At 52.6% G+C, this 57,671-nt stretch carries 56 protein-coding genes and 1 tRNA gene (1 of these 57 running past the window's edge); 27 read left to right on the forward strand and 30 right to left on the reverse strand.

What is annotated here, in order from left to right; all coding sequences use genetic code 11:
* Positions 1-398, reverse strand: a 398-nt coding sequence (locus OGY09_RS06545) for a DUF2931 family protein (protein ID WP_213786721.1), incomplete at its 3' end; no start/stop codon positions are given.
* Positions 395-2,380 (reverse strand): type VI secretion system tube protein TssD, encoded by a 1,986-nt coding sequence (tssD, locus tag OGY09_RS06550; RefSeq protein WP_032945023.1) that lies wholly within the window; start codon positions 2,378-2,380, stop codon positions 395-397. The genes OGY09_RS06545 and tssD, both read right to left, overlap by 4 nt.
* A gap of 277 nt (positions 2,381-2,657) precedes the next feature.
* On the opposite strand from tssD, the gene parC reads away from it, so the two are divergent.
* The 3 genes from parC to ftsP all read left to right on the forward strand — a co-directional run bounded on the left by parC (position 2,658) and on the right by ftsP (position 7,333).
* Positions 2,658-4,916: a DNA topoisomerase IV subunit A gene (parC, locus tag OGY09_RS06555; RefSeq protein ID WP_003828391.1), complete on the forward strand. Its 2,259-nt coding sequence runs from the start codon at positions 2,658-2,660 to the stop codon at positions 4,914-4,916.
* A gap of 195 nt (positions 4,917-5,111) precedes the next feature.
* A complete protein-coding gene (gene plsC / locus OGY09_RS06560; RefSeq protein WP_003024540.1) occupies positions 5,112-5,849 on the forward strand; it encodes a 1-acylglycerol-3-phosphate O-acyltransferase in 738 nt (245 codons plus the stop codon).
* 71 nt (positions 5,850-5,920) lie between these two features.
* Complete coding sequence (gene ftsP, locus OGY09_RS06565; protein ID WP_032945022.1) at positions 5,921-7,333, forward strand: cell division protein FtsP; 1,413 nt, start codon at positions 5,921-5,923, stop codon at positions 7,331-7,333.
* Between the two features lie 16 nt (positions 7,334-7,349).
* Here ftsP and OGY09_RS06570 read toward each other — a convergent pair whose 3' ends face one another.
* A complete protein-coding gene (locus tag OGY09_RS06570; RefSeq protein ID WP_032945020.1) occupies positions 7,350-8,825 on the reverse strand; it encodes a TrkH family potassium uptake protein in 1,476 nt (491 codons plus the stop codon).
* 199 nt (positions 8,826-9,024) lie between these two features.
* Here OGY09_RS06570 and OGY09_RS06575 point away from each other — a divergent pair, with 199 nt between their 5' ends.
* Entirely contained in the window at positions 9,025-11,196 is a 2,172-nt protein-coding gene (locus OGY09_RS06575) for a YgiQ family radical SAM protein (RefSeq protein ID WP_003024532.1), read from the forward strand.
* Positions 11,197-11,299: 103 nt separating this feature from the next.
* Here the strand turns inward: OGY09_RS06575 and OGY09_RS06580 are convergent, their stop codons facing one another.
* The 4 genes from OGY09_RS06580 to yqhD all read right to left on the reverse strand — a co-directional run bounded on the left by OGY09_RS06580 (position 11,300) and on the right by yqhD (position 15,657).
* Positions 11,300-11,755 (reverse strand): HIT family protein, encoded by a 456-nt coding sequence (locus OGY09_RS06580; protein ID WP_008785817.1) that lies wholly within the window; start codon positions 11,753-11,755, stop codon positions 11,300-11,302.
* 44 nt (positions 11,756-11,799) lie between these two features.
* Positions 11,800-13,254: a DASS family sodium-coupled anion symporter gene (locus OGY09_RS06585; RefSeq protein ID WP_003828381.1), complete on the reverse strand. Its 1,455-nt coding sequence runs from the start codon at positions 13,252-13,254 to the stop codon at positions 11,800-11,802.
* A gap of 187 nt (positions 13,255-13,441) precedes the next feature.
* The gene (gene dkgA / locus OGY09_RS06590; RefSeq protein ID WP_032945014.1) at positions 13,442-14,269 is read right to left on the reverse strand and encodes a 2,5-didehydrogluconate reductase DkgA; all 828 of its coding nucleotides are present in this window, start codon (positions 14,267-14,269) and stop codon (positions 13,442-13,444) included.
* Positions 14,270-14,493: 224 nt separating this feature from the next.
* Positions 14,494-15,657, reverse strand: a complete 1,164-nt coding sequence (yqhD, locus tag OGY09_RS06595) for an alcohol dehydrogenase (RefSeq protein WP_048215537.1) — start codon at positions 15,655-15,657, stop codon at positions 14,494-14,496.
* Positions 15,658-15,851: 194 nt separating this feature from the next.
* Between yqhD and OGY09_RS06600 the strand changes: the two genes are divergently transcribed.
* Positions 15,852-16,751, forward strand: a complete 900-nt coding sequence (locus tag OGY09_RS06600) for an AraC family transcriptional regulator (protein ID WP_032941737.1) — start codon at positions 15,852-15,854, stop codon at positions 16,749-16,751.
* Positions 16,752-16,821: 70 nt separating this feature from the next.
* Here the strand turns inward: OGY09_RS06600 and yghB are convergent, their stop codons facing one another.
* Positions 16,822-17,481: a DedA family general envelope maintenance protein YghB gene (gene yghB, locus OGY09_RS06605; protein ID WP_003024510.1), complete on the reverse strand. Its 660-nt coding sequence runs from the start codon at positions 17,479-17,481 to the stop codon at positions 16,822-16,824.
* 131 nt (positions 17,482-17,612) lie between these two features.
* The gene (gene metC / locus OGY09_RS06610; protein WP_060683231.1) at positions 17,613-18,800 is read right to left on the reverse strand and encodes a cystathionine beta-lyase; all 1,188 of its coding nucleotides are present in this window, start codon (positions 18,798-18,800) and stop codon (positions 17,613-17,615) included.
* A gap of 250 nt (positions 18,801-19,050) precedes the next feature.
* On the opposite strand from metC, the gene exbB reads away from it, so the two are divergent.
* The gene (exbB, locus tag OGY09_RS06615) at positions 19,051-19,785 is read left to right on the forward strand and encodes a tol-pal system-associated acyl-CoA thioesterase (protein ID WP_275399136.1); all 735 of its coding nucleotides are present in this window, start codon (positions 19,051-19,053) and stop codon (positions 19,783-19,785) included.
* A gap of 6 nt (positions 19,786-19,791) precedes the next feature.
* Complete coding sequence (exbD, locus tag OGY09_RS06620; RefSeq protein WP_003828370.1) at positions 19,792-20,217, forward strand: TonB system transport protein ExbD; 426 nt, start codon at positions 19,792-19,794, stop codon at positions 20,215-20,217.
* A gap of 77 nt (positions 20,218-20,294) precedes the next feature.
* On the opposite strand, the gene OGY09_RS06625 is transcribed toward exbD, so the two are convergent.
* Together OGY09_RS06625 and OGY09_RS06630 are read right to left on the reverse strand one after the other, a co-directional pair.
* Positions 20,295-20,702, reverse strand: a complete 408-nt coding sequence (locus tag OGY09_RS06625) for a cytoplasmic protein (RefSeq protein ID WP_275399137.1) — start codon at positions 20,700-20,702, stop codon at positions 20,295-20,297.
* Position 20,703: 1 nt separating this feature from the next.
* Complete coding sequence (locus OGY09_RS06630) at positions 20,704-21,108, reverse strand: hypothetical protein (RefSeq protein WP_275399138.1); 405 nt, start codon at positions 21,106-21,108, stop codon at positions 20,704-20,706.
* Between the two features lie 104 nt (positions 21,109-21,212).
* Here OGY09_RS06630 and OGY09_RS06635 point away from each other — a divergent pair, with 104 nt between their 5' ends.
* Positions 21,213-21,716 (forward strand): ESA_00282 family adhesion-associated protein, encoded by a 504-nt coding sequence (locus OGY09_RS06635; RefSeq protein ID WP_008785809.1) that lies wholly within the window; start codon positions 21,213-21,215, stop codon positions 21,714-21,716.
* Between the two features lie 68 nt (positions 21,717-21,784).
* Here OGY09_RS06635 and OGY09_RS06640 read toward each other — a convergent pair whose 3' ends face one another.
* A complete protein-coding gene (locus OGY09_RS06640) occupies positions 21,785-22,825 on the reverse strand; it encodes an aldo/keto reductase (RefSeq protein ID WP_008785808.1) in 1,041 nt (346 codons plus the stop codon).
* A 155-nt stretch (positions 22,826-22,980) separates the two neighbouring features.
* Here OGY09_RS06640 and yghX point away from each other — a divergent pair, with 155 nt between their 5' ends.
* The 11 genes from yghX (at position 22,981) to hybG (ending at position 32,848) form a co-directional block, all read left to right on the forward strand.
* A complete protein-coding gene (gene yghX / locus OGY09_RS06645; RefSeq protein WP_020996329.1) occupies positions 22,981-23,868 on the forward strand; it encodes a YghX family hydrolase in 888 nt (295 codons plus the stop codon).
* A gap of 215 nt (positions 23,869-24,083) precedes the next feature.
* Positions 24,084-25,724 carry a methyl-accepting chemotaxis protein gene (locus tag OGY09_RS06650; protein WP_008785806.1) on the forward strand — a complete coding sequence of 547 codons (1,641 nt, stop codon included), beginning with the start codon at positions 24,084-24,086 and terminating at the stop codon, positions 25,722-25,724.
* Between the two features lie 84 nt (positions 25,725-25,808).
* Positions 25,809-26,096 carry a DUF2623 family protein gene (locus tag OGY09_RS06655; protein WP_003024490.1) on the forward strand — a complete coding sequence of 96 codons (288 nt, stop codon included), beginning with the start codon at positions 25,809-25,811 and terminating at the stop codon, positions 26,094-26,096.
* 188 nt (positions 26,097-26,284) lie between these two features.
* Positions 26,285-27,403, forward strand: a complete 1,119-nt coding sequence (gene hybO, locus OGY09_RS06660) for a hydrogenase 2 small subunit (RefSeq protein WP_003024486.1) — start codon at positions 26,285-26,287, stop codon at positions 27,401-27,403.
* Between the two features lie 2 nt (positions 27,404-27,405).
* Positions 27,406-28,392 (forward strand): hydrogenase 2 operon protein HybA, encoded by a 987-nt coding sequence (hybA, locus tag OGY09_RS06665; protein WP_003828357.1) that lies wholly within the window; start codon positions 27,406-27,408, stop codon positions 28,390-28,392.
* On the forward strand, positions 28,382-29,560 hold the full coding sequence (hybB, locus tag OGY09_RS06670) for a Ni/Fe-hydrogenase cytochrome b subunit (RefSeq protein WP_003828354.1): 1,179 nt from the start codon (positions 28,382-28,384) through the stop codon (positions 29,558-29,560). Before hybA ends, hybB begins: the two co-directional genes overlap by 11 nt.
* Positions 29,557-31,260, forward strand: coding sequence for a hydrogenase 2 large subunit (hybC, locus tag OGY09_RS06675; protein WP_003828353.1), 1,704 nt, complete (start codon positions 29,557-29,559; stop codon positions 31,258-31,260). Before hybB ends, hybC begins: the two co-directional genes overlap by 4 nt.
* Positions 31,260-31,754 (forward strand): HyaD/HybD family hydrogenase maturation endopeptidase, encoded by a 495-nt coding sequence (locus OGY09_RS06680; RefSeq protein WP_032944999.1) that lies wholly within the window; start codon positions 31,260-31,262, stop codon positions 31,752-31,754. The genes hybC and OGY09_RS06680 overlap by 1 nt, the downstream gene beginning before the upstream one ends.
* Complete coding sequence (hybE, locus tag OGY09_RS06685; RefSeq protein ID WP_008785804.1) at positions 31,747-32,235, forward strand: hydrogenase-2 assembly chaperone; 489 nt, start codon at positions 31,747-31,749, stop codon at positions 32,233-32,235. The genes OGY09_RS06680 and hybE overlap by 8 nt, the downstream gene beginning before the upstream one ends.
* On the forward strand, positions 32,228-32,569 hold the full coding sequence (gene hypA / locus OGY09_RS06690) for a hydrogenase maturation nickel metallochaperone HypA (RefSeq protein ID WP_003828349.1): 342 nt from the start codon (positions 32,228-32,230) through the stop codon (positions 32,567-32,569). The genes hybE and hypA overlap by 8 nt, the downstream gene beginning before the upstream one ends.
* Positions 32,570-32,599: 30 nt before the next feature.
* A complete protein-coding gene (gene hybG, locus OGY09_RS06695; RefSeq protein ID WP_003024459.1) occupies positions 32,600-32,848 on the forward strand; it encodes a hydrogenase maturation factor HybG in 249 nt (82 codons plus the stop codon).
* Between the two features lie 94 nt (positions 32,849-32,942).
* Here the strand turns inward: hybG and yghU are convergent, their stop codons facing one another.
* The gene (gene yghU, locus OGY09_RS06700; protein ID WP_008785803.1) at positions 32,943-33,809 is read right to left on the reverse strand and encodes a glutathione-dependent disulfide-bond oxidoreductase; all 867 of its coding nucleotides are present in this window, start codon (positions 33,807-33,809) and stop codon (positions 32,943-32,945) included.
* 218 nt (positions 33,810-34,027) lie between these two features.
* Between yghU and OGY09_RS06705 the strand changes: the two genes are divergently transcribed.
* Both OGY09_RS06705 and gss read left to right on the forward strand, forming a co-directional pair.
* Entirely contained in the window at positions 34,028-36,316 is a 2,289-nt protein-coding gene (locus tag OGY09_RS06705; protein ID WP_057068494.1) for an FdhF/YdeP family oxidoreductase, read from the forward strand.
* 153 nt (positions 36,317-36,469) lie between these two features.
* Positions 36,470-38,329, forward strand: a complete 1,860-nt coding sequence (gene gss / locus OGY09_RS06710; protein WP_057068496.1) for a bifunctional glutathionylspermidine amidase/synthase — start codon at positions 36,470-36,472, stop codon at positions 38,327-38,329.
* A gap of 282 nt (positions 38,330-38,611) precedes the next feature.
* Here the strand turns inward: gss and OGY09_RS06715 are convergent.
* Together OGY09_RS06715 and OGY09_RS06720 are read right to left on the reverse strand one after the other, a co-directional pair.
* Positions 38,612-38,687: transfer RNA gene (locus tag OGY09_RS06715), tRNA-Phe, on the reverse strand.
* Between the two features lie 105 nt (positions 38,688-38,792).
* Positions 38,793-39,500, reverse strand: coding sequence for a DUF554 domain-containing protein (locus tag OGY09_RS06720; RefSeq protein WP_153752282.1), 708 nt, complete (start codon positions 39,498-39,500; stop codon positions 38,793-38,795).
* Between the two features lie 468 nt (positions 39,501-39,968).
* Between OGY09_RS06720 and OGY09_RS06725 the strand changes: the two genes are divergently transcribed.
* Positions 39,969-42,104, forward strand: a complete 2,136-nt coding sequence (locus OGY09_RS06725) for an ornithine decarboxylase (RefSeq protein ID WP_057067564.1) — start codon at positions 39,969-39,971, stop codon at positions 42,102-42,104.
* A 52-nt stretch (positions 42,105-42,156) separates the two neighbouring features.
* Here OGY09_RS06725 and OGY09_RS06730 read toward each other — a convergent pair whose 3' ends face one another.
* The 4 genes from OGY09_RS06730 to mutY all read right to left on the reverse strand — a co-directional run bounded on the left by OGY09_RS06730 (position 42,157) and on the right by mutY (position 46,145).
* Positions 42,157-43,413, reverse strand: coding sequence for a nucleoside permease (locus OGY09_RS06730; RefSeq protein ID WP_008785778.1), 1,257 nt, complete (start codon positions 43,411-43,413; stop codon positions 42,157-42,159).
* Positions 43,414-43,623: 210 nt separating this feature from the next.
* On the reverse strand, positions 43,624-44,709 hold the full coding sequence (mltC, locus tag OGY09_RS06735) for a membrane-bound lytic murein transglycosylase MltC (protein ID WP_008785777.1): 1,086 nt from the start codon (positions 44,707-44,709) through the stop codon (positions 43,624-43,626).
* An 86-nt stretch (positions 44,710-44,795) separates the two neighbouring features.
* A complete protein-coding gene (locus OGY09_RS06740) occupies positions 44,796-45,065 on the reverse strand; it encodes an oxidative damage protection protein (RefSeq protein ID WP_003027126.1) in 270 nt (89 codons plus the stop codon).
* Between the two features lie 27 nt (positions 45,066-45,092).
* The gene (gene mutY / locus OGY09_RS06745; protein ID WP_032941749.1) at positions 45,093-46,145 is read right to left on the reverse strand and encodes an A/G-specific adenine glycosylase; all 1,053 of its coding nucleotides are present in this window, start codon (positions 46,143-46,145) and stop codon (positions 45,093-45,095) included.
* Positions 46,146-46,305: 160 nt separating this feature from the next.
* Between mutY and trmB the strand changes: the two genes are divergently transcribed.
* The 4 genes from trmB (at position 46,306) to ansB (ending at position 49,355) form a co-directional block, all read left to right on the forward strand.
* Positions 46,306-47,025: a tRNA (guanosine(46)-N7)-methyltransferase TrmB gene (gene trmB, locus OGY09_RS06750; protein ID WP_003825406.1), complete on the forward strand. Its 720-nt coding sequence runs from the start codon at positions 46,306-46,308 to the stop codon at positions 47,023-47,025.
* Positions 47,025-47,351 (forward strand): YggL family protein, encoded by a 327-nt coding sequence (locus OGY09_RS06755; protein WP_003027115.1) that lies wholly within the window; start codon positions 47,025-47,027, stop codon positions 47,349-47,351. Before trmB ends, OGY09_RS06755 begins: the two co-directional genes overlap by 1 nt.
* A gap of 49 nt (positions 47,352-47,400) precedes the next feature.
* A complete protein-coding gene (locus OGY09_RS06760; RefSeq protein WP_003825409.1) occupies positions 47,401-48,120 on the forward strand; it encodes a YggN family protein in 720 nt (239 codons plus the stop codon).
* 188 nt (positions 48,121-48,308) lie between these two features.
* A complete protein-coding gene (gene ansB, locus OGY09_RS06765) occupies positions 48,309-49,355 on the forward strand; it encodes an L-asparaginase 2 (protein WP_275399139.1) in 1,047 nt (348 codons plus the stop codon).
* Positions 49,356-49,469: 114 nt separating this feature from the next.
* Here the strand turns inward: ansB and hemW are convergent, their stop codons facing one another.
* Genes hemW through OGY09_RS06790 form a run of 5 tightly spaced genes read right to left on the reverse strand, consistent with a single transcriptional unit; the run spans position 49,470 to position 52,776 of the window.
* On the reverse strand, positions 49,470-50,606 hold the full coding sequence (gene hemW / locus OGY09_RS06770; protein ID WP_003825412.1) for a radical SAM family heme chaperone HemW: 1,137 nt from the start codon (positions 50,604-50,606) through the stop codon (positions 49,470-49,472).
* A complete protein-coding gene (locus tag OGY09_RS06775; protein ID WP_003825414.1) occupies positions 50,599-51,192 on the reverse strand; it encodes an XTP/dITP diphosphatase in 594 nt (197 codons plus the stop codon). Before OGY09_RS06775 ends, hemW begins: the two co-directional genes overlap by 8 nt.
* A 7-nt stretch (positions 51,193-51,199) precedes the next feature.
* Positions 51,200-51,490: a DUF167 family protein YggU gene (gene yggU, locus OGY09_RS06780; protein WP_003027101.1), complete on the reverse strand. Its 291-nt coding sequence runs from the start codon at positions 51,488-51,490 to the stop codon at positions 51,200-51,202.
* A complete protein-coding gene (locus OGY09_RS06785) occupies positions 51,487-52,053 on the reverse strand; it encodes a YggT family protein (RefSeq protein ID WP_003825417.1) in 567 nt (188 codons plus the stop codon). The genes yggU and OGY09_RS06785 overlap by 4 nt, the downstream gene beginning before the upstream one ends.
* A gap of 18 nt (positions 52,054-52,071) precedes the next feature.
* Positions 52,072-52,776: a YggS family pyridoxal phosphate-dependent enzyme gene (locus OGY09_RS06790; RefSeq protein ID WP_057067562.1), complete on the reverse strand. Its 705-nt coding sequence runs from the start codon at positions 52,774-52,776 to the stop codon at positions 52,072-52,074.
* A 17-nt stretch (positions 52,777-52,793) separates the two neighbouring features.
* On the opposite strand from OGY09_RS06790, the gene OGY09_RS06795 reads away from it, so the two are divergent.
* Positions 52,794-53,774: a type IV pilus twitching motility protein PilT gene (locus OGY09_RS06795; protein ID WP_275399140.1), complete on the forward strand. Its 981-nt coding sequence runs from the start codon at positions 52,794-52,796 to the stop codon at positions 53,772-53,774.
* Here the strand turns inward: OGY09_RS06795 and ruvX are convergent.
* From ruvX to OGY09_RS06825, 6 genes are all read right to left on the reverse strand, one after another.
* Complete coding sequence (gene ruvX / locus OGY09_RS06800; RefSeq protein ID WP_008785771.1) at positions 53,771-54,187, reverse strand: Holliday junction resolvase RuvX; 417 nt, start codon at positions 54,185-54,187, stop codon at positions 53,771-53,773. The genes OGY09_RS06795 and ruvX overlap by 4 nt on opposite strands.
* A complete protein-coding gene (locus OGY09_RS06805; RefSeq protein ID WP_003027086.1) occupies positions 54,187-54,750 on the reverse strand; it encodes a YqgE/AlgH family protein in 564 nt (187 codons plus the stop codon). Before OGY09_RS06805 ends, ruvX begins: the two co-directional genes overlap by 1 nt.
* Before the next feature lie 176 nt (positions 54,751-54,926).
* Positions 54,927-55,874, reverse strand: a complete 948-nt coding sequence (gene gshB / locus OGY09_RS06810) for a glutathione synthase (RefSeq protein ID WP_003027083.1) — start codon at positions 55,872-55,874, stop codon at positions 54,927-54,929.
* A gap of 19 nt (positions 55,875-55,893) precedes the next feature.
* Positions 55,894-56,625 (reverse strand): 16S rRNA (uracil(1498)-N(3))-methyltransferase, encoded by a 732-nt coding sequence (rsmE, locus tag OGY09_RS06815; RefSeq protein ID WP_008785768.1) that lies wholly within the window; start codon positions 56,623-56,625, stop codon positions 55,894-55,896.
* A 74-nt stretch (positions 56,626-56,699) separates the two neighbouring features.
* Positions 56,700-57,407 (reverse strand): deoxyribonuclease I, encoded by a 708-nt coding sequence (gene endA / locus OGY09_RS06820; protein WP_008785767.1) that lies wholly within the window; start codon positions 57,405-57,407, stop codon positions 56,700-56,702.
* Positions 57,408-57,501: 94 nt separating this feature from the next.
* Positions 57,502-57,671 carry the 3' end of a SprT family zinc-dependent metalloprotease gene (locus OGY09_RS06825; protein WP_032944923.1) on the reverse strand. 328 nt of this gene lie beyond the right edge of the window, so the window shows 170 of its 498 coding nt (coding positions 329-498); its start codon lies beyond the right edge, outside the window — the gene reads right to left on this strand; its stop codon occupies positions 57,502-57,504.

A 57,671-nucleotide genomic window follows, 5' to 3' on the forward strand; every position in this document is an offset into this window, starting at 1 on the left:
CAGGTTTCGGGGCCGAAGACGGCGCTGGTTTCATAGGTCTGCTGGTCAATATAGGAATCCCAGCAGAAGACAATGTACTGAGGGGGTTTTTTGACTTTGTTGAACTGGTCGCCAAAACCATGAGCATTTTCAGCCCATTCTTTGACGGAATCTGGGTCAGGGGAAGCCTGGTCAAGCGTATTAAACGTATACAGATAACCATCGGTATCGATAACTCTTGCATGGTTGACCATTGAGGGTAATTCTCTGGGGGTGATAAAAGCGAAGATCCACTTACCATAAGGTAGGGTCCAGTCGCCGCTGGCGGCCTGTTTTGACTGTAAAGGGGGCGACTGATGTGGGCTGCAGCCTGCAGCGGCCAGTAACAGCGCAAGCGCCAGGGCATAAGATATTTTCATCGTTTATTTCCATCCATGTTGTAAATGGTTCTGATCCAGTTAGCGTCCGGTCGGTTGACAAAGCTGACGGTTTCCGAGGCTGATGCTCCACCCTGTAACTCCCCGCTCTGTTTGAGATCCACTGCGTTCCAGTGGGCTGAGCAGTGGATATAGCGGCCGGCAATCCGATCCACCTCTTCTGGTGTAAAGCCAGCGGTGCTTCTGTGCTGACGGGCCGCTTTTCCCATTTCCCGGGCTTGTTCGCACAACGGCTTTAGCGCATCCGGCAGGGCGTGTCTTTGAATTTTATCGACGTCAGCCAATAACGCCCCAGCCTCAACCGCCGCATCGACCATCACCCGCAACGCCACCTTCGACCAGTCGGAAAAGACCGTCCGCTGGCGCAACGTCAGGGCGGTAAAGGTGCGTTTTTGTGGCTGGGTGTAACGGTCAGTAGGTGCCCGCGGGTCCTCCCAGACCTCCGGGGTGATCTCATGGGTGCGTATAATGGGCATGATAGCCGGTGAATGTTCGAGCACACGCAACTGCGCCATCGTCTGCGCGTATATGTGAGACTGCGCCCCGGGCTGGTTCTGCGGCAGGGTTTCCACCTGCGGACGGGTGAGAAAGAGGTCTTCGCGTAGTTGCGGCATATAGCCGCCGCCGATATCGGAGTGCACGCCGGGAAGCGCCAGCTCTGGCCAGGCGGGGGCCACGCTGTTAAGGGCGAAGTTGTAGCGGCACTCGTTCCGGGCGGTAAGATGAAACACCTTTTGCGCCACGCCCGGACGCAGCCGGAGGGTAACGTTGCCGGTGTCGGCGCTGTGTGGGTCGAGTCCGTTGGTTACCGTACCGACAGCCGCCACGGTGTCCATGATGCCGAGAAAACGGGTGTTGCCAGCCGGAGTTCCGCGATAGCTAATTTTGCCCATGCCCGCTGAAATGGCGTTGATAATGGCCTGATCTTCCGCCTGGACACGGTTAGCGAAGTGGCGGGCTGCGGCTGCGCCGCGGCTGAAGCCGAAGATATCGAACAGCAACGCCTCGACTATAAATTTTCCTTCCAGTAGTTTCAGTGCCTTTTTTATCGCTGCACCCAGTTGCGCCACCGCATCATCGGTTTTGGCAATAATCCCGGTTTCTGCGGCGCCCAGTCCCAGACCTATTGGGTTATCGGGTTCACCCGCCCGGGTGCCAATTCCTTCTACATATAGTCTGTTTTGTACATAACTGCTGTCTGCAGGAAATTGCCACTGATATAACTCATTCAACCAGTGAATATTCGTGTAATACCCCAGATAGCTGGTCGCTCCTACCCCGCTGATCCCCATCTTCTCCTGTGCATTTCTGGCAAGAATGCTTTGGGCATCTGGACTCTCAATATCAAAATGCTGCGCGGTGAGCGCCTCAAGCATGTTGCGGGTATTCACGGCGTTATTGCCGGTGCCGTCGAAGAATATCCCCAGCACCAGCGTCACCTTACGCACCGGCTGCTCTGCGGGCAAAATGCTCTTTTGCACCACCGGGAAAAGCCGATCGTAATTGTCCGGTGTCAGCAGGTAATCAAACTCGGTGCAGGCAATCAGATGACGACACAGAATATGATCATAATCTATCGATATATATTCATAATCCATATCGTTCATCTTGGACTCCTGGTGAATAGCCTGCACCGTCGCACCACGAAGTTCGATTAAGTAATATTTTTCCATGCGACCGTATCGATTGATGCGGTATATATCAAACCTCATTTTAAGACGTTCATTATTATTAATAGCATTGCAGAATAACGGAGAGCTTTTATCCAGGAGTTTGCAAAAGCGCAGGCCGAGGTGCTTAACGCCGCCTTGTATGCTGCTTTGCGCCTGCGTCAGGCTGAAGACAAAGATACTATCTTCATGCGCTGACTGATAGCGATTGCCCACGGAGGCCTGCGAGTTACAGCCTGCAGAAATCGGTCCCTGAATATCACCCTCAAGCGTTAAATAAATAAGGCTGCTCATTTATTTTCCTTTAAGGAGGTTTTTACTCAGGAAGAAGCGTAATGATAAAACGGATAAAATAACCTGCCATCAATCAAATTAAGTCGCAAATTTAGTTTATTATTTAATCGTAAAAGGAAGCGCTAATAGAAAAAATAGCCTGCCTTCTCTCTGCCTGTGATGGCGATACTGCCGCATTCGCGGCCCTTTTCTTTGTGACTCAACACGCCAGATAGGGTAGTATCTGCGGCAATATTGCCCTTCAATAGAGGGGTACAAAGTTGAGGAACCACGATTAATGAGCGATATGGCAGAGCGCCTGGCGCTGCATGAATTCACGGAAAACGCCTATCTGAACTATTCCATGTACGTCATCATGGACAGGGCGTTGCCGTTTATTGGCGATGGTTTGAAACCCGTTCAGCGTCGCATCGTATACGCGATGTCCGAACTGGGGCTGAATGCCAGCGCCAAATTTAAAAAATCCGCCCGTACCGTCGGTGACGTGCTGGGTAAATACCATCCGCACGGCGACAGCGCCTGCTATGAAGCGATGGTGCTGATGGCGCAGCCGTTCTCTTACCGTTACCCGCTGGTTGACGGGCAGGGGAACTGGGGGGCACCGGACGATCCGAAATCCTTCGCGGCGATGCGTTATACCGAATCCCGTCTGTCTAAATATGCGGAAGTCCTGCTGGGCGAACTCGGTCAGGGAACGTCGGACTGGGTGCCAAACTTCGACGGCACCATGCAGGAGCCGAAGATGCTGCCTGCGCGTCTGCCAAATATTCTGCTGAACGGCACGACCGGTATTGCCGTTGGTATGGCAACGGACATTCCGCCACATAACCTGCGTGAAGTGGCAAAAGCAGCGATTACTCTGATTGAGCAGCCGAAAACGACGCTGGATCAGTTGCTGGATATCGTGCAAGGGCCGGATTACCCGACCGAAGCGGAGATCATTACTTCGCGCGCGGAAATTCGTAAGATTTACGAGAACGGACGAGGCTCCGTACGTATGCGTGCGGTATGGACGAAAGAAGACGGCGCGGTGGTGATTTCCGCGCTGCCGCATCAGGTTTCCGGGGCAAAAGTGCTGGAGCAGATCGCTGCTCAAATGCGCAATAAAAAGCTGCCGATGGTAGACGACCTGCGCGACGAATCGGATCACGAAAACCCGACCCGTCTGGTGATTGTCCCGCGCTCTAATCGTGTGGATATGGAGCAGGTGATGAACCACCTGTTTGCCACTACCGATCTGGAAAAGAGCTACCGTATCAACCTGAACATGATCGGTCTTGATGGTCGTCCGGCGGTGAAAAACCTGCTGGAGATCCTCACCGAATGGCTGGCGTTCCGCCGCGATACCGTACGTCGCCGCCTGAATTATCGTCTGGAAAAAGTGCTCAAGCGCCTGCACATCCTTGAAGGTTTGCTGGTGGCGTTCCTCAACATTGACGAAGTCATCGAAATTATTCGTCATGAAGATGAACCTAAGCCTGAGCTGATGTCGCGGTTTGGCATTTCTGAAACCCAGGCTGAAGCCATCCTTGAGCTGAAATTGCGCCACCTTGCCAAACTCGAAGAGATGAAAATCCGCGGTGAGCAGGATGAGCTGGCGAAAGAGCGCGATCAGTTGCAGGCCATTCTGGCTTCCGAACGTAAAATGAGTAACCTGCTGAAGAAAGAGCTGCAGGCCGATGCAGACGCCTATGGCGACGATCGTCGTTCTCCGTTGCAGGAGCGCGAAGAAGCGAAGGCGATGAGCGAGCACGACATGCTGCCATCTGAGCCGGTGACCATTGTGTTGTCCCAGAGTGGCTGGGTGCGTAGCGCGAAAGGCCACGACATCGATGCGCCAGGATTAAGCTATAAAGCGGGCGACAGCTTTAAGTCGGCAGTGAAGGGTAAGAGCAACCAGCCGGTGGTGTTCGTGGACTCGACCGGACGCAGCTATGCCATCGACCCGATTACGCTGCCGTCGGCGCGCGGTCAGGGTGAACCGCTGACCGGGAAGCTCACGCTGCCGCCAGGCGCGACGGTTGAGCACATGCTGATGGAAGGCGACGATCAGAAACTGCTGATGGCCTCCGATGCGGGCTACGGTTTTGTCTGTACCTTCAATGACCTGGTCGCACGTAACCGTGCGGGTAAGGCATTGATTACGCTGCCAGAAAATGCGCGCGTGATGCAGCCGGTGGTGATTGAAGATGAAACCGACATGCTACTGGCTATTACTCAGGCTGGCCGCATGTTGATGTTCCCGGTGAGCGATTTACCGCAGTTGTCGAAAGGCAAAGGGAACAAGATCATTAATATCCCTTCAGCGGAAGCGGCGAAAGGCGAGGATGGCCTGGCGCAACTTTACGTGCTGCCGCCGCAGAGCACGCTGACCATCCATGTCGGTAAGCGCAAAATCAAACTGCGTCCTGAAGAGTTGCAGAAAGTGACCGGAGAGCGCGGCCGTCGCGGCACGCTAATGCGTGGTCTGCAGCGTATCGACAGCATTGAGATTGACTCGCCTCGACGCGCCAGTCACGGCGACAGCGAAGAATAACGCTACCGTCCGGCTCTCCCTGTTAAAGCCCAGGGAGAGCCAACGTTAAAAATTCCCGTGAAACCGTTGTTTATTCGTGCGTTGCGATTAACAATACGCTTTTCCAGAGAGCCGCCCTTAACAAAGCCCTAACCTGATACCGCGTGATGAATCAGGTGACGTAAAATGCCAGGCTCTTAGGCCTTAGAGGTTGTTATGCTATATATTTTTCGTTTAATTATTACTGTTATTTACTGCGTTCTGGTCTGTATTTTCGGTTGCATATACTGTCTGTTCAGCCCACGAAATCCAAAACACGTTGCAACGTTCGGCCATATGTTTGGCCGCCTGGCTCCCCTTTATGGCCTGAAGGTCGAGTGCCGCATGCCGGCAGACGCGCAGAACTATGGTAATGCTATCTATATTTGTAACCATCAGAACAACTATGACATGGTTACCGCTGCGAATATCGTTCAGCCGCCGACGGTGACGGTAGGTAAAAAAAGCCTGCTGTGGATCCCTTTCTTCGGGCAGCTGTACTGGTTAACCGGTAACCTGTTGATTGACAGAAACAACCGCGCTAAAGCGCACAGCACCATTGCTGCCGTGGTGAATCATTTCAAAAAACGTCGCATTTCTATCTGGATGTTCCCTGAAGGGACGCGTAGCCGCGGTCGCGGTCTGCTGCCGTTTAAAACCGGCGCGTTCCATGCAGCGATTGCTGCTGGTGTCCCGGTCATTCCGGTGTGCGTTTCCACAACCTCGAACAAGATAAAACTCAATCGACTCAATAATGGTCTGGCAATTGTCGAGATGTTGCCACCGGTGGATATTAGCCACTTTGGGAAAGATCAGGTTCGTGAACTGGCAGCGCATTGCCGCACGCTGATGGAACAAAAAATCGCAGAACTCGATAAAGAAGTTGCTGAGCGGGAAGCCGCCGGTAAGGTTTAATCCGCGCAATTCGGGTTTTTTACAGGAAATGACTTCCTGCGTGTTAATAGCCAGTTTTTTATGGAGTTTATATGTCATTCAGTCGGCGTCAGTTCATTCAGGCATCGGGGATCGCACTGTGTGCAGGTGCTGTTCCGCTGAAGGCTAATGCTGCCGGTCAGCAACAACCGTTACCCGTGCCTCCGCTGCTGGAATCCCGCCGGGGGCAGCCGCTATTTATGACGCTGCAACGTGCGCACTGGTCCTTTACACAAGGCACGCGCGCACCTGTATGGGGAATTAACGGCCGCTATCTGGGACCGACAATCCGTGTCTGGAAAGGGGATGACGTCAAGCTTATCTACAGCAACCGTTTGACTGAAAATGTCTCAATGACCGTCGCCGGGTTGCAGGTACCAGGCCCGCTGATGGGCGGCCCGGCGCGTATGATGTCTCCTAATGCGGACTGGGCGCCAGTGCTACCGATTCGCCAGAATGCCGCCACGTTGTGGTATCACGCCAATACGCCAAATCGTACCGCCCAGCAGGTTTACAACGGTCTTGCCGGGATGTGGCTGGTTGAAGATGAAGTGAGTAAGTCACTGTCTATTCCAAACCACTATGGCGTGGATGATTTTCCGATCATTATCCAGGACAAGCGCCTGGACAACTTTGGCACGCCGGAATACAGCGAGCCCGGTAGCGGTGGTTTTGTTGGCGATACGTTACTGGTCAACGGGGCGCAAAGCCCGTATGTCGAAGTCTCCCGCGGCTGGGTGCGCTTGCGTTTGCTGAACGCGTCAAACTCGCGTCGTTACCAGCTGCAAATGAGCGATGGCCGTCCGCTGCATGTGATTTCCAGCGATCAGGGTTTTTTACCTGCGCCTGTTTCGGTGAAGCAGCTCTCGTTGGCTCCGGGCGAGCGTCGTGAGATCCTGGTGGATATGACGAATGGTAATGAGGTCTCTATCACCTGTGGTGAAGCGGCCAGTATTGTCGACAGGATCCGCGGGTTCTTTGAGCCTTCCAGTATTCTCATCTCCACGCTGGTATTGACGTTGCGCCCGACAGGTCTCCTGCCGCTGGTGACTGACAGCCTGCCAATGCGCCTGCTGCCAACGGAAATCCTCAGCGGTTCGCCGATTCGCAGCCGTGATATCAGCCTGGACGACGATCCTGGCATCAACGGTCAGCTGTGGGACGTCAATCGTATGGATATTACTGCCCAGCAGGGCTCCTGGGAACGCTGGACGGTGCGGGCGGATATGCCCCAGTCCTTCCATATTGAAGGTGTTTCGTTCCTGATCCGTAATGTGAATGGCGCGATGCCGTTCCCGGAAGACAGAGGCTGGAAAGATACTGTCTGGGTTGATGGCCAGGTTGAATTACTGGTTTATTACGGACAGCCTTCCTGGGCCCATTTCCCGTTCTACTTTAATAGCCAGACGCTGGAAATGGCGGATCGTGGCTCAATCGGACAGATGTTGGTGAACCCGGCGCCGTAATGCGCCGGGGTATTCGTTACGCCCGCCAGAACATGCGCGAGAACAGGATCAGAATGGGGTAAATCTCCAGACGCCCCATGATCATGGCCGCGCACATTAGTAGCTTTGCTTCCTCGTTTAAGGTGCCAAATGTCGTGGCGGTGACGCTAAATCCCAGCCCCATATTGTTGATGCAGGCGGCGACGGTGGCGAAAGAGGAGAAGAGATCGTAGCCCATCAGATTGAGCGCCCAGATAAAAAAGCTGGTGAACAAAACGTAGAGAAAGAAAAAGCTCCATACCGAACGCACCACCCGGTCGCTTACCACGCTATTGCCCACTTTGATATTCAGCAGGGCTCGAGGGTGCGCGAGCTGATGTAACTCCTGACGGCACTGCTTGAACATAATCAAAAAGCGTAGCACCTTAATCCCCCCGCAGGTCGAACCCACACAACCGCCGAAGAAACTGGCGCTGAGCAGCATGAAGATCGTGTGCGAAGGCCACTGCGCGTAATCCGCCGTCGACAGGCCATTATCTGTCAGCATCGAACTGGCCAGAAAAAAAGCATGCACCAGGCTGTCCGTTAATCCGTACATGCCTGCCCGCCAAACTTGCCAGGTGGCGATCAGAGTGACCACCAACGCAATAAGCAAAAAGAAACGCAATTCGGCATTACGACGAAAGGGTTTGAAGGTACGTTTCACGATAGCAACGTACCAGAGGGTGAAGTTAAACGCAGACAGCAGTGAAAATATCCCGGCGACAAGCTCAATGGCATGGCTGTTATAAAAGCCGATGCTCTCGCTGCGAGTGGAAAATCCGCCGAGAGAGACCGTCGACAGCCCGTGGCATAAGGCGTCGAAAAACGACATCCCGGCAGCCCAGTAGGCCAGAGTACAAATAAGACCCAGAATGACATAGGTCATCCACAGCGTGCGTGCAGTATCAGCAAGTCTTGGCGTGAGGCGTTCTTCTTTAAAAGGGCCCGGCATTTCAGACTGATACAGCTTCATGCCACCAATACCCAGCAGCGGCAATACCGCCACGGCGAGGACGATAACACCCAGACCGCCAATAAAATTGAGCTGAGCCCGATAGTACAGATACGACTTCGGCAAGGCGCTGACGTCATCAATCACCGTTGCGCCTGTAGTGGTAATCCCAGAAACTCCTTCAAACAGGGCATCCGCAAAAGAGAGGTTTAAGCCATCGTCCATCCACATCGGCATCGCGCTGATAAACGAAAACAACAGCCAGAACAGGACGATAATGACGAAACCATCCCGGGTGCGCAGTTGAATCCCCGCATGTTTGGTTGCCAACCACGCCCCGCCGCCGAGGGTGAAGAAAGTCATAAACGTGCTGAAAAAAGCGAACAAGCTCCGCTCTTTGTTTAACAAAGCGATGAGCATCGGCGGCAGCATAGAAAAGCTGTAGAGAAGAACCAGAAATCCGCACAGGTGAACAACAACCCGTAACTGGGAAATATGCAGTGAATCGTTGAGTCGCAATGAAAAATCCCCCGCCGAAAAAGAGTTATCTCAGCTGGCTGGCATGGTGTTAATTATGATTGATAAAAATGATCGTCGTAAAATTTAACAATTTATATAACTTTCTACTGGTCTGGTTCAGACTCCACTTCATTTCTTGCCGACATACAGCGTATAATCCTCGGCCTTTGATTATTTTTTTACCATTTTTGGAAGCATTATGAGCGCAATATCCCTGATCCAGCCGGACAGAGACCTTTTCTCCTGGCCGCAGTACTGGGCTGCCTGTTTTGGCCCGGCACCGTTTTTGCCGATGTCACGCGACGAAATGGACCAACTTGGCTGGGATAGCTGCGACATCATTCTGGTTACCGGCGATGCATACGTCGATCATCCCAGCTTTGGCATGGCAATTTGCGGACGTATGCTGGAAGCACAAGGCTTTCGCGTAGGGATTATCGCCCAGCCGGAGTGGAACAACAAAGACGATTTTATGCGTTTGGGTAAACCGAACCTGTTCTTTGGTGTGACCGCAGGCAACATGGACTCGATGATCAACCGTTACACCGCCGATCGCCGACTGCGCCATGACGATGCCTACACACCGGACAACGTTGCGGGCAAACGTCCGGACCGCGCCACGCTGGTCTATACCCAGCGCTGTAAAGAAGCATGGAAAGATGTGCCGGTTATTCTCGGCGGTATTGAGGCCAGCCTGCGCCGTACCGCGCACTATGACTATTGGTCTGATACCGTTCGTCGCTCTGTTCTGGTGGATTCCAAAGCCGACATGCTGATGTTCGGCAACGGCGAACGTCCGCTGGTGGAAGTGGCGCATCGTCTGGCGATGGGCGAAACCATCGATCAGATCCGCGACGTGCGTAACACTGCGATTATGGTTAAAGAAGCGCTGCCGGGCTGGAGTGGGGTGGATTCCACGCGCCTCGACACGCCGGGTAAGATTGACCCGATCCCGCATCCGTATGGTGAAGATCTGCCGTGTGCTGACAACAAGCCGGTCGCACCGAAAAAGCAGGAAGCGAAAGCGGTAACCGTACAGCCGCCGCGCCCGAAACCGTGGGAAAAAACCTACGTGCTGCTGCCGTCCTTCGAAAAAGTGAAGGGCGATAAAGTGCTGTATGCGCATGCGTCGCGTATCCTGCACCACGAAACCAACCCAGGCTGCGCGCGTGCGCTGATGCAAAAGCACGGCGATCGCTACATCTGGATCAACCCGCCAGCCATTCCGCTCTCTACCGAAGAGATGGATAGCGTCTTTGCGCTGCCGTACAAACGCGTGCCGCATCCGGCGTATGGCGACAGCCGCATTCCGGCCTATGAGATGATCCGTTTCTCGATCAACATTATGCGTGGCTGCTTTGGCGGCTGTTCGTTCTGTTCGATCACCGAGCACGAAGGTCGCATCATCCAGAGCCGCTCTGAAGACTCGATCATCAATGAAATCGAAGCCATTCGCGACACCGTTCCAGGTTTTACCGGCGTGATTTCCGACCTCGGCGGCCCAACGGCGAACATGTATATGCTGCGCTGTAAGTCACCGCGCGCGGAGCAGACCTGCCGTCGTCTGTCATGCGTCTACCCGGATATCTGTCCGCATATGGACACCAACCACGAACCGACGATTAACCTTTATCGTCGTGCGCGTGATTTGAAAGGCATTAAAAAGATCCTCATCGCTTCGGGCGTGCGTTATGACATCGCGGTTGAAGATCCGCGCTATATCAAAGAACTGGCGACCCACCACGTTGGCGGCTATCTGAAGATTGCGCCAGAGCATACCGAAGAAGGCCCGTTGTCGAAGATGATGAAGCCGGGGATGGGCAGCTACGATCGCTTTAAGGAATTGTTCGATACCTACTCTAAGCAAGCGGGTAAAGAGCAGTACCTGATCCCGTACTTTATTTCCGCGCACCCGGGTACGCGTGATGAAGATATGGTGAATCTGGCGTTGTGGTTGAAGCAACGTCGTTTCCGTCTGGATCAGGTGCAGAACTTCTATCCATCGCCGTTGGCGAACTCCACAACCATGTATTACACCGGGAAAAACCCACTGGGTAAAATTGGTTATAAGAGTGAAGATGTGGTGGTGCCGAAAGGTGATAAGCAGCGTCGTTTGCATAAAGCCCTGCTGCGTTACCACGATCCAGCCAACTGGCCGTTAATCCGCCAGGCGCTGGAAGATATGGGTAAAAAGCATCTGATCGGCGGTCGTCGCGAATGTCTGGTCCCGGCGCCTACGCTGGAAGAGATGCGCGAAGCGCGTCGCCAAAACCGTCATACTCGCCCGGCATTGACCAAGCACACACCGGTGGCGCATCAGCGCCAGACGCCAGCCGCAAACAAAAAACGCGGGAAAGTGGCAGGGCGCTAATCTGCCTTGCCCGGTGGTGAAACGCTTATCAGGTCTACGAATAGCACGATTTTGTAGACCGGATAAGGTGCTTGAACCGCCATCCGGCAGAGAGACTCAGTATTTATGCTTCACGAATTCTGGCCGCTAATGCGGCCAGTTTTGCATCATCCGCCCGTTCATGATCGTGTGACGAAAGATATCCTTCATACTGCTCGAAAAATTTGTTCTGCCGCGCTTCAATCGGTTTCCAGTGAGTTAGATCGCCAGTGCCATGCATGGGGCTTAATTTGCTGTGCACATGGTCTACGCCGAAACCTTCGAAGAACATCCCCGTACGACTGACATCCGGGAAAGCCTTATCCAGTTTCTTAGCCACTTTTTGGGTCGCCAGCATCAGATCAGCCAGTGCCTGCGGCGGCATATCGAAGGCATAGCTGGGATAATGCTTTTTCGGGATCACCACGGTAAAACCGTCGGTGTTCGGGAAAATCGACAGAAAAGCCAGATGATGCTCGTCTTCCCAGACCTTATGGCAGGGTGCTTTACCTTCAACTATTTGACAGAAAATACAGGTCATTCCTTTTCTCCGCAGGTAAGGTGATTCGTCAGGACGCAGTCAGTTTAGTACAGACCCAACACCTTCCACCACATCAGACCCACGGTGATAAACACCGCCTGGTTAAACAAGCTGATGATAAATCCTGTACGCCACCAGACGCCCGTTGGAACGTACCCGGCACCAAACAGGATTGGACCGCGAGCGTGGGTGTACTGGGTGAGCGAGCAGTACAAACTGCTGGTGAAGGCCAGCATTAATGCCGTGGGGGCTGCGGGAATGTTCAGATGCAGACCGACACCAAGGAAAACGGCGTACAGCGCGGCAATCTGTGCATTACCGCTGGCAAAAAAGTAGTGGGTATAGAAGTAGGCGGCGTTCAGCAGCAGCAGGACGATCACCCAACTGGTACCGTGCATAGTACTGCTCAGGCTATCGCCGATCAGATTGCCAAACCAGGTGGTGAAGCCCAGTTTTTTCAGCTGGTTCGCCATCATCAACAGCGCGGCAAACCAAATCAGTGTGTCCCATGCGCCTTTCTCGCTCTTCACATCTTCCCAGCTCAGAACGCCGCTTAGCAATAAAATGGACAGTCCCACGAACGAAGCAGTGGTGGCGTCGACGCCTAACGTATCGCCAAAAATCCACAGCACCAGCAGTACGCCGACGGTAGCCAGCATCAGCCATTCGCCGCGAGACATACTGCCCATTTCCGCCAGCTCTTTGCGCGCCAGGTTAGGGGCATCCGGCGTGTGTTTAATTTCCGGGCGCACGATCCAGTAGACCAGCAGTGGAACCAGCAGTAAGGACACCAGGCATGGCAGCAGAGCCGCCATAAACCAGCCGCCCCAGGTCAGCGTGACGCCCGCATTGGCCGCCAGCTTCACCGCCAACAGGTTGCCGGTATAGCCGGTCATAAAGAGCGCGGCGGTGACGTCGTTGACGTTGCCAATACAGGTGATAAGAAAGGTACCGATTTTACTGCGGGACTCATCTTCCGGGTTCGAATGGAAACTGCGTGCCAGAGAGTCAGCAATCGGATAGATGACGCCGCCGCAGCGTGCTGTATTACTCGGCATTGCCGGGGAGAGGATCAGATCGGCAAAGGCCAGACCATAGGCGAGTCCCAGCGTGCGCTTGCCGAGCAGACGGATCATCTGCAGCGCAATGCGTCGTCCGAGGCCGGTTTTGATAAACCCGCGGGCAATCATAAAAGCCACGACGATAAGCCAGATAAGTGAACTGTTCAGCTCACTCAGTGCCGTGGTGATAGCGCCGCTGGCGGTTTTATCTCCGGCAGCATAGGCGAGCGCGAATACCGTAATACCAATAATGCCGACCGCGCCGATGGGTAATACTTTAGCCACAATAGAAGCGATGGTGGCGACGAAAATAATTGCCGAATGCCAGGCTGGCGCACTTAGCCCGGAAGGTGGAGTAAGCTGCCACAGTCCGGCAGAAATGAATATTATAAGAATTAATGGGAGCCATTTGACTCCGCTGCTTTTTTTCTCAGTCACGTTTACGCACCTATGGATATGGTGAATATATTCATCAAATAAATATATTTATTTAATAATTAACAGGTTATGTTGCGTAATGCTGCTCCAGCGACTGCAAGAAATACATCAATATATATGTGTGAATTGTTTCCTGATATTTCAAATCAGTAAAGGCCCGACGAGAGTGTCGGGCTGGAGGAAGGGGTTAACCGCCGAACTGATCCGGGTCTGGCCCCAGACGTTTGCCCTGATCGAGTTTCGCGATTTCGCCTAATTCGTCTTTATCCAGGCGGAAGTCCCAGACGTTAAAGTTTTCTGCGATACGCGCAGGGGTGACCGATTTTGGAATCACCACCAGCCCGCTATCCAGATGCCAGCGGATGACAATCTGCGCCGGTGATTTGCCATATTTCTCAGCGAGGTCGCGGATGATCTTTTGATCAAAGACGTCTTTGCCGCCCTGCGCCAGCGGGCTCCAGGATTCGGTCTGGATTTTATGCGTTGCGTTCCAGGCATGCAGTTGGCGCTGTTGCATAAGCGGATGAAGTTCGATCTGGTTAATCACCGGAGGTACGCCGGTTTCATCCATCAACCGCTGGAGATGATTGATCTGAAAGTTGCACACGCCGATGCTCTTAATCAGACCTTCTTTTTGCAGGTCGATCATGTTTTCCCACGCTTCAACGTAGTGGTCGATCGCCGGAACCGGCCAGTGCATCAGGTATAGATCGAGGTAATCAAGTTGGAGTTTTTCCATGCTTTCGAGCAAGGCTTCCCGGGGGCGTTTTTGGTCATCATTCCACAGCTTGGTGGTGATGAATAACTCGTCCCGTGGTACGCCAGCATCGCGTATTGCTTTGCCGACACCTTCTTCGTTTTTGTACGCCGCAGCGGTATCAATTGAGCGATACCCCACTTCCAGCGCTTTATGAATGGCGGTGATGACTTCTTCGTTGCTTGCCTTCCAGACCCCCAGGCCCAGTTGTGGCATGACGTTACCATCCTGTAGCTTGATAATGGTTGGACTGGTCATAATTCCCCCCCACACTTAATCCTTCAGGCTGCCTCTTTGTTGGCTGCTTGCGTTTACCCCGGTCACGTACTTATGTACGCTCCCGGGGATTCACTTAATTGCCGCCTCGATGCACCATGAATGATTGGGTGTAAATTGAGTTCACCGGGGCAGCCCCCGGTGAGTTAGGTGTGACTTAAGCCTGGTATAAATACCCAAAAACGAAAGGCGGAGGTTAAAAAACCTTAGCGGGCAGCTTCGTAAATCCGACGGCTGACTTCAAGCGTAATGTCCTGATGTTCGCCCAGTTGCGTACCACCGTGTGCTTCCAGTTTTTCCAGCAATGCCGGGATGGAGCTACCGTCCAGGCCATAGTCAGACAGGCGAGTGGGTACGCCCATTTGTTCGAAGAAAGCGCGGGTAGCGGCAATGGCGGCGTCGATGCGCTGGTCGTCGGAACCTTCGGTGATATTCCAGATACGCTCTGCGTATTGCAGCAGTTTGGCACGCTTGGTATCACGTTTTTCATTCCACAGCGCTGGCAGAACGATGGCCAGCGTTTGAGCATGATCCAGACCGTGCATTGCGGTCAGTTCATGGCCCAGCATATGCGTTGCCCAGTCCTGCGGTACGCCTGCGCCAATCAGGCCGTTCAGCGCCTGGGTTGCCGCCCACATGACGTTCGCACGCACGTTGTAATTTTCCGGCTCCTGCAAGGCTTTCGGACCTTCTTCTACCAGCGTGAGCAGAATGCCTTCGGCAAAGCGATCCTGAATTTTCCCGTCTACCGGATAAGTCACATACTGTTCCACGGTATGAACAAAAGCATCCACAACGCCGTTTGCAACCTGACGCGGCGGCAGGGTGTAGGTGTAAACCGGATCCAGTACGGCAAACACTGGCTGCACGAACGGGGTCATAAAGGCCAGTTTATCGCCGGTGGTTTTACGCGAAATTACCGCGCCGGAGTTAGATTCAGAGCCGGTTGCAGGCAGGGTTAATACGGAGCCCATCGGGATGGCGCTTGTTACGTCGTTGCCGTGGGTTTCCAGAATGCGCCATGGATCGATGCCATCAGCGTACTGTGCCGCTGCCGCGATGAATTTGGTGCCGTCCAGCACTGAACCGCCACCTACCGCCAGCAGAAACGTCACTTTCTCATCACGCACGATTTTTACTGCGTTCATCAGCGTTTCATAAGACGGGTTTGGCTCGATACCGCCAAACTCCAGCACATCCAGGCCTTTCAGCGCGTCCTGAACCTGTGCCAGGACGCCAGTTTTTTTCACGCTGCCGCCGCCATAGGTAACCAGTACGCGAGCGTCCTGAGGAATTTGATCGCGCAGCTCAGCAATCGCGCCTTTACCAAACAAAATACGTGTTGGGGTATGGAGATTAAAGTTGTTCATTGCTCGTTCCCTTTGGTGGGTAATAAAAGAGGGCAGGTGAGTGTCTGCCGGATGATGAACATTGTGGTCGCCCGCCGCGTTGCTCTCAATGCTCATTTCTGCCGATGTCTTGCCCATTTCTACAGACTGCTGGAGAAAACGGATAAATCTGCGCATTATGTCAAGGTCGAAAACCGATGATGAAATGGTGCCCCATGAACCGTGATGAGATCTGTCTTCTGCTGACAGATAAAATTAAGCAGCTGAAAAGCAATGAAAATAGACTTAACGAACTGCTGCCAGATGTCCGCCTGCTACACGGTACGGAGCCGGCGGCGCGTACACCGGTCATGTATCAGCCAGGCATCATATTTCTCTTTTCGGGACATAAAATTGGTTACATCAATGAGCGCATTTTTCGCTATGACGCCAACGAATACCTGCTGCTAACCGTACCTTTACCCTTTGAATGTGAAACCTATGCGACGCCGGAGGTTCCTCTGGCCGGTATTTATCTGAATGTCGATATCCTGCAATTGCAGGAGCTGCTGATGGACATTGGGGAAGACGAGCTGTTCCAGCCCGCCATGGCGGCCAGCGGGATTAACTCTGCAACGCTCTCTGACGAAATTCTCTGCGCTGCTGAGCGCCTGCTGGATGTGATGGAGCGACCGCTGGATGCGCGTATTCTGGGGAAACAGATTATTCGCGAGATCCTCTACCATGTGCTGACCGGACCGCGCGGCGGCGCGTTACTTGCGCTGGTCAGTCGCCAGACGCATTTCAGTTTGATAAGCCGGGTGCTGAAGCGGATTGAAACCAAATACACCGAAAACCTCAATGTAGAACAGCTGGCGGCAGAGGCGAACATGAGCGTGTCGGCGTTTCATCATAATTTTAAAGCGGTGACCAGCACGTCGCCGCTGCAATATCTTAAGAGCTATCGCCTGCATAAAGCACGGATGATGATGGTTCACGATGGGATGAAGGCCAGTGCGGCAGCCATGCGCGTCGGCTATGAGAGCGCATCGCAATTCAGTCGGGAGTTCAAACGTTTCTTTGGCGTAACGCCGGGGGAAGATGCGGCAAGAATTCGTATGATGCAGGGGAGTTGATTTCTTGTAGGCCTTAAAACTGCGCGCCATCAGGCAAAATGCCGGGAATTACCCCGGCTAAGGATAATACTCAGGCGCTACAGTATTTTTTTTTAATCACCACGAACAATGTTCCCAACAATCCTGCGGTTAACAGGGCAATCGGCAGGATCATTAGAAAGGTCATCACCTGATCTTCATGGCGTTTAACGAACGGGATCATGCTCAGCGCATAGCCGAAACTGGTGACGACGGTGACCCACAGCAGGCCACTCAGCCAGTTAAAAAACTGGAACCGACGGTTAGGAAGCCCTGAAATGCCAGCCATCGTTGGCAGCAAGGTGCGAACGAACGCCAGGAAACGCCCTGCCAGCAGCGCCATCAGGCCGTGTTGATCAAACATGCAGGTGGCGCGCTGATGGTATTTTTCCGGTAATTGCGCCAGCCAGCCTTTCACCGTGCGCGTGTTGCCTAGCCAGCGTCCCTGAATATAACTCAGCCAGCAGCCCAGACTGGCTGCGGCCGTCAGAATAGCTATGGTAGGTAAAAAACTCATCACGTCCTGAGCAATCAGCGCTCCTGCCAGTAATAACAGGCTGTCTCCGGGTAAAAAGGAGGCGGGCAGCAGGCCATTTTCTAAAAACAGCGTGGCGAACATGACGAAGTACACCACGCTCACAACGTGCGGATCCGCCAGTGCGGCAAAATCGTGTTGCCAGAGCGCGGAGACAATATCTTGAATGACTACCATGGACTTTCCTGTGGAACAGCGTTTATGTGTGGATTGTACTCCTGAATTGCCCGGGATGCCTTGATCCCGGACGCAACAATTGCAGACTTTTCCACCAGAAGTGTCTACATATATGTCCATCTGTGGCAATTTTACTCGATTCGGGCAAATCCTGCGGCCAAATCGGCAATCAGATCGTCAACATTCTCTAAACCGATATGTAAACGGATAAGCGTTCCGCTGAAATCCACCTCGCCTTGCGGACGGATTGCCGCAATGTGTTCCGGCTGGTTGGCGAGAATCAGCGACTCAAAACCGCCCCAGGAGTAGGCCATACTGAACAGGCTGAAGTGATCCAGATACGCAGCAAGCTCCTCATTATTGAGCTTCTTATTCAATACAAAGGAGAACAGGCCGCTGCTGCCGGCGAAATCACGCTTCCAGAATTCATGGCCTTTACTGCCGGGCAGTGCCGGGTGGTTCACGCGGGCGACCTGCGGATGGCTGGCCAGCCACTCGGCGACCTTTAAGCTGCTTTCATGGTGCTGACGCAGGCGAACGCTCAGCGTACGCAGTCCACGGCTGGTCATATAGGCGGTATCGGCGTCCAGCATTTGCCCCATCAGATAGGCATTTTCGCGCAGTTGATCCCAGCAGCGGGCATTAGATACCGCCGTGCCGACCATGCCGTCAGAATGACCAATCAGATATTTGGTGCCTGCCTGAATAGAGATATCGATGCCAAAATCCAACGCTTTGAACAGCACCCCGGCAGCCCAGGTGTTATCAATCATGATGATTGCATCCGGCGCGACGCTTCTGACGGCGGCAACAATAGCTGGAACATCATGCACTTCCATAGTGACAGAGCCGGGAGATTCCAGAAATACGACTTTCGTGTTCGGCTGTATGTGCTTAACGATATCGGCGCCAACCAGCGGATCGAACCAGCCGGTGGACACGCCGAGCTTGCCGAGAATTTTGGTACAGAAATCCTGACTGGGTTCATAGGCTGTGTTGGTCATCAGCACATGATCCCCTTGCTCCACAAAGGCAAGGATGGTGTTGGCAACGGCCGCCGCACCGCAGGGGAACAGCGCGCAACCCGCACCACCTTCCAGTTCGCACATCGCTTCCTGAAGAGAGAAATGCGTCAGGGTTCCGCGACGCCCATAGAAAAGCGCACCGTTCGCCCGGTTGTGCGTGGCCTGTTTTTTAGCCTCTACGGTGTCAAAAACCAGCGAAGAAGCGCGCTGGATCACGCTATTTACCGAGCCCAGCGTGTACTTTTTACTGCGTCCTGCGTGAACGAGTTTGGTTTCAAGTTGCTTATCTGCCATGTTGTCTTACCTGTTTTTATACGTCTGGATGTCTAAACTACCATGAATCAAAGATGACGCATCCTGCAGAACGGTCATACAGTAGAAAATAATCTCAAAATGCTTCTGGTGACTTTTTTACTGCGTAAGCGCAAGGAAAAGAAACCAAAGGTGCGGCAATATGTAAATAGTAATGAGAACGACTATCAATTCGACGTCGTTTTGATATGATTACGCTCAGATTTTGTGATTTGCGTCCTGGAGATACAGAGTGGGTAATAATTTGATGCAGACGGATCTTTCCGTCTGGGGTATGTATCAGCACGCCGATATCGTGGTTAAGTGCGTGATGATTGGGCTGATTTTGGCGTCAGTGGTCACCTGGGCTATCTTCTTTAGTAAGAGCCTTGAGTTCTTTACTCAGAAACGCCGCCTTAAGCGTGAACAGCAACTGCTGGCGGAAGCCCGCTCTTTAGATCAGGCAAGTGAAATTGCCGCAGGATTCGATGGCAAAAGCCTGGGCGCACAGTTGATTAATGAAGCGCAGAACGAGCTGGAACTGTCAGAAGGCAGCGACGATAACGAAGGCATTAAAGAGCGTACCGGCTTCCGTCTGGAGCGTCGTGTGGCGGCGGTAGGTCGTCATATGGGCCGCGGTAACGGATACCTGGCCACCATCGGGGCTATCTCTCCATTCGTCGGTCTGTTCGGTACCGTATGGGGCATCATGAATAGCTTCATCGGGATTGCACAAACCCAAACGACCAACCTCGCCGTTGTTGCGCCGGGTATCGCAGAAGCGCTGTTAGCGACCGCAATCGGTCTGGTCGCAGCAATTCCAGCTGTTGTTATCTACAACATTTTCGCACGTCAGATTGGCAGCTATAAAGCGATGCTGGGCGACGTCGCGGCACAGGTGCTGTTGCTGCAAAGTCGCGATCTGGACCTGAATGCAGGCGCATCCGCGCATCCGGTACGTGCAGCGCAGAAATTACGTGTAGGATAATGTTCCATGGCAATGAGCTTTAATGAAAACCTGGACGATAACGGTGAAATGCATGAAATCAACGTGACGCCGTTTATCGACGTTATGTTGGTTTTATTGATCATCTTTATGGTTGCCGCGCCGTTGGCAACCGTAGATGTGAAGGTGAATCTCCCTGCCTCCACCAGCACGCCGCAGCCGCGTCCGGAAAAACCGGTTTACCTGTCAGTTAAAGCCGATAAGAGTATGTTCATTGGCAACAATCAGGTGACGGATGAAACCATGATTAACGAGCTAAATGCGCTAACTGAAGGGAAGAAAGACACCACGATTTTCTTCCGGGCAGATAAAACCGTTGATTATGAGACCATGATGAAGGTGATGGATACGCTGCATCAGGCGGGCTTCCTGAAGATTGGTCTGGTTGGCGAAGAGACAGTGAAAGCGAAGTAATCTTCCTCATTGCCGGGTAATGGTTGCCGCCTTACCCGGCGTGTCTCTCCTGATTCAACTCCCTCGCACACTTGTTCTTATCTGTTCTCATCTAACGCGACCGTGGTTATCCTGGTGGGGTCGTAGTTCCCTTCAGACAGCTTTCGCGTCAGGCGTAAGGTGGCCGTTTCCCGCGCGAGTATATGCTGGTAGGTGCTTTCCAGTCGGGCCATGATTTTGTCCCGCAGTTCTGGTTGCTGCTCCATAATGGCTTCGATCGCGGCACCGTAGATCTCTTCTTTAGCCTGTAGCGAGTAAATTTCACGGCGATTTTGCCATTTCATCCGCACCAGTGCAGCGGGAATAGAGACTATCTCCTGAGCAACGCTTTCCAGTGTCGCGGTTTTATTGGCAATCAACACGGCTAAATTTTGCTTTAAGACAAACTCATCGCTTTTATGGTTATCTAAAGCCAAATAAACATTATTATCCTCAACATCTTTCATTTTATTTCTCTTCCAGAGAATAAAAAATAGGGGCGCTGGTTTCACGGGTAATTAAATTAAGCCAAATTTTGTTGCCCTGTTCATTTATGATGGCTGTTTTTTGAGTCAAAATTTTACTTAATTCTTGTGCATTAATGTCGCCTTCTGCCTGTAGTGAATTGAGCAGGCGAGAGAATGACTCAATTTTTGCTGCACGAAACAGGCGCTCTTTTAAATGGCGGTCGCACTCTTCAAATAGCATATTTCGTGACTGGCCGGTAGCAGCTGAGCTAATCAAAATATCGGATTCGTAATCGCTTAATGTTATCTTCCCCTGAGTCAAATTTTCACTATTATCTGTGGAGGTGGTATTGTCAGGTGAGCTGGATAAGTGAAAACGCGAGGGAACAAGATGCTTGGGAAGCATTTTGAAATATCCTTTGATGCCAATGATATGTTGTTTTAAATAAACCATGCCGCGTTGACAATAGCATGGCGTAATTTTAAAATCAAAAAAAATGGAGCCAGTATATGAACAGTATATTTTATTCTGTTATTACCCTGCTATTGCTGACCTGCGGGGTACTTTTGTTGATGCGCAGTGCAAATAAAAACCGTAATGCAGAAAATGGATACGCTGAAAACCAGCCGGAAATACTGAGTAAAGAAGAGGGTGAAGATCATTTCTCGGTACTGATGAATTCGATTACTCCGGTTTGGTATTGGCGTGTCAATCACGAATATATCGATTTTATCCACTCGACGATCAAACGGATGACAATGGTGGAGCTGAATGAGACGCCAGGGCTATTTGATGCACAGCGGCGTTGCAGCGATCTCAACTCTGCGGTGTATAAATATTACGACAATATTAAAAAACGCTGCCTGAGTGGCGAGAAAGTCCCGCATGCCGATTTGGACGTGCTTAACTTACGTCAGTGCTTCAGGGAGTTCAGCCTGGAAGCCTATCCTGCACTTGTCGCGCTGGTGTGGCCGGAATATCAGCGCCCAGAAATCAAAGCAGAAGAGGTGTGAGGAGCTGGCTGGCCCGTATTACGTGCCGGGAAGAACAACGTTGCTACCCGGCACGGGATTACCTACGGCTATTTGTCAGATGAGGCCTGCCACAGGTTCAGCTTACCGTCCGCGACGTGCTTATCGATCTGCGCCAGTTCTTCGGCGCTGAACGTCAGATTCGCCAGCGCCTGAACGTTTTCTTCCAGTTGCTCCGGTCGACTGGCGCCAATCAATACCGACGTTACCCTGTTGTCTTTTAGCAGCCAGCTTAAGGCCATTTGTGCCATCGACTGTCCACGCTGTTGCGCCATCTCATTAAGCAAGCGCAGGCTGGTAAGGTTTTCTTCCGTCAGCATGTTTTCCGTTAATCCACGAACCTTTTTCCCTTCACGCTGCATGCGTGAACCTTCCGGAATACCGTTAAGGTATTTCCCCGTCAGCAGTCCCTGAGCCAGCGGCGTAAATGCGATGCAGCCTATGCCGTTGGATTCCAGCGTATCCAGCAGGCCGCTGCTGTCTACCCAGCGGTTAAGCAGGTTGTAAGACGGCTGATGGATCAGCAATGGAATTTTCCATTCCCGCATCAACTCGGCCATTTTCTGCGTACGTTCCGGAGAATAGGATGAAATGCCGACATACAGCGCTTTACCGCTTTGCACGGCGTGGGCCAGCGCCGAGGCGGTCTCTTCCATTGGCGTATTTTCGTCAACGCGGTGAGAGTAGAAGATATCGACATAGTCGAGACCCATGCGTTTCAGACTCTGGTCGAGGCTGGCGAGCAGGTATTTGCGCGAACCGCCAGAACCGTATGGCCCAGGCCACATGTCATAGCCTGCCTTGGTGGAGATAATCAGTTCATCGCGATAGTGTGCAAAATCCTCGCGCAGTAATCGGCCAAAATTCTCTTCTGCGCTGCCTGGTGGCGGCCCATAGTTATTGGCTAAATCAAAATGCGTGATGCCTAAATCAAATGCTTTACGCAACAGGGCGCGCTGTGAATCCAGCGCCTGAACGTGCCCAAAACTGTGCCATAAACCCAGCGATAGCGCGGGTAAACGCAAACCGCTGCGCCCACAGTAGCGATAGAGCATCTGCTCGTAACGTTCAGGATTGGCAAACCAGGCCATGAGATCTCCTTAGTGCAGGTGAATTTCGAAACAACGTTTCTATTCTAGCGGGTTCACGGTGAATATCCCGTTCACCAGGTCACACTGAGATGAAAAACTGGGCAAAAACAGGTCACTGTGCTTTGCTTAAAAAAACACCAATCAGGAGTGCGACGATGCCGCGTTTGACTGCCAAAGATTTTCCGCAAGAACTGCTCGACTACTATGACTATTACGCGCATGGCAAAATAACGAAACGCGAGTTTCTCAATCTGGCAGCGAAATATGCAGTGGGTGGCATGACGGCGTTGGCTTTATTCAATTTATTGAAACCCAACTATGCCCTCGCAACGCAGGTAGAATTTACCGATCCCGATATTTTGGCGGAATATATTACCTATCCTTCGCCTGAAGGGCATGGTGATGTGCGGGGGTATTTAGTTAAACCTGCGAAGGTGACAGGGAAAGTTCCGGCGGTGGTGGTAGTGCATGAGAATCGTGGGCTGAATCCGTATATTGAAGATGTGGCGAGACGGGTGGCGAAGGCGGGCTTTATGGCACTTGCACCGGATGGATTAAGTTCGGTAGGAGGATATCCTGGCAATGATGATAAAGGTCGGGAATTGCAGCAGCAGGTTGATCCCGTAAAGTTGATGAATGATTTTTTTGCCGCCATTGAATTTATGCAACATTATTCAGGGACGACGGGAAAGGTAGGTATTACCGGATTTTGCTACGGTGGTGGTGTGTCGAATGCCGCTGCTGTGGCTTTCCCTGAACTGGCCTGCGCGGTGCCTTTTTATGGGCGGCAGGTTCCTGCATCAGATGTCCCTAAAATAAACGCGCCTTTATTACTGCACTATGCGCAATTAGACACACGTATTAATGAGGGATGGCCTGCCTATGAAGCGGCGCTTAAGGCCAATAAGAAAGTCTATGAAGCCTATATCTATCCCGGTGTTAATCATGGCTTTCACAACGATTCGACCCCCCGTTATGATAAAGCTGCCGCTGATTTAGCCTGGGAACGTACTCTTGCGTGGTTTAACAAATATTTGCGATAGAAAACAATAGATTATTTAATGCTTATAACTAATTACCTGAATAATAATGCTACCTAATTTCATTAGCATTCATATTGATATAGTGTGGAGAGATAGTGGATGTACTTAAGAAAGTAAAAAAATAAAGAACGCATTATATCTTCTCTACTGCCTGCCGATAACAAGGATAAGTATCGCCTGATGGCGAATTCCTCATCAACGGCAAGGAAATTATTATGCGTTTGCTGAAAAACTTCACTATTCGTATTGTCATGTTGGCAATACTGGGACTTTTTTGCCTGCTCTGGTCGGGCGTGGGTTTATTCAGTCTTCATTCGTTATCAAAAATATCTGAAGGCAATGATATTGACCGTCATCTTGTCCATCAGATGACGGTTCTCAGTCAGGGTAACGATCAGTACTTTCGCTTCGTAACGCGCTTAAGTCGCGCCATGGATGTCAAAATGAGTGGCGGAACGCCTGATTTTGCGCCAGCGCAACAGTCCCTGGAGAATATGAGCAAAAAACTCCAGGAGATGAAAACGTTGTCTCCGGGACCAATGGATCCTGACGTCGCTAACGCAGTACTGACGAAGTGGCAGGCGCTGCTGGACAACGGCGTGATCCCGCAAATGCAACTGGCGCAGCAGGGCACGCTTACGGCCTTTGCGGAGCATGCCAGCACTATTACACCCGCGTTGAGCCGTGAATTTGGCGCCAGTGCCGAGCGTTTTAACGCCACGGCAGGTGAGCGACTCGATACCACCCGCGTGATGGTCGATGGCAAAACCTCTATCATCCGGACGCTAATTATCACCGCCGTTATTCTTGGGATTGCCCTCCTTTTCTTTACCGACCGCTACCTTGTTTCCATGATGGTGAAACCGCTGGGACGTATTCGCCAACAGTTCCAGCAGATTGCGCAGGGCGATCTCAGCCATCCCATCGAAGATTTTGGTCGTAACTGTGTGGGTCAACTGGTGCCGTTATTGTGCGCGATGCAGGATAGCCTACGTGAAGCCGTCAGTACCATCCGTTCAGGTAGTGACAACATCTGGCGAGGGGCGACGGAAATTTCGACCGGCAATAACGATCTCTCCTCACGTACTGAAGAGCAGGCTGCGGCTCTGGAAGAGACTGCTGCCAGCATGGAGCAACTGACCGCAACGGTAAAACTGAACGCAGAAAATGCACGTGAAGCCAGCCAACTTGCCGATACGGCCACAGAAACGGCAGGCAAAGGGAGCACGCTGGTTTCAGAAGTGGTTGAGACGATGGACGGCATTGCCGCCAGCTCTAAACAGATCGCGGAAATCACGTCAGTTATTAATAGCATTGCTTTCCAGACCAACATTCTGGCGCTGAACGCGGCGGTTGAAGCAGCCAGGGCAGGCGAGCAGGGGCGCGGTTTTGCCGTCGTCGCCGGTGAAGTACGTAACCTTGCCAGTCGCAGCGCCGGGGCGGCGAAAGAGATTGAGACACTGATTGGCGAGTCATCGCGTCGTGTTGATCAGGGTGCTCGTCTGGTTAAAGAAACAGGATTAACCATGGAGGCGATTCTGCGCGGCGCCACCGAAGTGACTGTCATCATGAAGCAAATTGCCTCTGCCTCGGAAGAACAGAATAAGGGTATCTCGCAGGTGAGCGTGGCGATCACGCAGATGGACAGCGTAACGCAACAGAATGCTGCGCTGGTAGAACAAGTTTCCGCCGCGGCAGTGGCGCTGGAACGACAAACAGAGGAGCTGCAACGCTCGGTGCAACAGTTCCGCCTTTCCGCTAATGATGTGCAATACGCAGCCAGCCAAACCACTTCCTCTTCAGCAGACAGCAAAACGTCTGCGGCCGCTAAAACGGATGAGTGGGTGTCCTTTTAAGCCGTTATAAAAAGTTCGTGATACCTCTGGTCTTTGCTTAAAAAATCGCTATATAATTTATTATATAGCGATTGGAGGTTATGCATGGACAACCATTTTGGTAAAGGTCTGATGGCCGGATTAAACGCCTCAAGTGCGGACAGTGCACGCTCAGTGGCGAATTTTTGTGCGGATTATAAGCGTGGTTTTGTGCTGGGATTTTCACATCGAATGTTTGAAAAAACGGGCGATCGACAGCTCAGCGCGTGGGAAGCAGGGATCCTGACGCGCCGTTATGGGCTGGATAAAGAGATGGTGATGGATTTCTTTAAAGAGAACCAGTCCAGTACAACAATTCGGTTTTTCATGGCCGGCTATCGACTCGAAGCTTGATCCGAAAGGGGTATTATCTTGCTTTAATTAATTACACTATTGACCTACGCCTTCGTTTTGTTGCTCCGCCGAAGTATTATAATGCACATAACCATATAAAAAGTGTGGTAATGGCGCGCCGATCGCAATATGCAACATGCGAATGGTGCAAAATAAAAGCCAGGTCTTCGCAACGGAATAACTATAAAATGACTGGAGATAACTCTCTCATCAATTCGAGCGGCATTAATCGCCGTGATTTCATGAAGCTTTGTGCAGCACTGGCCGCTACCATGGGGCTCAGTAGCAAAGCCGCCGCAGAAATGGCCGAATCAGTTTCTCGTCCTCAGCGCCCACCGGTTATCTGGATTGGTGCTCAGGAGTGTACGGGTTGTACTGAATCGCTGCTTCGCGCGACACACCCTACAGTGGAAAACCTCGTTCTGGAGACAATCTCTCTGGAATACCATGAGGTGCTCTCTGCCGCCTTCGGCCATCAGGTTGAAGAGAACAAGCATAACGCTCTGGAGAAATACAAAGGGCAATATGTTCTGGTAGTAGATGGTTCTATCCCACTGAAAGATAATGGTATTTACTGCATGGTTGCCGGTGAGCCGATCGTGGATCACATCCGCCGGGCCGCAGAAGGCGCAGCCGCTATCATTGCCATCGGCTCTTGCGCCGCGTGGGGTGGTGTTGCTGCCGCTGGCGTTAACCCAACGGGTGCCGTCGGCCTGCAAGAAGTTCTGCCAGGCAAAACCATCATCAACATCCCCGGCTGTCCGCCGAACCCGCATAACTTCCTCGCAACGGTCGCGCATATCATCACTTATGGTAAGCCGCCGAAGCTGGATACCAAAAACCGTCCGACATTCGCCTATGGCCGTTTGATTCACGAACACTGCGAACGTCGCCCGCACTTCGATGCTGGTCGTTTTGCTAAAGAGTTTGGCGATGAAGGCCACCGCGAAGGTTGGTGCCTCTACCATCTGGGCTGTAAAGGACCAGAAACCTACGGCAACTGCTCAACGCTGCAATTCTGCGATGTGGGCGGCGTGTGGCCGGTGGCTATCGGTCACCCTTGCTACGGCTGTAACGAAGAAGGCGTCGGCTTCCATAAAGGTATTCACCAGCTTGCTCACGTGGAAAACCAAACGCCGCGTTCCGAGAAACCTGACGTCAACATGAAAGAAGGCGGCAATGTTTCTGCCGGAGCGATTGGACTGCTGGGTGGCGTAGTAGGACTGGTTGCCGGCGTCAGCGTGATGGCGGTTCGTGAACTGGGGCGTCAGCAGAAGAAAGATAACGCTGACTCACGGGGAGAATAACCGTGAACAGACGTAACTTTATTAAAGCAGCCTCCAGCGGGGCATTGCTGTTGGGCGCAGCGCCGTCCATCAGCCATGCGGCTGCAGAAAACCGTCCGCCGATCCCTGGTTCTCTTGGGATGCTCTATGACTCGACGCTGTGCGTAGGCTGCCAGGCCTGTGTCACCAAGTGTCAGGATATCAACTTCCCGGCGCGTAACCCGGAAGGCGAGCAAACCTGGTCGAACAACGACAAACTGTCGCCGTATACCAATAACATCATTCAGGTGTGGCGTAGCGGAACAGGCGTTAACAAAGACCAGGAAGAAAATGGCTACGCATACATCAAGAAACAGTGCATGCACTGTGTTGATCCGAACTGCGTTTCCGTTTGCCCGGTCTCCGCGCTGAAGAAAGATCCGAAAACCGGCATCGTCCATTATGACAAAGATGTCTGCACGGGCTGTCGTTACTGCATGGTCGCCTGCCCGTACAACGTGCCTAAGTACGACTACAACAACCCGTTTGGTGCACTTCACAAATGTGAACTGTGTAACCAGAAAGGCGTTGAGCGTCTGGACAAAGGTGGTTTACCGGGTTGTGTTGAAGTGTGCCCAGCCGGTGCGGTGATTTTTGGTACGCGTGAAGAGCTGATGGCTGAGGCGAAAAAACGTCTCGCGCTGAAGCCTGGTAGCGAATACCACTATCCGCGTCAGACGGTGAAAGCAGGCGATACCTATCTGCATACGGTACCGAAGTACTACCCACACCTGTACGGTGAGAAAGAAGGTGGTGGTACGCAGGTTATGGTACTGACGGGTGTTCCTTACGAGGATTTGGATCTGCCGAAGCTGGATGATCTTTCAACTGGTGCGCGTTCCGAACATGTTCAACATTCCCTGTACAAGGGCATGATACTACCCCTGGCTGCGCTGGCGGGCTTAACCGTGCTGGTTCGTCGTAACACGAAAAACGACCATCACGATGGAGGAGACGATCATGAGTCATGATCCTAAACCGCTGGGCGGAAAAATAATCAGCAAACCGGTCATTATTTTTGGGCCGCTTATCGTCCTGTGTATGCTCCTGATCGTGAAACGTCTGGTCTTCGGACTGGGCTCAGTCTCCGATCTGAACGGCGGTTTCCCATGGGGTGTATGGATCGCGTTTGACCTGTTGATTGGTACTGGCTTCGCGTGCGGCGGTTGGGCGCTGGCGTGGGCGGTGTACGTTTTCAACAGAGGGCAATACCATCCGTTGGTTCGTCCGGCGCTGCTGGCGAGCCTGTTTGGCTACTCGCTGGGTGGTCTGTCGATCACCATTGACGTCGGTCGTTACTGGAACCTGCCGTATTTCTACATTCCGGGTCACTTCAACGTGAACTCGGTACTGTTCGAAACGGCGGTCTGTATGACCATCTATATAGGCATCATGGCGCTGGAATTTGCTCCGGCTCTGTTTGAACGCTTGGGGTGGAAAGTTTCCCTCAAACGTTTGAATAAAGTGATGTTCTTTATTATTGCCCTCGGCGCGCTGCTGCCAACCATGCACCAGTCTTCAATGGGTTCATTGATGATTTCTGCGGGTTATAAGGTGCATCCGCTATGGCAAGCTTATGAAATGCTGCCGCTTTTCTCGGTATTAACCGCCTTTATTATGGGCTTCTCGATCGTCATCTTTGAAGGCTCGTTGGTACAAGCCGGTCTGAAAGGTAACGGTCCGGACGAGAAAAGTTTGTTCATCAAGCTGACGAATACCATCAGCGTGCTGCTGGCTATTTTCGTCGTTCTGCGCTTTGGCGAACTGATCTATCGCGACAAGCTGTCCTATGCGTTCTCAGGCGATCTTTATTCCCTGATGTTCTGGCTTGAAGTCGTGCTGATGGTCTTCCCGCTGGTGGTGCTGCGCGTCACTAAGCTGCGTAATGACTCGCGCATGCTGTATCTGTCTGCGCTGAGCGCATTGCTGGGTTGTGCAACATGGCGTCTGTCCTATTCGCTGGTGGCGTTCAATCCTGGTGGTGGCTACCACTACTTCCCGACCTGGGAAGAGCTGTTGATTTCTATTGGTTTTGTGGCTATTGAGATTTGTGCATACATCGTACTCATTCGTCTACTGCCGATACTTCCTCCTTTAAAACAAAACGATCAAAATCGTCATGAGGCGAGCAAAGCATGAGCCAGAGAATTACTATTGATCCGGTAACCCGTATTGAGGGTCATTTACGCATCGACTGCGAAATCGAAAATGGCGTGGTATCTAAAGCATGGGCTTCCGGTACCATGTGGCGCGGCATGGAAGAGATCGTGAAAAACCGCGATCCGCGCGATGCCTGGATGATTGTGCAGCGTATCTGTGGCGTTTGTACGACCACTCACGCTATCTCTTCCGTTCGTGCAGCAGAAAGCGCGCTGAATATTGATGTTCCGGTGAACGCACAGTATATCCGTAACATCATTCTGGCTGCGCACACCACGCATGACCACATTGTTCACTTCTATCAGCTGTCTGCGCTGGACTGGGTGGATATCACCTCTGCCCTGAAAGCTGACCCAGCGAAAGCGTCTGCCATGCTGAACGGCGTGTCCTCCTGGCACCTGAACAGCGCAGAAGAGTTCACCAAGGTTCAGAACAAGATCAAAGATCTTGTTGCCAGCGGTCAGTTAGGCATTTTTGCTAACGGTTGCTGGGGTCACCCGGCAATGCAGTTGCCGCCGGAAGTGAACCTGATTGCGGTCGCACACTACCTGCAAGCGCTGGAATGCCAGCGTGATGCTAACCGCGTTGTGGCACTGCTGGGCGGTAAAACGCCGCACATCCAGAACCTGGCGGTAGGTGGGGTTGCTAACCCAATTAACCTTGACGGCCTCGGCGTGCTGAACCTTGAACGCCTGATGTACATCAAGTCCTTCATCGATAAGCTGAGCGACTTCGTTGAGCAGGTGTACAAGGTTGATACCGCGGTTATTGCTGCGTTCTATCCTGAGTGGCTGGAACGTGGTCAGGGTGCGGTTAACTACCTGAGTGCGCCGGAATTCCCGACAGACGGTAAAAACGGCAGCTTCCTGTTCCCGGGCGGTTATATCACCGATGCTGATCTGTCGACCTATCGCCCGATCACCTCTCACTCCGATGAGTACCTGATCAAAGGGATTCAGGAGAGTGCGAAACACGCGTGGTACAAAGATGAAGCGCCGCAGGCTCCGTGGGAAGGCACAACGGTTCCTGACTACACCGGTTGGTCAGACGACGGCAAATACTCCTGGGTTAAAGCGCCTACTTTCTACGGTAAAACGGTTGAAGTGGGTCCGCTGGCCAACATGCTGTGTAAACTGGCGGCCAAACGCGAGTCTACCCATGCCAAGCTGAATGAAATCATCGCGATTTACACCAAGCTGACCGGTAAAACTATCGAAGTGTCGCAGTTGCACTCTACGCTGGGCCGTATTATTGGCCGTACCGTTCACTGCTGTGAACTGCAGAACGTTCTGCAGGATCAGTACAATGCGCTGATTGTGAACATCGGTAAAGGCGACCACACCACCTTCGTGAAACCGGATATTCCGGCAACAGGCGAATTCAAAGGTGTTGGTTTCCTCGAAGCGCCACGCGGTATGCTGTCTCATTGGATGGTGATTAAAGACGGCATTATCAGCAACTACCAGGCGGTTGTACCGTCAACCTGGAACTCTGGCCCACGTAACTTTAATGATGAAGTGGGACCGTATGAGCGCTCGCTGGTAGGTACGCCGATTGCCGATCCAAACAAACCGCTGGAAGTGGTTCGTACCATTCACTCCTTCGACCCTTGTATGTCATGTGCGGTGCATGTGGTGGACGTTGACGGGAACGAAGTGGTCTCAGTTAAGGTTCTGTAATGCGGATATTAGTCTTAGGGGTCGGCAATATTTTGCTGACCGACGAAGCCATCGGGGTACGTATCGTTGAGGCATTAGAGCAACGGTACATCCTGCCAGACTTTGTTGATGTTCTGGACGGTGGTACGGCTGGGATGGAGCTTCTCGGCGATATGGCGAACAGAGATCATCTGATCATTGCTGACGCCATTGTGTCGAAGAAAAACACGCCAGGAACGATGATGGTCCTGCGGGATGAAGAGATCCCGGCGCTGTTTACTAACAAAATCTCACCGCACCAGCTTGGCCTGGCCGACGTATTGTCGGCCCTGCGTTTTACCGGCGAGTTTCCGAAAAAGCTGACCTTAGTCGGCGTTATTCCGGAATCGTTGGAACCGCATATCGGGCTAACGCCAACGGTTGAAGCGATGATTGAACCTGCGCTGGAGCAGGTTCTTGCCGCGCTTCGCGAATCAGGCGTTGAAGCGATCCCTCGGGAGGCGGCTCATGTCTGAGGAGTTTGTCGGTTTTCAGACGGCCCCGAAGACGCAGATTCAGGCAGCGTTTGAAGAGGTTGCCCGGCGTTCGATGCACGATCTCTCTTTCTTGCATCCGAATATGCCGGTATATGTCTCTGATTTTACGCTGTTTGAAGGACAGTGGACGGGGTGTGTTATCACACCCTGGATGCTCAGCGCACTGATTTTCCCCGGACCGGACCAGATCTGGCCGGTGCGTAAAGTCAGCGAAAAAATCGGGCTGCGTCTGCCGTATGGCGAGATGACCTTTACCGTTGGTGAACTGGAGGGCGTATCGCAATACCTTTCCTGTTCACTGATGTCGCCGCTTTCGCACAGTATGTCGGCGCAAGAAGGTGTGCGTCTGACTGACGATTGCGCGCGCATGCTGTTATCGCTGCCGGTGAGCGATCCGAATGCGCCGCAGCTAAATCGCCGCGCGCTGCTGCTGGGTCGTCGGAACTGCGAAAATGCATGAGCTGTCCCTTTGTCAGAGCGCAGTTGAGATTGTTCAACAGCAGGCAGAGCAGCACGGTGTCAAACGTGTAACCGGCGTTTGGCTGGAAATCGGAGCGCTCTCGTGCGTTGAAGAGAGCGCCGTCCGTTTCAGTTTCGACATCGTCTGTCAGGGCACGCTGGCGCAAGGGTGTGAGTTGCATATTGATTACAAACCAGCCCAGGCATGGTGCTGGGATTGCAGTCAGGTTGTGGAAATCACCCAGCATGATGCGCAGTGTCCACTATGTCAGGGCGATCGTCTGCGGGTTGATGCAGGCGATTCACTGAAAGTGAAAAGTATTGAAGTCGAATAACCCATAGGTTGCTATGGGGCGGAGTCAGATATGTGTATTGGAGTCCCTGGTCAGGTTCTGGCCGTTGGTGAAGATATTCACCAGCTTGCGCAGGTTGAAGTGTGCGGCATCAAACGTGATGTCAATATTGCCCTGATTTGTGAAGGTGATACCGCTGAGCTGGTCGGGCAATGGGTGCTGGTGCACGTAGGGTTCGCCATGAGCATCATTGATGAAGATGAAGCTAAAGCCACGTTAGACGCACTTCGCCGCATGGAGTACGACGTCACCAGCGCGTGATAATCGGTTAGTGCCTGATGGCGTTACGCTTATCAGGCCTACGCCTTCTATGTAGGCCGGATAAGGCATTTATGCCGCCATCCGGCATCTTGCGTTAACCCTGGCGCTTATCTTCGGTATTGGTGTCGAAGTCGCTGGCGTCATGACGTTCATGAAGCTGCTCGTTTAGCGGCCCGTTAGTGCGGTTTACAATACGACCTCGCTTAACTGCCGGACGCGCGGCAACCTCTTTTGCCCAGCGTTGCACGTGCTTGTAACTTCCTGCATCGAGGAACTCTGCCGCGTCGTACACGTTACCCAGCACCACATTGCCAAACCACGGCCAAACCGCCATATCGGCAATGGTGTATTCATCTCCTGCCACAAACTGATTTTGTGCTAACTGCTTATCCAGTACGTCGAGTAAGCGTTTGGCTTCCATCGTGAAGCGGTTAATAGCGTACTCAATTTTTACCGGCGCATAGTTATAGAAGTGACCAAAACCACCGCCGAGGAACGGCGCCGCACCCTGTAACCAGAACAACCAGTTCAGCGTTTCAGTACGTTTTGCCAAATCCTGCGGCAGGAAATAACCGTATTTTTCCGCCAGATAGAGCAGGATTGCGCCAGATTCGAATACGCGAACCGGTGGGTTTTGCGAGTGGTCGCGCAGCGCCGGGATCTTCGAGTTCGGATTCACCTCAACAAAGCCGCTGGAAAACTGATCGCCATCGCCAATGCGAATAATCCAGGCATCGTATTCCGCGCCCTTCACGCCCTGCGCCAGTAACTCCTCCAGCATAATCGTCACTTTCTGCCCGTTTGGCGTCCCCAACGAATAGAGCTGTAGCGGATGCTTGCCAACCGGCAGCGTCTTCTCGTGGGTGGCGCCGGAAATCGGGCGGTTGATATTGGCGAATGCGCCGCCGTTCGACTTTTCCCACGTCCAGACTTTCGCGGGCTGATAGGTATTGTCTGACATATTGACCTGCCTTCTGAGTGGTTGTGTTGATGCAGTGTAGCAGTTAGGTAGAACTCAATTTAACAGATTGGGACTTTATGTCGCTTTGTGCTGAAAGGGGAAGATAAATCTAACCCGTTCATTGTACCTGGCCCGTACTCCATGAAGAGGAAATCAATGTTGGACGGAAATTGCTACCGTATTCACCATCAAAAATTGGCGGTGAATAAGCAGTAATAATGAAAAATGGTGTTCCAGGAGTAAGCGGTTATCAGGGCCCTGCGGGTGGGTGGGGTGCGGTAAAAGCCGTCACTGCTTCGGTGTTTTCGCAAAAGGCTGTCGCGCGCGACATTATCGCGATGTTCAAAATGAACCAGGTGAAAGGGTTCGATTGTCCGGGCTGTGCGTGGCCGGACCCCGGGCATCGTGCGCCAATGGAGCTGTGCGAAAATGGCGTTAAGGCGGTTTCCTGGGAGACAACCAGTAAGAAAGCGTCACCGGAATTTTTCAGTCGTCACCCGGTTTCCACACTCTGGCACTACAGCGATTATGAACTGGAAAACATTGGTCGTTTGACGCATCCAATGAAATACGATGCAGTGTCAGACACCTGGCAGGCGGTGGATTGGGATATCGCCTTTCGGGAGATCGGCGAGCGTCTGCGCAGCTATGACTCAGCACAACAGGTTGAGTTTTATACCTCCGGCAGAACGTCAAATGAGGCGGCGTTCCTGTATCAGCTGTTTGCCCGCGAATATGGTAGCAGCAACTTTCCTGATTGCTCAAACATGTGCCACGGACCGACCAGCGCAGGGCTAACGCCGGCCATTGGCCTTGGGAAAGGGACCGTTGAACTTGATGATTTTGACCACTGCGATCTGGTGATTTGTATCGGGCATAACCCTGGTACTAACCATCCACGCATGCTGACCACCTTACGCGACGTTGCCAAACGTGGAGCCAAAATTATCTCCATCAACCCGCTGAACGAAAGGGGGCTTGAGCGCTTTAGCTTCCCGCAAAGTGCGAAAGAGATGTTCACCGGTCAGGCGACGGAGCTGAGCAACGACTACTACCAGGTAAAAATGGGCGGTGACGCCTCGTTGCTCAAAGGCATAATGAAGGCGCTGATCGAAATGGACGAAGCGCGGATCCTACTGGATCAGCAGCCGACGCTCGATCATGCGTTTATCGACCAACATACCGCGGGATATGCAGCGCTGTATGACGACTTACGTCAGCATAACTGGGCTGAGCTGGAACATGACTCGGGCCTGACGCGTAGTCAGATGGAAGATCTGGCGCACAGCTACAGTAAATCCAGCGCCACGATTGTTTGTTATGGTCTGGGCATCACTCAGCATAAAAACGGCACCGAGAACGTTCAGCAGCTGGTAAATCTGTTGTTGCTGAAAGGCAATATGGGTAAGCCGGGGGCGGGGATCTGCCCGTTACGCGGCCATTCTAACGTGCAGGGCGATCGTTCTGTGGGGATCAACGAAGCGGCGTCCGAAGACTTCCTGCAACGCCTTGAGAAGCATTTTTCTATCCGCGTTCCGCGCAAGCATGGACGCTCCAGCGTGGAGAGCATTCGGGCCATCGAGCGGGGAGACGCAAAAGCGCTCATCTGCATGGGCGGCAATCTGGCGGTAGCGATGCCCCAGCCGCAGCGTACCTTTGCGGCGATGAAAAATCTGGATCTGCAGGTCCATGTGGCGACCAAACTGAACAGATCGCATCTGCTGCTGGCAAAGCATAACTACCTGCTACCTGCATTAGGCCGAACGGAGCGCGACATGCAGGCGACGGGGATCCAGTCAGTCACCGTCGAAGATTCTATGTCGATGGTTCACGCTTCCTGTGGCGCGCTGAAGCCGGCTTCCCGCTGGCTAAAATCGGAGCCCGCGATTGTGGCGGGCATGGCGCGTGCCACGCTGCCGCATTCTCCGATCAACTGGGAAGCATTTACCGGGGACTACACGTTGATCCGTGACGCCATTGAAGCCGTGATCCCGGCGTTCCACGATTACAACGCACGTATTGCCGAGCCGGGTGGATTTCGTATGGATACACCTGCTTCGCGCCGTGAATGGCGAACGGAGAATGGCAAAGCCAATTTTATCGTCAGCCATCAGCGGGCGGTAGAGCGGGAACATCAGCCTGCTGATGCACTGGTTCTGGCAACGCTGCGTAGCCACGATCAGTACAACACCACGATTTATGGTATGAACGATCGCTATCGTGGCATTACTGGCCGTCGGGATGTGGTGTTTTTAAGCGCCGAAGAAGCGACGAGCCGCGGTCTGAGCCAGGGTGATGTGGTCAACGTTCAGGCGCTGGACGACAACGGTCAGCCCTGCGCGGATCGCATCATGTACGGCTTAACGGTGGTGATTTACAACATGGCGGCTGGCTCAATTGGCGCTTATCTGCCTGAAGCGAATGTCCTGCTTTCGCTGGATGCGGTAGATACACAAAGTTTGACTCCGGCGTATAAAAGCGTACCGGTCACCCTGACCAAAGCGTAGTTCCTGCTGTGAATTTTTCGCCTCTGAGCGCCAGCCGCTGCGTTGAGGTGTATGATGATGTCGACCTCTGTCCGGTTAGTGTCGCAGAGCAGGCAATCAGAGCGAAAAATTCACGCCAACCTGCTCAGGCTGTATTGTTTTGAGGTAAGGTGCATGAGCAAAGGAACGACCAGTCAGGATGCCCCATTCGGGACATTATTGGGCTATGCCCCAGGTGGCGTAGCAATCTACTCTTCAGATTACAGCTCCCTCGACCCACGGGACTACGACGATGATGCAGCATTTCGCAGCTATATCGACGATGAATACATGGGCCACAAATGGCAGTGCGTAGAGTTCGCACGCCGCTTTCTCTTCCTTAACTATGGCATGGTCTTCACCGATGTGGGTATGGCCTGGGAGATCTTCTCCTTACGCTTTCTGCGCGAAGTAGTGAATGACAACATCCTACCGTTACAGGCATTTCCGAATGGTTCGCCCCGCGCGCCGGTAGCAGGGGCTCTGCTTATCTGGCAAAAAGGCGGCGAATTTAAAGATACCGGGCATGTGGCGGTCGTCACCCAGTTGCTGGAAAACAAAATCCGTATTGCCGAACAGAACGTGCTCCATACGCCGCTGCCTCCCGGACAGCAGTGGACCCGCGAACTGGAGATGGTGGTTGAGAACGGTTGTTACACCCTGCGTGATACCTTTGACGACACGACCATTCTTGGTTGGATGATCCAGACCGATGATACCCGATTCAGCCTACCGCAGCCGGAGATCGCCAATGACTCGCTGAAAATTGGCGGCGCGCGACTGGAAGATAACGGGCAATTTGACGGTAAATGGCTGAATGAGCAGGATCCGCTGCAAAAAGCCTACGTGCTGGCGAACGGCCATGTGATTAATCAGGACCCGCATCAGTACTTCACCATTACCGAGAGCGCCGAGCAGGAGCTGATTAAAGCCACCAACGAGCTGCACCTGATGTATCTGCACGCGACTGACAAGGTGCTGAAAGACGACAACCTGCTGGCGCTGTTTGATATCCCGAAAATCCTCTGGCCGCGCCTGCGCCTTTCCTGGCAGCGTCGTCGGCATCATATGATTACGGGGCGTATGGATTTCTGTATGGATGAACGTGGACTGAAGGTGTATGAGTACAACGCCGATTCCGCATCGTGCCATACCGAAGCCGGTTTGATTCTCGAAAGATGGGCCGAGCGTGGTTACACAGGGCAGGGACACAACCCGGCTGAAGGGTTGATCAACGAACTGGCGGGTGCCTGGAAGCACAGCCGTGCACGTCCGTTTGTCCACATCATGCAGGATAAGGATATCGAGGAAAACTATCACGCGCAGTTTATGCAGCAGGCGCTGCGTCAGGCCGGGTTTGACAGCAAAATTCTGCGAGGTTTGGATGAACTGCGCTGGGATGACGCCGGTCAATTGACTGACGGTGACGGCCGTCTGGTGAACTGCGTCTGGAAGACCTGGGCGTGGGAAACCGCAATTGAGCAGGTGCGCGAGGTCAGCGAAACGGAGTACGCCGCGGTGCCAATTCGTACCGGGCATACGAATCAGGAAGTGCGTTTAATCGACGTGCTGCTGCGCCCGGAAGTGCTGGTCTTCGAACCTCTGTGGACGGTTATCCCTGGCAACAAAGCGATTCTGCCGATCCTCTGGCAACTGTTCCCGCACCACCGTTATCTGCTAGATACGGATTTCACTGTTAATGAAGAGCTGGCGCAAACCGGTTATGCGGTGAAACCTATTGCAGGACGTTGTGGCAGCAACATCGATCTGGTGAGTCATCAGGAAGAGCTACTGGATAAAACCAGCGGTAAGTTTGCCGAGCAGAAGAACATTTATCAGCAGCTTTGGTGTCTGCCAAAAGTTGCCGGTAAATATATCCAAGTTTGTACCTTTACCGTAGGTGGGAACTACGGCGGTACCTGCCTGCGTGGTGACGAGTCGCTGGTGATTAAAAAAGAGAGCGATATTGAACCGCTGATTGTGGTGAAGGAATAACCGCTCAACCCCTGTGATGGTGATGTTGCCATCACGGGGTTATTTGATGGTTTCTAATCTTATTTTAAAAGGCTTTCTAGGCTGATTCTTAAACCTGCTCGAATCTTATGACCTTCGCTAATTTTTATCCATGCCGATGAATCGAAGATCTCTATGTATGGGGGAGCGAAGGCATGATGATTTGGAGGAGAGCCGCTGGCGGCGAATAATCGAACTGAGATCGATTGAGAGTCCGCTTCGCCAAAAGCAAAAAACCCGCCATAGGCGGGTTCTTCTAAATAGTGGTGCCCGGACTCGGAATCGAACCAAGGACACGGGGATTTTCAATCCCCTGCTCTACCGACTGAGCTATCCGGGCAACGAGGCGCATTAAAACCGATTCGCTTCGTTTCGTCAACGAAATTTCTTCAAATCAACGCAGACTGCACAATCTATCACCACATTGTTGCTATTGCACGCATTCTCAGGCAAAAAATGCCGTCCACGCGGCGGAAAGCGGCATTGCCAGCAGAAGGGCAGGAAGCATATTCACAACCGCAAACATTTTGATTCCACAAATACGTAAACCGGTTGCCAACAACAGCAGTCCACCTACGGCGCTGAAATCGGCCATCATGGCTGGCGTCGTCAGGGGCAAAATAAGTGCTGCGCAGGTGGCAAGCGTTAGCTGGATTGCCAGCATTGGTACACAAATTGCCGATACCGCGATACCTAATGAACAGGCAAAAATGATGGCCGTGAAGAAATCAAGAAACGACTTGGCGATTAAAATATTCGGGTCGCCGGTCATCCCTTCATGTATAGCCCCGAAGATCCCGGTACCACTGGCGCAAAATAGCACGATGATGGCCACATAGCTCTGGATGAAGGATTCGTGCGTGGTGTTGGCATCCGACTGGGTGAAAAGCTGCTGCGCTTTGGCAACCGCGGTATTGATCCCTTTTTCCAGATAACAGAACTCACCAATTAATGCACCGACCAACGTAGCTAGGACCATCACCGGTAGGTTAGCGCATTTGATAACCAGCAAAATACCAATTCCCAAAGAGCACAGTCCGAATATGGAGGTCATGGAGGCACGAATGCGTTCCGGTAAATGCTGGCTGAGTAGTGCGCCGAGAACACCACCAAATAAAATAGCGCCAGCATTAATAAAGGGTCCAATTACCACGTTTGCTCCTGCATACCCATTATCGTCTTGATGTTAAAGGCAATTCTCTGGGTAAAATATGTTTTCAGATTGCATTATTATGCCGCGATTGACAGGCGGATTGCTTGTTTATCTGTGAGGTTCAGGCTCCGGATTTTATCTTGCGCCTGAAAGTGAAAGGTGCCATGATTGCGCGAATTTTCTCCTGTCTGAATGGGGCTGCCTGGGATGATATTACTCCCCCTACATCGCCTTCAACATCGCCTTTTTGCGCGACGTTTGCCCCTTCCTGCGACTTATCTTTACGCTCCCACCATGCGGTGAGGGCAGCGCACGCTCACTGCAGGATAACAGTAAAATCAGAGGCTATCTGCTTTTACTGATGTCTGGCGGTCGGGGCTGGTAACCAGTTTGACCTGTCATTTCGTGGGCAAAGCAATATGGCTTTGTCCGGGACTTTTGATTTTCCCGAAACGGGTTATTGCGCTTATGAAATCAATGAAAATTGCCGCCAGTGGAGAACTGGTTTCTCGTCTGTCCAGCCATCGTCAGGTGGTGTCGCTGGACAGTACTGATTTTACTGACGTTGCGGCAGTCGTCATTACCGTTGCGGATAGCCGCAGCGGGATCCTTGCTTTGCTGAAACGCACCGGTTTTCATATACCCGTGTTTCTGTTCGCAGAGTCGGATGTTGATCTGCCGGCGGGCGTGAATGCGGTCATTCGCGGTCAGGCGCAGGACTGGCTGGAGCTGGAGTCTGCTGCCTGTCAGTATGAAGAAGATTTGCTGCCGCCGTTCTATGACACGTTGACTCAGTATGTCGAGATGGGGAACAGCACATTTGCCTGCCCAGGACATCAACACGGTGAGTTCTTTAAAAAGCATCCCGCGGGGCGCCATTTCTACGAGTTCTTTGGCGAGAATCTGTTTCGCGCGGATATGTGCAACGCCGACGTTAAGCTTGGCGATCTGCTGATTCATGAAGGCTCGGCGAAACATGCGCAGAAATTTGCCGCGAAAGTTTTCCACGCGGATAAAACCTACTTTGTGCTGAACGGGACCTCTGCGGCCAATAAAGTAGTAACCAATGCGCTGCTGACGCGCGGCGATCTGGTGCTGTTTGACCGTAATAACCATAAGTCGAACCACCACGGTGCGCTGATCCAGGCGGGTGCGACGCCGGTGTATCTGGAAGCGGCGCGTAATCCGTTTGGCTTTATTGGCGGTATTGACGAGCACTGTTTTGATGAGGAGTATCTGCGCCAGCAACTTCGCGAGGTTGCGCCGCAAAAGGCCGATCAACCGCGCCCGTTCCGTCTGGCGATCATTCAGCTCGGCACCTATGACGGTACGATCTACAATGCCCGGCAGGTGATCGACAAGATCGGTCATCTGTGTGATTACATCCTGTTTGACTCTGCATGGGTCGGTTACGAGCAATTTATTCCGATGATGGCCGATGGGTCACCGCTGCTGTTGGATCTCGATGCTAACGATCCGGGGATCTTTGTCACCCAGTCGGTACACAAACAGCAGGCCGGATTCTCGCAAACCTCGCAGATCCACAAAAAGGATAACCATATTCGCGGTCAGGCGCGGTTCTGCCCGCATAAGCGTCTGAATAATGCATTTATGCTGCATGCTTCTACCAGTCCGTTTTACCCGCTGTTTGCAGCGCTGGACATTAACGCCAAAATCCATGAAGGCGAGAGCGGTCGTCGGCTGTGGGCGGAGTGTGTGACGCTGGGCATTGAGGCCCGTAAAGCGATTATTACCCGCTGTAAGATGATTCAGCCATTTGTTCCCCCGGTAGTTGATGGCAAACCGTGGGAAAGCTATCCGACGCAGGTGATTGCCAGCGAGCGTCGCTTCTTTAGCTTCGAACCAGGTGCTAAATGGCATGGTTTTTCCGGCTACGCGCGCGACCAGTATTTCGTTGACCCTTGCAAACTGCTGTTAACCACTCCGGGCATTGACGCACAAACCGGGCAATATACCGAGTTTGGTATTCCGGCGACGATTCTGGCGCATTACCTGCGTGAAAACGGCATCGTGCCGGAGAAATGCGACCTTAACTCGATTCTGTTCCTGCTGACCCCGGCAGAAAGCGCAGAGAAACTGGCGCAACTGGTGGCGATGCTGGCGCAGTTTGAGCAGCATATTGAAGACGATACGCCGCTGGCAGATGTGCTGCCAACCATCTTCAATAAGTATCCGGTACGCTATCGGGATTACACGCTGCGTGAACTGTGCCAGGAGATGCACTCACTGTACGTCAGCTTTGATGTGAAAGATCTGCAAAAAGCGATGTTCCGTCAGGAAAGTTTACCTGCCGTGGCGATGAACCCACAGGATGCGAACAGCGCTTTTATCCGTGGTGATGTTGAACTGGTGCGGATTAGTGAAGCAGCTGGCCGCATTGCGGCGGAAGGTGCGCTGCCTTATCCTCCGGGCGTGCTGTGCGTGGTACCGGGCGAAGTATGGGGTGGGGCGGTACAGCAATATTTCCTGGCGCTGGAAGAGGGCGTAAACCTGCTGCCAGGCTTCTCGCCGGAGCTGCAAGGTGTTTACAGTGAAACGGATGCAGACGGTATTAAGCGTCTGTATGGATATGTTGTGAAGTAAGCGCAAAAAAAGCGGGTTACCTTTTGGCAACCCGCTTTTCTCTGCGTAAACGTTAGTGCGCGATAGTCTGGGTGCCTGCTGGAACGCGTACGTGTTTGTATTTAAACAGCGCAACGAAGGCAAAAGCCAGAACCAGCGAGTAACCTGCGAAGATCAACCACACGGTCTGCCAGTCGGTAATACCGTTCAGCGTATAGTGTTCAACGACTTTACCGCTCACCAGTCCGCCCAGAATACAACCGAAACCGTTGGTCATCATCAGGAACATACCCTGTGCGCTGGCGCGGATTTCAGGGCGTACTTCTTTCTCCACGAACACAGAACCAGAGATGTTGAAGAAGTCGAAGGCGCAGCCGTAAACAATCATCGACAGAACCAGCAGCACGGTACCGAACGGCGTTGGATCGCCGTAGGCAAACAGGCCGAAGCGCAGCATCCACGCCACAATACTGATAAGCATCACGTTCTTAATACCGTAACGGCTTAAGAAGAACGGGATGGTCAGGATAAACAGCGTCTCGGAAATCTGTGAAATCGACATCATCACCGATGCGTGTTCCACGATAAAGCTACCGGAGAACAGCGGGTTGTTATCGAAGCTGTGCAGGAAGGTGTTACCAAACATATTGGTAATCTGCAGCTCTGCGCCCAGCATCATTGAGAAGATGAAGAAAATCGCCATACGCTTGTTTTTAAACAGCGCGAAAGCATCCAGACCGAGCATTGATGTCCAGCTCTGGTTTTTCTGCTGATTGGCAACCGGAATATGCGGCAGCGTCAGGGTGAACAGTACCAGTACCAGGGACAATGTCGCACCGATGTACAGCTGCATATGGCTCAGTTCAAAGCCGGAGAAGCTCACTGCCCACATCGCCAGAATAAAGCCGATGGTGCCCCAGATACGAATTGGCGGGAAGTCGGTAACGATATCCATCCCGGCAGATTGCAGGCGATAGTAGGAGATGGTGTTGATTAGCCCCAGTGTTGGCATATAGGCCAGGGAGTTAAGCAAGATCACAAAGAACATGGCCCCTGGCGTGGTGACTTCGGCTGCGGCAAACAGCGTTCCTGCGCCGACCAGGTGGCAAAGGGCGTAAACCCACTTCGCACTGATCCATTTATCGGCCACGATCCCTAACAGCGTTGGCATAAACACGGCGGCGATCCCCAGCGAGCTATACACCGCGCCAATGGATGCACCATCGAATTTAAGGGTGACAAACATATAGGAGCCGAGGGTAGTGAGCCAACTACCCCATAAGCAGAACTGCAGAAACGAGAGAACTTTCAGCTGCAGCTTAAGATTCATGTTAATTTCCTCACACCGTAATGCGGATGAATGTTTTAAAAGGCACATTTGCCGTGGCTATATGATGTGATTCTATCAATGAGATGCACTCTTTTTTTGTTACCTGTGACAAATATTTGCAAACAATTTCTGATTGCAAAGCAAAAGAGTGATGGAGTTAACATTTTTGGTGCTTCAGGCCCCCGTTTTAGGGGGCTGAAGAGGAATACATTAGCGGCGTCGATAGGATTTTTGTGCGGAATTGACCTTATAAAGGTATCGGCGTGATTCAGCAGATGGATGTCGGGTGGTCAGCGTTTGATAAACGTCACCTGGAGACATGCTGTTAATGATATTCGCGGCCTGAATTTTATCGTTCGAGAACACGCGCAGCACGCTGCCCGCGCCGCCGTTATACGCGGTGATTACCGCATAGCGACGTGAGGTCGGATTATCGATACCGCCCAAATAGACATTGTTGAGCATTGCCAGATAGGCCGTACCGGTATCAATGTTGCTGGCCGGGTCAAACAAGAAGCTACGGCTTGGTGTGCCTGAGCGCCCTTGCGAGCGGAACACATCTTTCCCGGCGCTGTGCTGTACCACCTGCATCAGTCCCAGCGCATCGGCATGGCTCACCGCATACGGGTTAAACGAGGATTCGGTTTGCATGATAGCCAGAATCAGCGACTCGTCGACGCCATACTTACGTGAAGCCTGACGCACCATGCCAACGTATTTATGCGCGCGCTTATCAAGGTGGTTCGGCACCAGATTGATCGTCACGCTATAGATGATACGCAGGCCATTGCTGCGGCTTTTAAGTCGTGTTTGCAGCAGGTAGTTGGCAAAGTTGGTGGCACGCCCCTCCCAACGAATGGGCTGGCCGGTATTATCAACCACCTGTCCGTACAGGAATGGCTCTTTGGAAATCTTAATGTCGTCGACATCGGAATAGAGGTCGATAGATCCCGGATCATCGCCCATCAGCAATGTCTTAATAATCGCCCGACGCAGGTGTCCGGCGGGATCTGTCCCGGCAATGGTCTCGACGGTTATCGTACCGTCATCAAAGTTGATGTGGCTGCGGGTTTGATACTGATCGGTATACTTGACGTAGTCCTTCGGACCCGCAATCAGCACTTCCTTAAATCCCCACAAATTCTCAATATTATGGGCAAATTGCCCCATCAGAATATCAAAACCGTTGGTATCCTTGACCCAGGCTTCGTTATAGGAATCGCCTTTTTTGGTCGAACTGGAACAGGAGATGAGCAACGGCGCAATAACGGCAAGCGCGAGAAATTTTTTCATCATTCCGGGAGTGCGTGTTGTGTTTGTTGTTTGCAAGGACCAGATTAAAACGTAGGCCGGATAAGCGCAGCGCCATCCGGCAACGGTTCTTATGACTCTGGCGTATAGCCTTCAATATGCACATCCTTACCTTCAAACAGGAAGTTAATCATCTCCTGTTCCAGTAACTTACGGTGTTCGACGTTCATCATATTGAGTTTTTTCTCGTTAATCAGCATGGTCTGTTTATGCTGCCATTGCGCCCATGCTTCTTTAGAAATTTCGTTATAAATGCGTTTTCCCAGATCGCCCGGGTACAGCTGAAAATCCTGGCCTTCTGCTTCGCGTTGCAGGAAAGTGCAAAAAATCGTTCTGCTCATAAAAAGTCCTCTTTATCGTCCGGTACGTTAAACGTGTGTACCGGCACGTAATTGCTGTAACAAACGCTCCACGGGAGCCGCCAGTCCGACCGACGGCGGTTGCGCTAAGTTATACCAGAGCGCGTTGCCTTCATCCATGCATGAGGTGAATGAAGACACGGGAAGCCACATAGGCACAATATCTAAGTGGAAATGGCTAAAGGTATGGCGAAACGCATTAAGTTGGGTCAGATTATCTGCGTTAATTTGTCGTTGCGCCAGCCAGTTGCGCAGTCCATCTTCGTCGTCAAACTGCGGAAAACAGTATAAACCACCCCACAAGCCGCTGGGCGGTCGCTGTGAGAGCAGCACTTCGTCATCATGCTGCATCAGTAAAAAATAGCCCGTTCGTTCCGGTAACGTCTGTTTGGGTTTTTTACCGGGATACAGCGCCCAACTTGCATTGGCGCTCGCCACACAGCCATTTTCCAACGGACACAGGGAACATTTAGGTTTTGAGCGCGTACAGACCATGGCGCCTAAATCCATCATCGCCTGATTAAAACGCTCAACACCCTGGGCCGGCGTAACTTGCTCGCTCAGCTCCCACAGCTTCTTTTCGACCTCTTTTTTACCCGGCCAGCCGCTTACAGCATAACAGCGAGCCAGCACGCGTTTGACGTTACCGTCGAGAATCGGAAAATGCTGACCCAGAGAGAGAGAAAGGATCGCGCCTGCGGTTGAACGTCCGACGCCAGGTAGGGCGGCTACTTCATCAAAGGTTTGCGGAAATATACCGCTATGCAGCGTCACAACCTGCTGCGCGGCTTTATGCAGATTACGCGCACGGGCGTAATAACCCAGCCCGGTCCACAAATGCAGAACTTCATCCAGCGGCGCATGGGCCAAATCCGTTACCGTTGGGAAGCGCGCCATAAAGCGCTCAAAATAGGGGATAACGGTCGCAACCTGAGTTTGTTGCAGCATTACCTCAGAGAGCCATACTTTGTAAGGCGTCTTGTCAATTTGCCAGGGCAGCGTTTTCCGCCCGTATTTGTCGTACCAGCTCAAAACCTGAGCCGAAAATTGAGACGCTTGCATGATTACCGTTTCATTATTGCCGGGGGCAAGATTGCAGCACAGCGGCAACGGGGTGTAAACCGGAACTTTCCGCTGCTCACTTTCTTCCTTTACTTGCATCCGGCAACTAACTTTGGATAATGCCCGTTTTCAGAACTCAAACACAGCAGACTAAACTTTTATGAAGAACGACGTCATTTCACCGGAATTTGATGAAAACGGCCGCCCTCTGCGCCGGATTCGTAGTTTTGTTCGTCGCCAGGGGCGACTGACGAAAGGGCAGGAACACGCGCTGGAAAACTACTGGCCGGTGATGGGCGTTGAGTTCAGCGAAGAGCCTGTAGATTTCGCAGAACTGTTTGGCCGTGACGCGCCAGTCACGCTGGAAATCGGTTTTGGTATGGGAGCGTCGCTGGTTGCAATGGCGAAAGCGCGTCCGGAACAGAATTTCCTCGGCATTGAGGTTCACTCACCTGGCGTTGGTGCGTGTCTGGCTTCAGCCCATGAAGAGGGTGTCGAGAACCTGCGCGTCATGTGCCATGATGCCGTTGAAGTCCTGCATAAAATGATTCCTGACAATTCTTTATCTATGGTTCAGCTGTTTTTCCCTGACCCGTGGCATAAAGCACGTCATAATAAACGCCGTATCGTTCAGGTACCGTTTGCTGAGCATATCTTAAGTAAGCTGAAGCTGGGCGGCGTGTTCCATATGGCGACCGACTGGGAAGCGTATGCGGAGCACATGCTTGAAGTGATGTCCTCGATTGACGGGTATAAAAACCAGTCAGAGAGTAACGATTATGTACCGCGCCCGGAATCGCGCCCGGTAACCAAATTTGAACAACGTGGTCATCGTCTTGGCCACGGCGTATGGGACTTAATGTTCGAGAGGGTGAAATAATGGCAAAGAACCGTAGCCGTCGTCTGCGTAAAAAGATGCACATCGAAGAATTCCAGGAAGTAGGATTTTCGGTTGCATGGCGTTTCCCGGAAGGTACATCTGGAGAGCAGGTCGATCAAATCGTTGATGACTTTATCAATGAAGTCATCGAACCGAACAAGCTGGCTTTTGACGGCAGCGGCTATCTGGCCTGGGAAGGTCTGATCTGTCTGCAGGAAATCGGCAAATGCACCGAAGAACACCAGGCAATCGTGCGTAAGTGGCTGGAAGAGCACAAACTCGAAGAAGTGCGTACCAGCGAACTTTTCGATATTTGGTGGGACTAAGTAGCACAGGGTCGGCAAATGCCGGCCCGATTTGTATTGAGGGAAAGATATGATGCGCAAAACGCTGCTGGCGGCAGTCCTAACGTTCACGGCGATGGCCGCACATGCAGATTACCAGTGCAGCGTCACCCCGCGTGACGATGTGATTTTGAGCCCACAAACGGTGCAGGTGAAGGGCGAGAATGGCGACCTGGTTATTACCCAGGCTGGTGATGTTACCTTCAACGGTAAACAGTATAACCTGAACGCCGCACAGCGTGAGCAGGCCAAAGATTATCAGGCGGCGTTGCGTAGCAGCCTGCCGTGGATCGACGAAGGTGCCAGAGCGCGCGTAGAGAAAGGTCGCGTGGCGCTGGACAAAATCATCGCCAAAGAGGTCGGTGAAAGCAGCAACATGCGTGGCCGCTTAACCAAGCTGGATGCGCAATTGAAAGAGCAGATGAACCGCATCATCGAGCATCGAACTGATGGCCTGACTTTCCATTATAAGGCGATTGATCAGGTCCGCGCGGACGGACAACAGCTGGTGAATCAGGCGATGGGCGGCATTTTGCAGGACAGCATCAACGAGATGGGAGCGAAAGCCGTGCTCAAAGGCGGTGGTAATCCACTGCAGGGCGTACTCGGAAGCCTCGGTGGTTTGCAGACCTCAATTCAGAACGAATGGAAGAATCAGGAACAAGACTTCCAGCAGTTTGGCAAAGATGTTTGTTCCCGCGTTGTGACGCTGGAAAACGATCGTAAAACGCTGGTTAGCACTCTGAAATAATCTTCACCTCTTATTAACGGCACAGAAACATTCTGTGCCGTTTTATTTTGTATATTTCTGTTTTTTTGATATCCATCTCTAAGAACGGCAATTTGGTGGAGATATAAATCTGGTTAATTGGAACTCGTCACATTATTCATCTGTAGGATAGACATAATGCTGCAAATTCAAGTAACTGGAGAAATAACATGGAGTTTTTCAAGAAAACGGCACTTGCCGCACTGGTTATGGGTTTCAGCGGCGCGGCGCTTGCACTGCCAAACATCACCATTTTAGCGACCGGTGGGACGATTGCCGGCGGCGGTGATTCCGCGACAAAATCTAACTACACGGCAGGCAAGGTTGGCGTAGAAAATCTGGTTGAGGCCGTACCTCAATTGAAAGATATCGCTGTCGTTAAAGGCGAGCAGGTGGTGAATATCGGCTCCCAGGATATGAATGACGAAGTCTGGTTAACGCTGGCGAAAAAGATTAATACCGAGTGTGATAAAACCGACGGCTTCGTGGTAACACATGGTACGGATACCATGGAAGAAACCGCCTATTTCCTCGACCTGACCGTCAAGTGTAACAAACCGGTGGTGCTGGTCGGCGCAATGCGTCCGTCTACGGGTATGAGCGCTGATGGCCCGTTTAACCTGTATAACGCAGTAGTAACTGCCGCAGACAAAGCCTCTGCCAACCGCGGAGTGCTGGTGGTGATGAACGACACCGTTATGGATGGTCGTGACGTGACTAAAACCAACACTACCGACGTCGCTACCTTCAAATCCGTTAACTACGGCCCGTTGGGTTACATCCATAACGGTAAAATCGACTACCAGCGTACGCCTGCGCGTAAGCACACCACGTCTACTCCGTTCGATGTGTCTAAGCTGAGCGAGCTGCCGAAAGTTGGAATTGTTTATAACTACGCTAACGCCTCCGATCTGCCGGCAAAAGCGCTGGTGGATGCGGGTTACGCCGGGATCGTCAGTGCGGGTGTAGGTAATGGTAACCTGTATAAAACCATTTTCGATACGCTGGCAACCGCCGCGCATAAAGGTACCGTTGTAGTGCGTTCATCCCGTGTACCAACGGGCGCCACTACACAGGATGCAGAAGTTGATGATGCAAAATACGGATTTGTGGCTTCAGGTTCCCTGAACCCGCAAAAAGCACGTGTTCTGCTGCAGCTTGCGCTGACTCAAACCAAGGATCCTAAGCAGATCCAGGAAATGTTTAATCAGTATTAATCGATGAAGGTGGCTGCGCTTACCGCCCTAACCCTGTAGGCCGGATAAGACGCAGCCGCCATCCGGCAATTTTCCTGATGGCGCTACGCTTATCAGGCCTACGTTCACCAGCCATCACTCCGCCAGAAACAGCTCCAGCAGCGAATTCAAGAACAGCTTACCGTGTTGGGTAATTTGCCAGTACTCATCGCATTCACTCAGGTAGCCCTGGGAAATAGCCTCATCGATCTGTCGACGAATAACGTCTTCGGTAAGACCGGTATATTGCGTGAATTCCGCGCGAGGCGCGGCTTCCAGCAGCCGGAAACGATTCATGAAGAACTCGAACGGCTTATCGGCTTCGGCGACATCGCGCTGGCTTTCGAGATAACGCCCTTGCATATACCCACGCGGATGCCGTGTTTTGGTGGTGCGCAGGATGCGTCCGTCAGGGAATGTGATCTTACCGTGTGCGCCGCAGCCAATGCCAAGATAGTCGCCAAAACGCCAGTAGTTAAGGTTGTGCTGACACTGATAACCCGGTCTGGCGTAGGCTGAGGTTTCGTACTGCTGATATCCCGCGGCGGTCAGTAGCTGGTGGCCTTGCTCAAAAATATCCCACAGCGCGTCATCGTCCGGTAAAACCGGCGGTCGGGAACCGAACAGCGTGTTGGGTTCGATGGTCAACTGATACCAGGAAAGATGCGGTGGGTTGAGCGCGATGGCCTGCTGTAAATCACCCAGCGCCTCTTCCAGCGTCTGATCCGGCAAACCATGCATCAGGTCGAGGTTAAAGCTGCGTAGCCCCAGACCGCTCGCCAGGTGTGCTGCTCGTTTGGCTTCTTCCGGCCCGTGAATACGTCCCAGACGTTCGAGTTTGGCGGAGCTAAAGCTCTGTACGCCAATCGAGATACGGTTGACGCCAGCGCGTTGATAATCCACAAAGCGATCGGCTTCCACCGTCCCGGGATTCGCCTCCATCGTGATTTCTGCATCTTCGGCCAGATTCAGCCGTGCTCGCACGCCGTCGAGCAGTGTTTGCATCGCCGGGCCAGAAAGCAGGCTCGGCGTGCCACCACCGATAAAAATCGTCTTTACTTCACGGCCCTGGGCATGGGCCACCTCAGTATCCAGATCGCTCAGCAGATGCTGCACATAGTCATCATGAGGGACTTCGCCCTTTAGCGCATGCGAGTTGAAGTCGCAGTACGGGCATTTCTGCACGCACCACGGGATGTGAATATAAAGACTTAGCGGCGGAAGCTTAACCATTACGCAGGGCATCCAGCAGCAGCTTTAGCGCCTGTCCGCGGTGAGAAATTGCACTCTTTTCTTCACGGGTCAGTTCGGCTGCGGTTTTCCCTTCAGACGGCACAAAGAAGATCGGGTCGTAGCCAAAACCACCGTTTCCGGCAGGTTCACGGGTAATCACGCCCGGCCAGCTTCCGTGGCAAACAACAGGCGTTGGATCGTCTGCATGGCGCATATACACCAGCACGCAGTGGAACTGCGCCTGGCGCTTGTCATCAGGAATATCCTGCAGGGTGTGAAGCAGTTTTTCCAGATTCTGCTGATCGGTCGCATCTTCGCCGGAATAGCGGGCAGAATAGATACCCGGCGCGCCGCCAAGGGCATTTACTGCCAGACCTGAGTCATCAGCAATGGCCGGTAAGCCGGTAATTTGCGCGGCATGACGCGCCTTCAGAATGGCGTTCTCAATAAACGTCAGCCCGGTCTCGTCTGCAGAATCAACACCCAGTTCCGTTTGGGCAACAACATCAAGACCGAAATCACTCAGAAGAGAGGCGAGTTCACGCACTTTACCGGCATTGCCGGTCGCGAGGACAACTTTTTGCATGGGATACCTAATCAGTTAACGCCGCAATTTCGGGCGGGATCTGTTGCGGATGAATGATTTTAACCTGTTTGTGACGTCCAAGCTCGCCCTTCTCAATGACGACCTGGCTTTTTGCCACACGGAACTGTTTACCGAGAAACTTCACCAGATGGCTATTGGCCTGGCCATCAACCGGTGGGGCGGTAATGGCGACTTTAACTTCGTCGCCATGTAAACCCACAATACTGTCACGGCTGGCTTTAGGCTGAATGTAGAGCCGTAAAACCAGACCGTCGTCGCAGGGTGTAACGGCACTCATAGCGCCATCCACAGCCCCGGCAGCAGCATGTTGCCTGTCGCCTGCAACACTTCCGCGATGCCCATGTTAATAACGTAGAGCAGCAGAACCAGAATCATTGGGGAGAAATCTATCCCGCCCATGCCTGGAAGTATGCGACGAATAGGACGCAGCAGCGGATCTGCCAGTTGAATTAGCACGTACTCTACAGGACTGCGGCCCTGGCTGACCCAGCTCATAATTGCCATCACCAGCAGCACCCAGAAAATCAGCAGCCCGATAGTCTTCAGGACAATCAGTACGGCGGCGATCCAGATGATCGGCTGGAACGTGACCACCTTAAACAGCACGATTGCTTTGATAAAGCTGAGAACGAGCGCAACTAATGCCGAGGCGCTGTCGATCGGTCCCATCGGGGGAATAATGCGGCGTAACGGCCCAATGATGGGCTGAGTGATTTTCACTATAAACTGCGAGAACGGGTTGTAAAAATCGCAGCGAGACCATTGCATCCACACGCGCAGCAGCAGCGCCATGGTATACAGCTCAATTACCGTTGAGAGCAGGAAGGTCAACGTATTCATGGTGTTCCTTAGTTTTCCTTATTTTTTAGTGTAATCACGAGCACCAAAAATGGCAGTGCCAATGCGCACCATCGTGCTACCCGCCGCGATGGCGGCATCCATATCATCAGACATTCCCAGTGAGAGAGTGTCGATGCCTGGGTAGCGTGTTTTCAACCCGGCAAATGCTACCGCCATTTGCTGTGCAACTTCAAACTGCCTTACATAATCTGACTCTGGAGCCGGAATCGCCATCAGACCACGCAGGGTAATGCGCGGCAGTGCAGCGACTTCAGCGGCCAGTGCATCAAGCTCTGCCAGCGGAATGCCTGACTTACTGTTCTCATCGCTGATATTAATTTGAATCAGTACATTGAGCGGCGGCAGTTCCGCCGGGCGCTGTTCGCTCAGACGGGCAGCGATACGCAGACGGTCGATCGTATGGCACCAGTCAAAGTGCTCGGCGACCAGACGACTTTTGTTGGACTGCAGCGGGCCGATAAAGTGCCACTGCAGATCGTTGACGCCTTTTTCCTGGAAGTAGCGGATTTTATCCACCCCTTCCTGCACATAGTTTTCACCGAAGGCACGCTGCCCTGCGGTAATGGCTTCTTCGATGGCGCTCGCAGGTTTGGTTTTACTGACTGCAAGCAACGTAACTTCTTCTGAAGACCGCCCGCAACGCGTCGCGGCGGCTGAGATTTTGTCCCGGACATGTGCCAGGTTATGCGCGATATCGTTCATTTTCCGAGGATGTTCATATGAATATGGAAGAAATAGTGGCCCTTAGTGTAAAGCATAACGTGTCGGATCTACACCTGTGCAATGCATGGCCTGCGCGCTGGCGCATACGTGGAAAAGTCGAAATCGCACCATTTACTACGCCTGACGTGGAGAATCTGCTGATGTGCTGGCTCAGTGAGCAACAACAGGTACAGTGGCAGGAACAGGGGCAGATTGATTTTGCTATTGCGCTGGCCGGTTCCCAGCGGCTGCGCGCCAGTGCTTTTGTTCATCAACAGGGAACCTCACTGGCGCTAAGATTGCTCCCGCTTGATTGTCCATGTTTAGACGATCTCCAGACCCCTGACGTCATACCTGAACTGCTGCGCAGTGAAAATGGGTTAATTCTGGTGACAGGCGCTACCGGTAGCGGTAAATCAATGACCCTGGCGGCGATGGTAGAGTACCTTAATCAGCATGTTGCGGGGCATATTCTGACGCTGGAAGACCCGATTGAATATCGTTACACCAGCCAGCGTTGTCTTATTCAACAACGGGAGGTGGGCGTACACTGCGCTTCTTTTGCCGCCGGTTTACGCGGCGCGCTGCGTGAAGATCCCGACGTCATTTTGCTGGGCGAACTGCGCGACGCGGAAACCATTCGTCTGGCATTAACGGCAGCGGAAACCGGGCATCTGGTGCTGGCAACGTTACATACGCGAGGGGCGGCACAGGCTATCGCGCGGCTGGTGGACACCTTTTCGGCAACAGAGAAAGAGCCGGTGCGTAACCAGTTAGCAGACAGCCTGCGGGCGGTACTTTCGCAAACGCTGGAGGAAGATAAGCTGGGAGGACGCGTGGCGCTATTTGAGCTGCTCGTCAACACGCCAGCCGTGGGCAATTTGATTCGTGAAGGGAAAACGCATCAGCTGCCCGGCGTAATTCAAACCGGGCAACAGACAGGTATGCAGACATTTGCACAAAGTCAGCAGCAGCGTCAGGCGCAGGGACGGATTTAGTAACCCTGCTCGAAATAGCTTTCGAGGATGACCACGGCAGAAGCGGAATCTACTTTGCCTTTATTCAACGCCCGGTATCCGCCTTGTTCGAACAGGCCGGAGCGGGCCTCGACGGTGCTCAAGCGTTCATCGTGCAGCGTTACGGTTACGCCAAAGCGACCGTGAATACGGTTAGCGAACTTACGCGCGCGCGCGGTAAGGGGCTGTTCTGTGCCATCCATGTTGAGTGGTAGGCCGACAATGATTTCATCCGGCTGCCATTCTTTCAGCAGGCGTTCAATCAAACTCCAGTCTGGCGTACCGTCCTGCGCCTTAATGGCGGGCAACGGTCTGGCCGTACCGGTAATGCGCTGACCAACAGCAACACCAATACTTTTCGTACCAAAATCAAAAGAGAGTAATGTTCCGCTCATCAGGCATGTCCCGCCACGCCTGGCATGGTCTGAATATCTATCCCGATAAGCTTCGCCGCATCGCGCCAGCGGTCGGCAATCGGCGTTTTGAATAAGATGTTGAGGTCTGCGGGCGCCGTGAGCCAGGCGTTATCCAGTAACTCTTGTTCCAGTTGACCTTTTTCCCATGATGAATAACCCAGCGCAACCAGCACTTCGGACGGTTGTTCTTGTGTGCCCAGGGTTTCTAGTACATCGCGGGAGGTGGTGATGATGGTGTTATCTGAAATGCGGATACTGGATGCAAAACGTGACGGCGGGGTATGCAGAATAAATCCACGGTCTTCCGCCAGCGGGCCGCCGAGCATCACTGGTTTATCCAGACGAATGGCCGGATCGCGTTCTTCTGGGGTAATCTTCAGCTTTTCCAGAATCCCTTCAATTTGTAAGTTTTCCAGAGGCTTATTAACGATAATCCCCATTGCTCCGTTCTCATTATGTTCACAGATGTACACCACGGAACGGCGGAAAATCGGATCCTGGAGAGCAGGCATGGCAATCAGAAAGTGATGCTGTAAATTCATTGTCAGAGGTTCTGTTTCCTGGTTCAAAAAAGCAACAGAGCCCAGTATGTGGGCAAAGCTCGAAGATGTCACCCTCTGAAGATAGCATTGCCGGATGACGGCTTCGCCTAATCCGGTCTGCGGGGTGCAATTTCAGGCCGGATAAGACGCGATGGCGTCGCTATCCGGCAACGTATTTACTTCTGCAAACGCGCCTCAATGGCATCCATCAGCATACCGGTAATCGAAACCGGGAACTCCGCTTCGATTTCACGAATACAGGTTGGGCTGGTAACGTTAATTTCCGTCAGACGATCGCCAATGATATCCAGACCGACAAAAATCAAACCTTTCGCTTTCAGCGTTGGCCCAATGCGACGTGCAATTTCCCAGTCGCTGTCGGTCAAAGGACGCGGCTCGCCACGACCGCCAGCGGCCAGGTTGCCACGGGTTTCGCCGCCCTGCGGAATACGCGCCAGGCAATAAGGAACGGGTTCGCCATCGACCACCAGGACGCGTTTATCGCCATCTTTAATTGCTGGCAGATAGTTCTGCGCCATGCAGTAGCGGGTACCGTGCTCGGTCAGCGTTTCAGCAATGACGCCAAGGTTCGGGTCGCCTTCCTTCACACGGAAAATAGATGCGCCGCCCATGCCATCCAGCGGTTTGAGAATGATGTCGCTGTGTTTTTGCCAGAAGGCTTTCAACTGCGCTTTGTTACGCGTGACCAGCGTTTCCGGCGTCAGGTCGGCAAACCATGCGGTGAACAGCTTTTCGTTGCAGTCGCGCAGGCTCTGCGGTTTGTTGACGATCAGCGTCCCTTTTTCTTCTGCACGTTCCAGAATATAGGTTGCGTAGATGAACTCGGTATCAAACGGCGGATCCTTACGCATCAGAATAACGTCCAGGTCTGCCAGCGGGAGATCCTGCTCGCTCTTGAACTCATACCATTTGTCGTAGTTCTGCTCTACGCTCAGGGTACGCGTATGGGCGCGGGCTTCACCGTTGATCAGATAAAGATCGGCCATCTCCATATAATGAATTTCGTAACCGCGACGTTGCGCTTCCAGCAGCATAGCGAAGCTGGAATCTTTCTTGATGTTGATGCTTGCGATGGGATCCATCACGATGCCGAGCTTGATCATTTTCTTCTCCGTTTATGCCTTAGCCTAGATCACCAAAACGCACCTGTAGCGCAGTAATGGCGGTGAGCGCGGTTGTCTCAGTACGCAGAACGCGAGGTCCTAACAGAATATCAGTAAACTGATAACGTGCGGTCATGGCAATTTCATCTGCCGACAACCCGCCTTCCGGGCCAATCAGCAAGCGGATGCGCTCCACCGGCAGCGGCAGCGTATTGATGCTGGCGCTGGCGCGCGGATGCAGGTTCAGTTTCAGACCTTCGTCCTGTTCCGCGCACCATGCTTCCAAATCCATTGCCGGGCGAATTTCGGGCACCCGGTTTCGACCGCACTGTTCGCAGGCGGCAATGGCGATTTTCTGCCACTGCTGGAGCTTCTTGTTCAGGCGTTCACTGTCCAGTTTAACGCCGCAGCGCTCAGAAAAAAGTGGCGTAATGAGGCTTACACCCAGTTCGATCGATTTCTGGATAGTGAATTCCATTTTTTCACCGCGCGACATCACCTGACCCAGGTGGATGTGCAACGGCGACTCACGATCGTCGAGTTCAGCGTTAAGTACCTTCACGTCCACGCTTTTTTTACTGGCGTGGGTGATTTCAGCGTCGAATACCTGATTGCTGCCATCAAACAGCTGTAGCGCCTGGCCCGGTCCCATACGCAGCACGCGGCCGATATGGTTGGCTGCATCTTCACACAGTGAAATTTGGCTGCCGGAGGTGATTGGCTCAGGGTGATAAATGCGAGGAATGCGCATAGTTAAACATCCGCGTCATGGCCCTGGGCTACGAAAGGCCAGGGCATGGTTAAAAATATTGACGCTAGTGTAGGTTAGCTCTTTTGCGCCTGGCAAGCGCGTTGCACATATGGGTTATGGTTCCCCTGTACCTTTGCAATGCGTTCGTCGCGCTCACATTCCCAGTCGGTGACCGGATATTGCTTATTCCAGGCGTTAAAAAGCTGAGTTTGCTGGCGGGAGAGTGTTAGATCGTACTGGTCGCGCATGTAAAAATAGGTACGAGCAATGGCACCGCGGGCGCGGGCTGGCGGCTCGGCAACTTTCTCTTTGAAGTCGACCTTCATGGCGCATTGCCCATACTGACCCTCGCCACCGTTCCACTGGCTGTACATGAAGTTAGCGCGATCGCCATTTACCTCACCGACAGCAGGTTGCAGGTTATGCATGTCGCTTTCCATCTTACGATAGACCGGATCTTTGGCGCAGTTTTTACGCCCTCCGTCCTGCCAGCACTGACGCTGATGACCAAATTGCCAGGCGGGGACAACGTGCTCCCATTCAATTCGACTGGCGCGGTTTTCATTTTTTCGCACTTTATAGCCGCAGGATTCGAGGTCAACGACCCCTTTTTTGCCTTGCCAGTTAATTTTACAACCGCAGTAGAAATCGCCCGGCGCATCGGCGTTAACCTTGACGCCTGCTGCTTTTGCCTGAGAAAAACTGTTGATGCCTTCGGCTAAAACCGGGCCTGAAAACGCAGCGGCTAACAGGGCCGCAGCAAAAGAAAAATGACGGTACATCACAAACTCCGTGTCAAAACGAGCCCGCAACGTAGCGAAAGTTATTCCAGTATGCAATCAGTTAGGTCAGAAAAGTTCCTGATAATTCTGAAGATTATTCTGCAACCAGCGGTTCGCCGCAGTGAACACAGCGGTAGGTGGCCTCACCGCGCACAACGCGGTTATGGCGGCGGACGGTCAGTTGGTGCTCCTGACACTTACAGCGGTAAGTAAAGGTCTTGCGCTGCACCGATTGCAGTTCAAACTGATGCGTGCGCCGGGCCG

It is taken from the genome of Citrobacter sp. Cpo071 (assembly GCF_030332765.1).
In the GTDB taxonomy this organism is placed as follows: Bacteria; Pseudomonadota; Gammaproteobacteria; order Enterobacterales; family Enterobacteriaceae; genus Citrobacter; species Citrobacter portucalensis.

Coding starts and splice junctions, on each gene's coding strand:
- yqhD (WP_048215537.1), bottom strand. CDS start 15,657: ATGAACAACTTTAATCTCCATACCCCAACACGTATTTTGTTTGGTAAA.
- OGY09_RS06650 (WP_008785806.1), top strand. CDS start 24,084: ATGCGTTTGCTGAAAAACTTCACTATTCGTATTGTCATGTTGGCAATA.
- OGY09_RS06785 (WP_003825417.1), bottom strand. CDS start 52,053: ATGAATACGTTGACCTTCCTGCTCTCAACGGTAATTGAGCTGTATACC.
- metC (WP_060683231.1), bottom strand. CDS start 18,800: ATGGCAGATAAGCAACTTGAAACCAAACTCGTTCACGCAGGACGCAGT.
- hybC (WP_003828353.1), top strand. CDS start 29,557: ATGAGCCAGAGAATTACTATTGATCCGGTAACCCGTATTGAGGGTCAT.
- plsC (WP_003024540.1), top strand. CDS start 5,112: ATGCTATATATTTTTCGTTTAATTATTACTGTTATTTACTGCGTTCTG.
- ftsP (WP_032945022.1), top strand. CDS start 5,921: ATGTCATTCAGTCGGCGTCAGTTCATTCAGGCATCGGGGATCGCACTG.
- OGY09_RS06730 (WP_008785778.1), bottom strand. CDS start 43,413: ATGAATCTTAAGCTGCAGCTGAAAGTTCTCTCGTTTCTGCAGTTCTGC.
- hybB (WP_003828354.1), top strand. CDS start 28,382: ATGAGTCATGATCCTAAACCGCTGGGCGGAAAAATAATCAGCAAACCG.
- OGY09_RS06725 (WP_057067564.1), top strand. CDS start 39,969: ATGAAATCAATGAAAATTGCCGCCAGTGGAGAACTGGTTTCTCGTCTG.
- yghB (WP_003024510.1), bottom strand. CDS start 17,481: ATGGTAGTCATTCAAGATATTGTCTCCGCGCTCTGGCAACACGATTTT.
- hybG (WP_003024459.1), top strand. CDS start 32,600: ATGTGTATTGGAGTCCCTGGTCAGGTTCTGGCCGTTGGTGAAGATATT.
- OGY09_RS06755 (WP_003027115.1), top strand. CDS start 47,025: ATGGCAAAGAACCGTAGCCGTCGTCTGCGTAAAAAGATGCACATCGAA.
- OGY09_RS06680 (WP_032944999.1), top strand. CDS start 31,260: ATGCGGATATTAGTCTTAGGGGTCGGCAATATTTTGCTGACCGACGAA.
- yggU (WP_003027101.1), bottom strand. CDS start 51,490: ATGAGTGCCGTTACACCCTGCGACGACGGTCTGGTTTTACGGCTCTAC.
- tssD (WP_032945023.1), bottom strand. CDS start 2,380: ATGAGCAGCCTTATTTATTTAACGCTTGAGGGTGATATTCAGGGACCG.
- OGY09_RS06775 (WP_003825414.1), bottom strand. CDS start 51,192: ATGCAAAAAGTTGTCCTCGCGACCGGCAATGCCGGTAAAGTGCGTGAA.
- hypA (WP_003828349.1), top strand. CDS start 32,228: ATGCATGAGCTGTCCCTTTGTCAGAGCGCAGTTGAGATTGTTCAACAG.
- mltC (WP_008785777.1), bottom strand. CDS start 44,709: ATGATGAAAAAATTTCTCGCGCTTGCCGTTATTGCGCCGTTGCTCATC.
- yghX (WP_020996329.1), top strand. CDS start 22,981: ATGCCGCGTTTGACTGCCAAAGATTTTCCGCAAGAACTGCTCGACTAC.
- OGY09_RS06805 (WP_003027086.1), bottom strand. CDS start 54,750: ATGAATTTACAGCATCACTTTCTGATTGCCATGCCTGCTCTCCAGGAT.
- OGY09_RS06655 (WP_003024490.1), top strand. CDS start 25,809: ATGGACAACCATTTTGGTAAAGGTCTGATGGCCGGATTAAACGCCTCA.
- hybO (WP_003024486.1), top strand. CDS start 26,285: ATGACTGGAGATAACTCTCTCATCAATTCGAGCGGCATTAATCGCCGT.
- parC (WP_003828391.1), top strand. CDS start 2,658: ATGAGCGATATGGCAGAGCGCCTGGCGCTGCATGAATTCACGGAAAAC.
- ruvX (WP_008785771.1), bottom strand. CDS start 54,187: ATGAGCGGAACATTACTCTCTTTTGATTTTGGTACGAAAAGTATTGGT.
- OGY09_RS06625 (WP_275399137.1), bottom strand. CDS start 20,702: ATGAAAGATGTTGAGGATAATAATGTTTATTTGGCTTTAGATAACCAT.
- rsmE (WP_008785768.1), bottom strand. CDS start 56,625: ATGCGCATTCCTCGCATTTATCACCCTGAGCCAATCACCTCCGGCAGC.
- ansB (WP_275399139.1), top strand. CDS start 48,309: ATGGAGTTTTTCAAGAAAACGGCACTTGCCGCACTGGTTATGGGTTTC.
- OGY09_RS06630 (WP_275399138.1), bottom strand. CDS start 21,108: ATGCTTCCCAAGCATCTTGTTCCCTCGCGTTTTCACTTATCCAGCTCA.
- OGY09_RS06760 (WP_003825409.1), top strand. CDS start 47,401: ATGATGCGCAAAACGCTGCTGGCGGCAGTCCTAACGTTCACGGCGATG.
- hybE (WP_008785804.1), top strand. CDS start 31,747: ATGTCTGAGGAGTTTGTCGGTTTTCAGACGGCCCCGAAGACGCAGATT.
- endA (WP_008785767.1), bottom strand. CDS start 57,407: ATGTACCGTCATTTTTCTTTTGCTGCGGCCCTGTTAGCCGCTGCGTTT.
- exbD (WP_003828370.1), top strand. CDS start 19,792: ATGGCAATGAGCTTTAATGAAAACCTGGACGATAACGGTGAAATGCAT.
- gss (WP_057068496.1), top strand. CDS start 36,470: ATGAGCAAAGGAACGACCAGTCAGGATGCCCCATTCGGGACATTATTG.
- OGY09_RS06580 (WP_008785817.1), bottom strand. CDS start 11,755: ATGACCTGTATTTTCTGTCAAATAGTTGAAGGTAAAGCACCCTGCCAT.
- mutY (WP_032941749.1), bottom strand. CDS start 46,145: ATGCAAGCGTCTCAATTTTCGGCTCAGGTTTTGAGCTGGTACGACAAA.
- OGY09_RS06740 (WP_003027126.1), bottom strand. CDS start 45,065: ATGAGCAGAACGATTTTTTGCACTTTCCTGCAACGCGAAGCAGAAGGC.
- OGY09_RS06705 (WP_057068494.1), top strand. CDS start 34,028: ATGAAAAATGGTGTTCCAGGAGTAAGCGGTTATCAGGGCCCTGCGGGT.
- OGY09_RS06790 (WP_057067562.1), bottom strand. CDS start 52,776: ATGAACGATATCGCGCATAACCTGGCACATGTCCGGGACAAAATCTCA.
- OGY09_RS06635 (WP_008785809.1), top strand. CDS start 21,213: ATGAACAGTATATTTTATTCTGTTATTACCCTGCTATTGCTGACCTGC.
- dkgA (WP_032945014.1), bottom strand. CDS start 14,269: ATGACCAGTCCAACCATTATCAAGCTACAGGATGGTAACGTCATGCCA.
- OGY09_RS06600 (WP_032941737.1), top strand. CDS start 15,852: ATGAACCGTGATGAGATCTGTCTTCTGCTGACAGATAAAATTAAGCAG.
- OGY09_RS06575 (WP_003024532.1), top strand. CDS start 9,025: ATGAGCGCAATATCCCTGATCCAGCCGGACAGAGACCTTTTCTCCTGG.
- OGY09_RS06640 (WP_008785808.1), bottom strand. CDS start 22,825: ATGGCCTGGTTTGCCAATCCTGAACGTTACGAGCAGATGCTCTATCGC.
- hemW (WP_003825412.1), bottom strand. CDS start 50,606: ATGGTTAAGCTTCCGCCGCTAAGTCTTTATATTCACATCCCGTGGTGC.
- yghU (WP_008785803.1), bottom strand. CDS start 33,809: ATGTCAGACAATACCTATCAGCCCGCGAAAGTCTGGACGTGGGAAAAG.
- gshB (WP_003027083.1), bottom strand. CDS start 55,874: ATGATCAAGCTCGGCATCGTGATGGATCCCATCGCAAGCATCAACATC.
- trmB (WP_003825406.1), top strand. CDS start 46,306: ATGAAGAACGACGTCATTTCACCGGAATTTGATGAAAACGGCCGCCCT.
- OGY09_RS06795 (WP_275399140.1), top strand. CDS start 52,794: ATGAATATGGAAGAAATAGTGGCCCTTAGTGTAAAGCATAACGTGTCG.